42 protein-coding genes, 3 tRNA genes and 5 rRNA genes (2 of these 50 cut by a window edge) are annotated in these 57671 nt (G+C 39.7%); 13 read left to right on the top strand and 37 right to left on the bottom strand.

All coding sequences use genetic code 11. The features are described from left to right. The 7 genes from QF042_RS03505 to gcvH form a co-directional block, all read right to left on the bottom strand. Positions 1-4, bottom strand: the beginning of a protein-coding gene (locus QF042_RS03505) for a ferrous iron transporter B (RefSeq protein WP_307525395.1). Its footprint begins 1118 nt before the window's first position; 4 of the gene's 1122 nt are visible here — the first part of the coding sequence; its start codon is at positions 2-4; its stop codon lies beyond the left edge, outside the window. An 11-nt stretch (positions 5-15) separates the two neighbouring features. Continuing rightward, positions 16-231: a FeoA family protein gene (locus tag QF042_RS03500; RefSeq protein WP_167297329.1), complete on the bottom strand. Its 216-nt coding sequence runs from the start codon at positions 229-231 to the stop codon at positions 16-18. Between the two features lie 97 nt (positions 232-328). After that, positions 329-3100 (bottom strand): outer membrane beta-barrel family protein, encoded by a 2772-nt coding sequence (locus tag QF042_RS03495; RefSeq protein WP_307525392.1) that lies wholly within the window; start codon positions 3098-3100, stop codon positions 329-331. 288 nt (positions 3101-3388) lie between these two features. Then, on the bottom strand, positions 3389-4348 hold the full coding sequence (locus tag QF042_RS03490) for an outer membrane beta-barrel protein (protein ID WP_307525390.1): 960 nt from the start codon (positions 4346-4348) through the stop codon (positions 3389-3391). A gap of 19 nt (positions 4349-4367) precedes the next feature. Next, a complete protein-coding gene (locus QF042_RS03485; RefSeq protein WP_307525388.1) occupies positions 4368-6203 on the bottom strand; it encodes a carboxypeptidase-like regulatory domain-containing protein in 1836 nt (611 codons plus the stop codon). Positions 6204-6525: 322 nt separating this feature from the next. After that, positions 6526-6951 carry a VanZ family protein gene (locus tag QF042_RS03480; protein ID WP_307525386.1) on the bottom strand — a complete coding sequence of 142 codons (426 nt, stop codon included), beginning with the start codon at positions 6949-6951 and terminating at the stop codon, positions 6526-6528. A 10-nt stretch (positions 6952-6961) separates the two neighbouring features. Continuing rightward, complete coding sequence (gcvH, locus tag QF042_RS03475; protein WP_307525385.1) at positions 6962-7342, bottom strand: glycine cleavage system protein GcvH; 381 nt, start codon at positions 7340-7342, stop codon at positions 6962-6964. Positions 7343-7598: 256 nt separating this feature from the next. Here gcvH and QF042_RS03470 point away from each other — a divergent pair, with 256 nt between their 5' ends. Beyond that, complete coding sequence (locus tag QF042_RS03470) at positions 7599-8063, top strand: hypothetical protein (protein WP_307525383.1); 465 nt, start codon at positions 7599-7601, stop codon at positions 8061-8063. A gap of 76 nt (positions 8064-8139) precedes the next feature. Here QF042_RS03470 and sprA read toward each other — a convergent pair whose 3' ends face one another. The 17 genes from sprA to QF042_RS03385 all read right to left on the bottom strand — a co-directional run bounded on the left by sprA (position 8140) and on the right by QF042_RS03385 (position 31064). Beyond that, positions 8140-15339 (bottom strand): cell surface protein SprA, encoded by a 7200-nt coding sequence (sprA, locus tag QF042_RS03465; protein ID WP_307525381.1) that lies wholly within the window; start codon positions 15337-15339, stop codon positions 8140-8142. A 12-nt stretch (positions 15340-15351) separates the two neighbouring features. Further along, entirely contained in the window at positions 15352-15936 is a 585-nt protein-coding gene (ruvA, locus tag QF042_RS03460; RefSeq protein WP_307525379.1) for a Holliday junction branch migration protein RuvA, read from the bottom strand. 6 nt (positions 15937-15942) lie between these two features. Further along, positions 15943-18258: an NADP-dependent malic enzyme gene (locus QF042_RS03455; RefSeq protein WP_307525377.1), complete on the bottom strand. Its 2316-nt coding sequence runs from the start codon at positions 18256-18258 to the stop codon at positions 15943-15945. Between the two features lie 191 nt (positions 18259-18449). Next, positions 18450-19853 (bottom strand): lytic transglycosylase domain-containing protein, encoded by a 1404-nt coding sequence (locus QF042_RS03450; protein WP_307525376.1) that lies wholly within the window; start codon positions 19851-19853, stop codon positions 18450-18452. A 207-nt stretch (positions 19854-20060) separates the two neighbouring features. Beyond that, positions 20061-21479 (bottom strand): Asp-tRNA(Asn)/Glu-tRNA(Gln) amidotransferase subunit GatA, encoded by a 1419-nt coding sequence (gene gatA, locus QF042_RS03445; protein WP_307525374.1) that lies wholly within the window; start codon positions 21477-21479, stop codon positions 20061-20063. Between the two features lie 18 nt (positions 21480-21497). Beyond that, entirely contained in the window at positions 21498-21698 is a 201-nt protein-coding gene (locus QF042_RS03440) for a twin-arginine translocase TatA/TatE family subunit (protein ID WP_029287719.1), read from the bottom strand. 10 nt (positions 21699-21708) lie between these two features. Further along, the gene (locus tag QF042_RS03435) at positions 21709-22068 is read right to left on the bottom strand and encodes a twin-arginine translocase TatA/TatE family subunit (protein WP_131529707.1); all 360 of its coding nucleotides are present in this window, start codon (positions 22066-22068) and stop codon (positions 21709-21711) included. A 47-nt stretch (positions 22069-22115) separates the two neighbouring features. Continuing rightward, entirely contained in the window at positions 22116-23411 is a 1296-nt protein-coding gene (locus QF042_RS03430; protein ID WP_307525371.1) for a murein hydrolase activator EnvC, read from the bottom strand. A 185-nt stretch (positions 23412-23596) separates the two neighbouring features. Further along, positions 23597-24388: a DUF4292 domain-containing protein gene (locus QF042_RS03425; RefSeq protein ID WP_307525370.1), complete on the bottom strand. Its 792-nt coding sequence runs from the start codon at positions 24386-24388 to the stop codon at positions 23597-23599. Continuing rightward, positions 24366-26063 carry a tetratricopeptide repeat protein gene (locus tag QF042_RS03420; protein WP_307525368.1) on the bottom strand — a complete coding sequence of 566 codons (1698 nt, stop codon included), beginning with the start codon at positions 26061-26063 and terminating at the stop codon, positions 24366-24368. The genes QF042_RS03425 and QF042_RS03420 overlap by 23 nt, the downstream gene beginning before the upstream one ends. Positions 26064-26117: 54 nt before the next feature. After that, complete coding sequence (dut, locus tag QF042_RS03415; protein WP_307525366.1) at positions 26118-26549, bottom strand: dUTP diphosphatase; 432 nt, start codon at positions 26547-26549, stop codon at positions 26118-26120. Positions 26550-26654: 105 nt separating this feature from the next. Beyond that, positions 26655-28145: an oligosaccharide flippase family protein gene (locus tag QF042_RS03410; RefSeq protein WP_307525364.1), complete on the bottom strand. Its 1491-nt coding sequence runs from the start codon at positions 28143-28145 to the stop codon at positions 26655-26657. A 78-nt stretch (positions 28146-28223) separates the two neighbouring features. Further along, complete coding sequence (locus QF042_RS03405) at positions 28224-28538, bottom strand: acylphosphatase (protein WP_307525362.1); 315 nt, start codon at positions 28536-28538, stop codon at positions 28224-28226. 50 nt (positions 28539-28588) lie between these two features. Beyond that, entirely contained in the window at positions 28589-29371 is a 783-nt protein-coding gene (locus QF042_RS03400) for a nitronate monooxygenase family protein (RefSeq protein WP_307525360.1), read from the bottom strand. A gap of 31 nt (positions 29372-29402) precedes the next feature. After that, the gene (locus tag QF042_RS03395; protein ID WP_307525358.1) at positions 29403-29546 is read right to left on the bottom strand and encodes a nitronate monooxygenase; all 144 of its coding nucleotides are present in this window, start codon (positions 29544-29546) and stop codon (positions 29403-29405) included. Between the two features lie 153 nt (positions 29547-29699). Then, positions 29700-30866 (bottom strand): amidohydrolase family protein, encoded by a 1167-nt coding sequence (locus QF042_RS03390; RefSeq protein ID WP_307525356.1) that lies wholly within the window; start codon positions 30864-30866, stop codon positions 29700-29702. 125 nt (positions 30867-30991) lie between these two features. Beyond that, positions 30992-31064 (bottom strand) — tRNA-Thr (locus QF042_RS03385). A gap of 354 nt (positions 31065-31418) precedes the next feature. Between QF042_RS03385 and QF042_RS03380 the strand changes: the two genes are divergently transcribed. The 4 genes from QF042_RS03380 (at position 31419) to QF042_RS03365 (ending at position 33998) form a co-directional block, all read left to right on the top strand. After that, positions 31419-31733, top strand: coding sequence for a hypothetical protein (locus tag QF042_RS03380; protein WP_307525354.1), 315 nt, complete (start codon positions 31419-31421; stop codon positions 31731-31733). Positions 31734-31812: 79 nt separating this feature from the next. Further along, entirely contained in the window at positions 31813-32124 is a 312-nt protein-coding gene (locus tag QF042_RS03375) for a hypothetical protein (protein ID WP_057931900.1), read from the top strand. 157 nt (positions 32125-32281) lie between these two features. Beyond that, on the top strand, positions 32282-32596 hold the full coding sequence (locus QF042_RS03370; protein WP_307525351.1) for a hypothetical protein: 315 nt from the start codon (positions 32282-32284) through the stop codon (positions 32594-32596). Between the two features lie 70 nt (positions 32597-32666). Continuing rightward, positions 32667-33998 (top strand): sigma-54 dependent transcriptional regulator, encoded by a 1332-nt coding sequence (locus QF042_RS03365; protein ID WP_307525349.1) that lies wholly within the window; start codon positions 32667-32669, stop codon positions 33996-33998. On the opposite strand, the gene QF042_RS03360 is transcribed toward QF042_RS03365, so the two are convergent. Further along, positions 33999-35804, bottom strand: a complete 1806-nt coding sequence (locus QF042_RS03360; RefSeq protein WP_307525347.1) for a hybrid sensor histidine kinase/response regulator — start codon at positions 35802-35804, stop codon at positions 33999-34001. 100 nt (positions 35805-35904) lie between these two features. After that, positions 35905-36477, bottom strand: a complete 573-nt coding sequence (locus QF042_RS03355) for a hypothetical protein (protein WP_307525345.1) — start codon at positions 36475-36477, stop codon at positions 35905-35907. 141 nt (positions 36478-36618) lie between these two features. On the opposite strand from QF042_RS03355, the gene QF042_RS03350 reads away from it, so the two are divergent. The 5 genes from QF042_RS03350 (at position 36619) to rlmN (ending at position 40726) form a co-directional block, all read left to right on the top strand. After that, positions 36619-37308, top strand: a complete 690-nt coding sequence (locus tag QF042_RS03350) for a YafY family protein (protein WP_307525343.1) — start codon at positions 36619-36621, stop codon at positions 37306-37308. Between the two features lie 72 nt (positions 37309-37380). Beyond that, positions 37381-37941 carry a DinB family protein gene (locus QF042_RS03345; protein ID WP_307525340.1) on the top strand — a complete coding sequence of 187 codons (561 nt, stop codon included), beginning with the start codon at positions 37381-37383 and terminating at the stop codon, positions 37939-37941. A gap of 115 nt (positions 37942-38056) precedes the next feature. Continuing rightward, positions 38057-38578 carry an NADPH-dependent FMN reductase gene (locus QF042_RS03340; RefSeq protein ID WP_307525338.1) on the top strand — a complete coding sequence of 174 codons (522 nt, stop codon included), beginning with the start codon at positions 38057-38059 and terminating at the stop codon, positions 38576-38578. A 27-nt stretch (positions 38579-38605) separates the two neighbouring features. Then, entirely contained in the window at positions 38606-39424 is an 819-nt protein-coding gene (gene rluF, locus QF042_RS03335) for a 23S rRNA pseudouridine(2604) synthase RluF (RefSeq protein ID WP_307525336.1), read from the top strand. A gap of 243 nt (positions 39425-39667) precedes the next feature. Continuing rightward, entirely contained in the window at positions 39668-40726 is a 1059-nt protein-coding gene (rlmN, locus tag QF042_RS03330) for a 23S rRNA (adenine(2503)-C(2))-methyltransferase RlmN (protein ID WP_307525334.1), read from the top strand. A 566-nt stretch (positions 40727-41292) separates the two neighbouring features. Here the strand turns inward: rlmN and rrf (QF042_RS03325) are convergent. The 7 genes from rrf (QF042_RS03325) to QF042_RS03295 all read right to left on the bottom strand — a co-directional run bounded on the left by rrf (QF042_RS03325) (position 41293) and on the right by QF042_RS03295 (position 47474). Continuing rightward, a 5S ribosomal RNA gene (gene rrf, locus QF042_RS03325) occupies positions 41293-41404 on the bottom strand. Positions 41405-41590: 186 nt separating this feature from the next. Next, positions 41591-41702 (bottom strand): 5S ribosomal RNA (rrf, locus tag QF042_RS03320). A gap of 185 nt (positions 41703-41887) precedes the next feature. Then, positions 41888-41999, bottom strand: a 5S ribosomal RNA gene (rrf, locus tag QF042_RS03315). 129 nt (positions 42000-42128) lie between these two features. Beyond that, positions 42129-45005, bottom strand: a 23S ribosomal RNA gene (locus tag QF042_RS03310). A 425-nt stretch (positions 45006-45430) separates the two neighbouring features. After that, positions 45431-45507, bottom strand: a tRNA-Ala gene (locus QF042_RS03305). Between the two features lie 82 nt (positions 45508-45589). Then, positions 45590-45664: transfer RNA gene (locus QF042_RS03300), tRNA-Ile, on the bottom strand. A gap of 288 nt (positions 45665-45952) precedes the next feature. Then, a 16S ribosomal RNA gene (locus QF042_RS03295) occupies positions 45953-47474 on the bottom strand. Together the 16S, 23S and 5S rRNA genes with 2 tRNA genes alongside form the textbook arrangement of a ribosomal RNA operon. A 1033-nt stretch (positions 47475-48507) precedes the next feature. Between QF042_RS03295 and QF042_RS03290 the strand changes: the two genes are divergently transcribed. Together QF042_RS03290 and QF042_RS03285 are read left to right on the top strand one after the other, a co-directional pair. Further along, the gene (locus QF042_RS03290; protein WP_307525332.1) at positions 48508-49110 is read left to right on the top strand and encodes a ComF family protein; all 603 of its coding nucleotides are present in this window, start codon (positions 48508-48510) and stop codon (positions 49108-49110) included. 59 nt (positions 49111-49169) lie between these two features. Continuing rightward, a complete protein-coding gene (locus tag QF042_RS03285) occupies positions 49170-50540 on the top strand; it encodes a hypothetical protein (RefSeq protein WP_307525330.1) in 1371 nt (456 codons plus the stop codon). Between the two features lie 392 nt (positions 50541-50932). Here QF042_RS03285 and glmS read toward each other — a convergent pair whose 3' ends face one another. From glmS to QF042_RS03270, 3 genes are all read right to left on the bottom strand, one after another. Beyond that, positions 50933-52771, bottom strand: a complete 1839-nt coding sequence (gene glmS / locus QF042_RS03280) for a glutamine--fructose-6-phosphate transaminase (isomerizing) (RefSeq protein WP_307525328.1) — start codon at positions 52769-52771, stop codon at positions 50933-50935. A 146-nt stretch (positions 52772-52917) separates the two neighbouring features. After that, complete coding sequence (glyA, locus tag QF042_RS03275; RefSeq protein WP_307533246.1) at positions 52918-54189, bottom strand: serine hydroxymethyltransferase; 1272 nt, start codon at positions 54187-54189, stop codon at positions 52918-52920. 62 nt (positions 54190-54251) lie between these two features. Next, positions 54252-54995: a ScpA family protein gene (locus QF042_RS03270; RefSeq protein ID WP_307533244.1), complete on the bottom strand. Its 744-nt coding sequence runs from the start codon at positions 54993-54995 to the stop codon at positions 54252-54254. Positions 54996-55184: 189 nt separating this feature from the next. Between QF042_RS03270 and dxs the strand changes: the two genes are divergently transcribed. Next, a complete protein-coding gene (gene dxs, locus QF042_RS03265; protein WP_307525326.1) occupies positions 55185-57113 on the top strand; it encodes a 1-deoxy-D-xylulose-5-phosphate synthase in 1929 nt (642 codons plus the stop codon). Positions 57114-57349: 236 nt separating this feature from the next. On the opposite strand, the gene QF042_RS03260 is transcribed toward dxs, so the two are convergent. Next, positions 57350-57671, bottom strand: the final stretch of a protein-coding gene (locus QF042_RS03260) for a gliding motility protein RemB (RefSeq protein WP_307525324.1). 1274 nt of this gene lie beyond the right edge of the window; the window shows 322 of its 1596 coding nt (coding positions 1275-1596); its start codon lies off the right edge, out of view — the gene reads right to left on this strand; the stop codon is at positions 57350-57352.

Genomic DNA, 57671 nt, shown 5'->3' with positions numbered 1-57671 from the left:
CCAAACCCAGCTCTTTTATTGAATAATGATAACATCGGCTTCGCTTTTACGCAAACAAAGCTGATAACCAGCAACACGGATCGCCATAGGATCGCCCAAAGGAGCAAAACGCTCTACCTCTACCTCCTCGCCCGGCAAGCAGCCCATCTCCATTAACTTTACAGACATATCTAAATCTGTAAAAGCTACAATTGTTCCCTTTTCTCCAACTTTTAGGTGCGACAGCTTCATGTGCTAAATTTGGCGCAAGTTAACCTTTCTTTAGATTTATTCCAAATAAGATAATGACGTGCGGGATATAAATTACACAGCTTTACCCTAAGATGATCTAGTTCCGCTGTCTGCCCCCGCCAAAGCCACCGCCACCGTTACCACCACGTTCTCTGCCGCTTTCCTCGCCTCCTCTGATACGGTTTTTACCGCCCATACGGTTTAACGAATAGGTAAATGAAAACATAAAATAACGTTGCAATACATTGTAACTTACATCCTGGATGGTGTTGTTATTGGCTGTACGGCTTACGCCTTGATTTTCGTTCAGTATATCGTTTACCGCAGCTTTAAAGGTTCCTCTGTTTTTAAAAAACTGTTTGCTGATATATGAATTAACCAAAGTGAAGTGCGTATCGAAACCCTCTCCTCTTCCGGTATTCTGATTATAATCGGCATCGATTGCCCAGCGGATATTTCCAGGAAACAGATAACTTACACTTACATTTGGACTGAAGGTATAATAGCGTGTATTGGAATTAGGTTGAACGGAGTAAGTTGCACGATTAATTGAACCATTTACGCCTGCTGTTAAATCGAGCTTATCTAAATTGGAAACCAAACGGTAACCGTTGGTAACAGACCAGCTGTTGGTAATATTTTTTAAGGAGTTGGTAAAGTTTACATCTCTATCATAACTACCACTAACATTGATATGGAAATTCAGCTTATTCTCTGCCATAATCGGCAAACTTAATGAAGAGGAAATAGATCCTGAGTAAACGCCGTTTACGTTAACCGGGGTAATGGCCAGTTTTCCCTGATCCTCACCACTCTGAATTAAGCTACTGCTGTTTGCAATCCGGTTAGAGGTTTGGGTAAGGTTTAAATTCACAAATAACGATCTGTTTTTCCCAACCGTAAATGTATTGTAGGCTACACGAAGGGTATTATTGAATTCGGGTTTCAGATCGGGGTTACCAACAGGAATACTTTGTGTGTTGGTATTGTTTCTGATTGGCTGTAACTGCTGAATGGTTGGCTGGTTGGTACTACCCCTATAGTTAAATACCAGGCGTTTGCTATTGCTAAAATTATACCTGAACATGGCGGAAGGTGTATAATTAAAAACATTTTGCTTCAGTACATATCCTTTACTGATGTTATTATTTGTCCGATCTGTATTTTGAACGGCCATCCCCACATTCCAGTTGTATTTTTTATCCATTTTATTAAAGCTAAAACCTGCGGAGTTGGTTAAAATGGTATTTTCGTAGGCATTGCTAAAGGTTTCATCTAACAGATCGTACTGTAAGGTAGCCGGATTGAAATTATAGGTAAAACGATCGGATGTATTGTGGTTATAGCCATTCTGATAATTAAACTCTAAGCTCAGGGTTTTATCTAAAGGTTCGGTATATACCAATCTTGTATTCTGATTGATGGATTCACTCTCCTGATCATTAAACTGATCGGTTGTTTTTTCAGTAGTTATCCCGTTTTCTTTTCTGGTTTCGGGATTGGTATTGTAATTATCAGCGTCGTTATTGTTAATGTTCGTGTTTAAATTCAGCGATAATGTTCTGCCCCTGCGCATAAATTTTTTACGCAATAAAATGTTATTGCTAATGGATGGTGAGCTGCTATGATTTCGTAGGGATTGCGTTCCACTAATCATATACTTGTTATAATCGCGTGTATAAGTGCTACTGTTTAAGCTCTCGTTATCGGTATAACTTAAATTGGGCTGTATGCGTAATGAGGTTAATGAATCGAGTTTGGTATCGACCATAAAGTTTAAGCGGTGATTTAACCGATCGGAACTATTGGTTTGATTGTTATTAAAAATAGTGGTTTCATCGCCCAATAAATTTTGGGTTACACTATTTCTGAGGATCAGGTTATCAGATTTATTAACAAAATAACTCAGGCTCACTTCGGTCTGATCGGCATATTCATCCGAAAAATTAAAGCCGCCGGCTTTGGTATCGGTAATTCCACCACGACCGCCGTTACCCCCGCCATTTCCTCCACCCAGGCCACCGCCAAAATTTTGTTTGTTTACATTATTGAATTGAGCAATTACGCTCAGTCGTTTATCCTGATTAAAATGGTTGATGTTCGCATTTACGTCGTAACGGTCGTTAGAACCATAGCCTCCTGAGCTGTTACCGAAGTAGCCATTTTTCTTATCCTTCCTGGTGGTGATATTAATGATCTTGGTTCTCGAACCATCATCAATTCCGGTAAACTGTGCCTGGTCGGAAAGTTCATCAATAATCTGAATTTTATCGATCATATCAGCCGGAAGATTTTTAGTGGCCAATAAAGGATCATTCCCAAAAAACTCCTTGCCATCTACCTTAACTTTTGTAATGGTTTCGCCCTGGGCTTTTACCGTTCCGGCTTTATCTACCTCTACTCCTGGTAATTTCTTTAACAGGTCTTCTACTACAGCATTCTCTACCACTTTAAATGAGCTTGCATTAAACTCGAGGGTATCTTTTTTTACTACAATCGGCGGAATTTCTGCTTTAACATCAACCGTTTGAAGATCTATTGCACCACCTTCTAAAACAATATCGCCTAAGGTTACATCTGTTTTGTCTGCCGTGATCGTAAAATCTTTGGTAATATTCTTTAAACCTAAAAATGCCGCATAAAGCCTGTAAGTACCTGGGTTTAAATTTTTGAAAATGAATTTCCCATCCTCAGTGGTACTTACGGCACCAACCATGCTCGAATCAGTCAGGTTTCTAACGGCTAAAGAGGCATAATCAATTGGTTTTTTATCTTTTGATTGAATAACCCTTCCGCTAACTGAACCCGTTTTCTGAGCATAAACATAAAAAGATGATAAAATAAGTAGGAGCGTAAAAATTCGTTTCATTCGGTTAGTTTGGTTTATAGCATAAAGACTACCGACTTTAATAAAGGTTTATTTTGCTTAGGTAACATTTGAAATACATAATTGTCAACCATACATTTAATCATCAAACTGGGTGGCTATAAACAGAAAAGTCCCGGTTAAAACCGAGACTTTTCTAAAATAAAATCGTCATTTCGACTGGAGTGTAATCCCGAACTTTCGGGAGATAAATCTTTAAACATCCTTTTAGATTTCTCCGCTACGGTCGAAATGACGATATATTGAAGAATGACAGATTACATCAAAGTATTACATTCTCATACGACGGCCGCCATCACCACCCTGGGCAGGCATCTGCATATCTCCACTCATATTTCTTCCGCCAATGCGGGTTAAAGAATAAGTGAATGAGAACATGTAATAACGTTTTAATACGTTATAGTTTAAATCTGTAATCGTGTTATTTGTTGCTGTTCTGCTAATACCCTGATTTTGGTTAAAAGCATCGTTAACAGCAATTTTAAATGTACCTCTGTTTTTAAAAAACTGACGGCTGATATAAGAATTTACCAACGTATACTCCGTATTGTAGCCTTCACCTCTTCCCGTATTTTTGATATAATCTAAATCTACCGCTAAGCGGATATTGCCGGGAAACAAATAGCTAATATCAAAACTGGGATTTAAAGTATAATAGTTTGTAGTCGAGTTTGGCTGAGCAGAATAAGTTGCCCTGTTGTATGTTCCGGAAATACCACCAGTAAGATCAAACTTATCAAAATTGGTTACGAAATTATACCTGTTGGTAACCGACCAGGAATTAGTGATGTTTTTCAGCAGTTCCGTACTGTTATTACCCGTTGTAAAATTCACATTCCTGTTGTAATTTCCATTTAACGATGCATTAAGGGTTAATTTACGTTCTGGCAAAATTGGCAGGCCCATATTGATACTTGCATTACCAGAATAAACCCCGTCAACATTAACATAGGTAGTTCTGATTTTTCCATAGTCTACATCATTTTGATCAGTTACCAACTGGCTGCTGTTCCCGATGGCATTAAAAGTTTGACTTAAGCTTAAGAAAGCAAAAAACATCCTGCTTTTGGCGAAATCGAAATTGTTATAGTTAATGCTTAAATTGTTGTTAAACTGCGGCTTTAATTCAGGATTACCAACAAAAACACTTTGTGTGTTGGTATTATCAAGTATTGGCTGTATCTGATTAATAGTAGGCTGTTGGGTTGTTCCTCTATACCGGATATTCAATCTTCTGGAATTGCTGAAATTATATCTGAAATTTGCCGAAGGCGTTAAATTGATGAAAATTCTGTGTTCTTACCAAACCAGTTGTAAGGTTAGTGTTTTCGCGATTGGTTTGTTGTGCGGCTAAACCAATATTCCAGTTATATTTTTTTTCATTAGTTGTAAAACTTACGCCCGCAGCATTTGTTAAAGTCTGGTTCTCATAAATATTCGTGTAATCCAAATTAACCAGATCATATTGCCCGCTTGCTGAATTAAAATCCAATACCTGGCGGCCCTGGTTATCATGGCTATATCCGTTTTGATAGTTAAACTCTAAACTTGTTGTTTTAGAAAGTGGCTCTGTATACACCAATCTGGAGGTATTATTAATAGAGTTGGTATTTACCTTGTTCAACTGATCGATCAAACTAGCCGTTGGTGTACTGTTAATGGTATTCGTTTCAGAAATGTAATTATAGTTATCGGCATCATTATTATTAATACTCGTATTTACATTAAGCGAGAGTGTCCTACCGCGTCTTTTGAACTTTTTACGAACCAACAAGTTATTGCTGATGTTTGGGGTTGTACTGTTGCTGATATAGCGCTGATTTCCGACAGTTGTAGACTGGATGAGGTTTCTGGTATAATCGCTCAGGTTTGTAGCATCACTTTCAGTGTACGATACGTTCGGCTGGATTTTAATAGTAGTTGAAGAATCCAGTTTAGTATCAATCATAAAATTAAACCGATGGTTAATCCTGTCCGTATTATTATCCGCATTGTTCGAAACAGTAGTAATTTTGTCGCCCAATAAATTCTGGGTAAAACTTGTCTGCTGGTTTGCGACAGCCGATTTATTAAAAAAGTAACTTCCCTGAATCTGGGTACCATCTTTATAAGTATCGGCAAAGTTTAAACCTGCAGCATTGGTGGTCGTAATACCACCGCTACCTGCACCACTACCTCCACCACCAAAATTGCCACGGCCACCGCCGCCAAAACCATTGCCCGCGCCATTACCCTGTCCGAAATTCTGTTTATTTACATTGTTAAACTGACCGATAAAACTAAACTGTTGATCGTTATTAAACTTGTTCACATTCAAACTTGCATCATAACGATCTTGTGTACCGTATCCAACTGTACTATTTCCAAAATAACCCTTTTTCATTCCGGCTTTAGTTGTGATATTTAAGATTTTATTTCTTGTACCATCATCAACACCAGAAAATTGAGATTGCTCGGACATCTCATCAATTACCTGAATCTTATCAACCATATCGGCAGGTAAGTTTTTTGTAGCCAATAAGGGATCTGTTCCAAAAAACTCTTTACCATCTACTTTAACTTTTGTAACGGTTTCGCCCTGTGCTTTAATGCTTCCGTCTTTTGCTACTTCAACTCCTGGAAGTTTTTTCAACATGTCTTCTACAACAGCGTTTTCTCTCACCTTGATTGATTTTCCATCAAATTCTATAGTATCTGTTTTTACAACTACCGGAATGCTTGCCGTAACGTTAACATCTTTTAAATCAACACCATCATCAACCATGGCAATTTCGCCGGCATTCACTGCTGCTTTGCCCACGTCAATGTCCTTGGTTACTGTTTTTAAACCTAAAAAGGCGGAGTAGATTCTATATTTACCCGCGGCAATATTCTTAAAACTAAAAGAGCCATCAGGATTGGTTTGTCCTGAGGCTACCGTACTCGAATCTTTCAAGCTTTTAATTGCTATGGTAGCAAAGTCAACAGGCTTTTTATCTTTCGCGTTAATTACTTTACCGCTTATTGAGCCAGTATTTTGAGCCTGGGCAATATATCCACAAAATAGGAGCGCAATGAATATTGCCCTCTGAACGTTTCTTTTCATCAAAAAAATTAGATAATATAATACAAAACTAAGCTATCAGACTAGGGAAAGGCGCAAAGGTTTGTTAAGGTGTGTTAAAAGGTTGGTAACATTTTAAATACAGCCTTTAGGAAGGTGATCAGATCGAAAGGGAAAGCGATCAGAAAGAGGATTATTTTTGCGGTGAAGGATAGTTTTTGTAATATACTTTTGGGCAGTTACAGTTCTTTTTAAAAATACTGCACCCACTTAAACATATGGCCGCCATTACACAGATGATGCTAACTTTCGTTTTCATTGATTTTATTTTATTTTCAATTGCAATGAAGCGATTTCGGATACATTAATTGTTTTTGGTAAGCGGTGTATCCGTCGTGGTTTCATTGAAATTTAATTTATGGAGCAATACATAACTAAAAACTGCCATTGATGCGCCTAACATATCGCAGCCAAAATCCCACCATTCTGCTGATCGGTAGGTGAAAACTTTCCATTGTAACAGTTCAATTCCGCCGCCAATGATTGCATTGATAAGCAATATTTTAAAAATGGTTAATGTTCTGAAAGCGAAGGTATGCTGATATCTAATTTTACCGTAGAAGAGTAATACCGATAAGACAAAGAAAAAACCCATATGGGTCATCTTGTCAAAACCTTTAAAGAAAAAACCGCTTCCACCTACAGAATCGGAAATTTCAATATTACAAAGCACTAAAACTACGATGGTCCATAGAACGGCCCATTTTTGTTGTTTCAGTGCTTTGTACAAAATATAATAATTAAGCGCCTACCAATTCCTGGTAAGCTTCTGCTGTTAATAAATCTTCTACCTCAGCTAAATTAGCTAAAGATACTTTTACCATCCAACCTTTTCCATAAGGATCAGAATTTACTAATTCCGGATTATCGTTTAGTTCAGCATTAACTTCTAATACGGTACCAGTAACTGGCATATATAAATCAGACACTGTTTTAACGGCTTCTACAGTACCAAAAACTTCTTCTTTTGCTACCTCGCTACCTACCGTATTGATATCAACATAAACAATATCACCCAATTCACGCTGAGCGAAATCAGTAACACCGATAATAGCTTCGTTACCTTCAACTTTAACCCACTCGTGGTCTTTAGTGTATTTTAATTCTGATGGAAAATTCATTAGTTATAAATTATTGAATATAAGTTATGTATTTTGTTGTTTTAAGCGGCCTACTCGTATTCCAAGTATTTAGTTTCTTATGCCGTTTATCCTTCAAAAATACAATTTAGTTTAACATATCGCAATGCCTGGCAAATTTACTTATCGTAAAAAGGTTTAATGCTGCTTTTCGTACACAAGTTCCTGAATCGGGAATTGTTCGCATAAACAGATTCAGGAAAAATATTTATATTCACCTAACAAATTAACGCTCGATATGAAACCTGCACAAATTTACACTTTAAAAGTATGCCTAGTGACCTTGATTGTTTCTGTTCCGGTAACAATGGCAATTGGATTCGGCTATATTGGATTGATCATGCTTATAAAACCGCTTAATTATAGTTTTAATTTTAACCTACCCTTTACCCATCTATTTATCTTTATAGCTATAATTGCAGCAGTTATTACGATAAATCATTACCTGATAGAAAAATCGGGTTATAAAAGATTTATAAATGACAGGCCGATGGCCCATTCGATTGTTATCTTTTTGTTCTATTTGCTTATCAGCGGGGCCATGTATTACATGAGTTTTGATTATTTGCTGTTCAGTTATGGCCCTATGTTTTTAACTGCATATGTATTTAGCAGAATATTCTTAGCACAAAAGAATAAGATTGCATGGGACACATCTAACAATACTAATGATAGTAATTTAAAGGTACCCAGCGACCAATAACTTTTCAATAGATCCTGAACATATCATAACCGACCTGGCCACTAACAAACTGTTAGATTAGGATTGCCTTATGTCGTTAATTCAATGTAAACCTTAAACTAAATCCGAAATTACTGAATGAAGTATTAAAAGTTTGCGAAGTATAAGGCTTAGTAATATTCGAATCGTAAAACAATTTGATATTAAATTTCTGATTCAATACATAATCTACACTTGGCCTTAAGGTAATGTTCTTTGCTCCTGAAGAAACTTCGGCTTCGGTCACATCTGCACGGTAAATCACGGTTTTATTGTCGCGGATGGCTACATCTAACTTAAAATCCATGTTGTTATCCATTTTCAGGCTTTTAAACCATCCGAATGGGAAACGGAATTTATTGGTACGGTAGCCCAATCCTAAAACCATATTGTTTTCTGATAGCTGTGCCAGCTGACTGTTAGATAAACTTAATCCTAATAAACGTGAACGGTTTAACTCAAAAGAAGCGGTCAGGTTATTTTTAAACCTGGTATCAACGCCAACCAACGGAGAAAAATATTCAGAAATGGTTACCTGAGCAAACTGGTATTCTGGTAAAAAGTTATTATTTACATCTCTACTGCTAACCGCACCATTGGTTTCCTGATAGCGTAATAATGAGTTAAAGCCATTAATATTGTAGGCAGAGCGGTAGCCATGTCTGATGTCGACAGATGAAAACTTATCGGCGATAAAAGGAATACGGGTTAAACCGCTATAGGTTAAACTCCAGTTTGGCAGTGGTATTTTAGGAAAGGCATTCATTTTTGTCTTGCCTGCATCTTTGCCCGAATAGGCAGCCATAAAAGCTGAAATAATCACATCCTGGCTTTCTTTACTGTAACCATCTGCATAACCGCCATTTACCCCCCCTGAATTTGGATTCTGAGCACCCAATCTTCTGGAGATAATGATCCTGTTGGCCATAAACTGATTAAACAAGCCCGAAATTACCGTAGCGTTATTTTCTTTGAAAGCTGTACCCAAAGCAATATAAGATACACTATAATCGCCGGTAGTAATGGCACTTAAATTTTCGAACGATGATACGCTGGCTACATACCTGAAATTGGTAGAAAAATTTCTGGTTTGTGCCTTATTTGCCTTTAGCGTAATCCGTAAATCTTTAAATGGCTCTACCTGTCCGGTAAGCTGAAAATCCTCTCTGAGGGTGTTTACATACAGTTGATTCTGCAAGGTATCGGTGGTTAGCCAGCCGTTGTTTAATGCCATATCACGAATATCGCGCTGACTTCCGAAAGCAAAACCTAAACCTGGTGCCCCGGTTACATTATCGATACCAAAATACCTGGTGGTTGGCAGATAACCTGGCAAGAAAATACCTTTGGTTTGTACAAAACTGGCATTAACGTTTTTTACGCTCGTTAACAGGTTAATAAAAAATTTCTTAGCACCACTTCCTTCCTGATCATTACCTGCATTTCTGATAAAGCCAAACTTGTTGTATAAAGTAGTTAAGTTTAGGGTTGGATTTACCTGTACTGTTCTGCTGTTCTGTACCGTATTACCCAAATTAATATTCGGATCGAGTAAGGTAGAAAGCGGCTCGGTTTGCCAGTTAAAGTTAGTTCCATAACGGGTTTTCACGGTAATCCAGTTTAGCCCGGGTATTTTATCAATTGGCAGGTTATAAGTAACGTTTAAATTATGGTTATAATCGGTTGTACGTCCTAAACGTTTTAAATTTTGCCAAACGGTATCGCGTTTTAAACCGTCGAGTCTGCCATCTGGTTCATCAATGATCGAATAATTTGTGGCATTAAAATCTAACTGTAGCGAACGGGTAAGGTTCCAGGCTATACCATAAATCCTGCTCATGGTAAAGTTTTTGTTAAAGGTGGTGCCATAACCACTCTGGTAAACCCCAATGGTATTATTTGGATCGTTATTTCGTAAGGTATTTTCTGAATATAAACGGTCTACATCAATCCTGAAATTAATCGCACTTGGGAAAATACTGAAGTTAAAATCCTTCAGTAAAGCGAGCATATTCGATTTTATAATCTTTTCAAATGGCGCTATCGTTTTGGCTTCTTTTGAATAACTGTACTGTAACGATGCCCTATAGGTATTCTGAATACTGCTCTGGTTAATAAAATCGCGATGATTGTATTGCGTATAAGCATAACTTGCTGCAAAATTCTCTATATCCCAAAGGTGAACAGGTTTACTGTTATTGGTCCGTTCTTTTCTGACGTTGGTAAAGTTTATACCTCTTCTAACGGTATAATCCTGTGCAAAATTTAAAATCGAATCTTTTTGTTCTTTTGTCGATTGTTCTAAAGCATTTTTGAGCTCAATATCTGGTGTTCTGGGATTGTACTGTGGAGTAGAAACCTGCTTAGAGTAACTTACAAACATTGGGATTTTCACACCCGATTTTTGCGGCAGAAACTTACCTAATTCCATGGCAGAAGAAACATCAAGTAATACATTATCGGCACGGTTCCGCTCACTCACTTTCGAATCGATCGAACCAAAACCGATGGTAGATTTACTTCCTGAAATATTTACATCTGCAAAATCGGCCAGTTTCAAGTTCAGTCTCCCTGTAGCTGCCCAACCGCCCTTTTCATCAAATTCTGTTAACCTTAATTCGTTAAACCAAACCAGCGCATTTTTATCAAGTCCGTCATCGTTCTGTTCATCACTGGCGGCACGGAGCGGATTTTTAATACCCACCATGTACACCCTAACTTTGCTCATATCAGGTTGCCCTTTAACTACAATGGTTCTGGTTCCATCGGTATAGGTAAATGGAACATTGGTAGGCCATGGTTGTCCGTTAGCCTGTTTAGCTACATTACGGGCCAGCTTAGCATTTTGGAAAAGCGTTAAATCAATATCCATTCTATTGGCTTCCGGCCAAATGGCATCAGGATCGCTTGTACCCGGATTGGTTACCTTTAATGGAATTACATATTCATAATAATTATCCTGGTTATCAGTTCCAATTCGTAAGAATGCGGCAACATCATTATCATTTAAAATTTGATTGTTAACGGCCTCGGCATGGATAAACATTTCTAAATGTTTATAAGATCTGAAATCGCTGTAAGCTGTTTTAAATGCAGCTCTACCATAGCCATCTCTTAGCGATTTTACAATAACAGACAGCGATTGCTCATTTAAACGCGTATCGCCACGATAGTTGCTATAATCACGCTCGCGAAGAATGCCTGGAGGGGTAACGTATGGAATCGGTGAACGTTTTCCATTTTCTTCGATGTTTACCGTCGAAACTTCAATAGTAGAATTATCAGGAGTAAGTGCAGGCAGTGATGGATCGACGATTACTTGTGCAGCTTGGTTCGCAGCATTGTATTCTCTCCATTCCCCGCGGATCAATTGTAATTTCGCGAAACGCATTACAGCGGTATCAGCGAAATTGGTCATAAACATCCTGAAAAAACGGATTGATTTAAAATCCTGGATACCACCTACTTTCTCCTGGTACTGACCAATTGGGATTCTGAATTGATACCATGAAACGGCCTGGGTATTTCCATTGGCCAATTTTACCTGCGAGGTTACTTTATCGGTAATAAAATTCTGACCGACATTTAAATCGCCCGGGCGTATCGAAACTTTATACTGAAAATACTCATCGCTTTGCGTCATGTTATTATCGCGGTTGATGTCTTCTCCATCGGGTAAAGAAGTAGACGCAGAGTTTTCAAGTCCTAATTCTTCCTGTGACTGCTGTGAAGTTTTAGAGTTTCCTTCAGTTCCGTTATATTTCTCGTAACGTTTAAGAATGCCTGCATTAATCTGATCTAAAGCCGGGCCTCTGAAATAGGCATAATTATCTGATGAAGGATCGGTATCCAGTGCGGCAGAAGCCGTGGCATTTAATTGCGATTTAATCTGCGTAATTGCCGCAGCAAATTTTACTTTTTCGTCTGCATCCGATAGTCCATCCAAACCTACATCCTGTGCACGGCGTGAATTGGCATTATTATCGAAAGCCTGTACCACAGGTTGCAATTTGGGTACACGGCCCCATACGGTTTCTTCGTATTTGCTTGGGTCGTTGGTTGCCGGCAAACCATTTTCTAAGGATTTCCGACCATCTTTAAGAATATCTTCCGAAATATTTCCCAGGTTGAAATACATGTCACCACCTGCCGAATTTGGTTTATAAATAAACGGGTCCATTACCCAAAACTCAATAAAGCCCACATTTAAAGCTTCAAAATCGTTGGTTTCAATTTTTCGCTGGAAACCTCCCCAGTTATTTCTGGGCTGCAATAACGTTCCATCTGGTCTAAAATCTGTAGGCCGAAAGTTATATGGCCCCCTAACAGTTGGATAGTAAGCCACATCGAAAGTGGTAATATTTAAGGCCTGCCCGGTCGCCGTTTCTTTAAACGGAAAAACTTCTTGTTCAATTATTTCCCTCACATAGTGATTAGAAAGTTCTGCCCGGTTGTTCCTGATATTGGCAGGAGTAGTAGATGCTGCTGAATTATAAAAAGTAGGATCAATGTTATAAAATGCAATTCTAGCCCGGTTGTAACCATAAGTTAAATCGTTAGACTTATCATGCTCGGCGAAAAGCTGAGGAGTGCCCGATAGCTGCCACGCAATAGCACTTTTTAAATCGATTACTGATCTCGACGCCTCAAAATCATCTAAATAACTTACCCCGTTTTTACTGCCTGCAAAATTTAAGGCCCTTGGGTGCCCGGGAATCAATTGTGCAAACTCTCCATAAAAGGTTACACTCGAAGGTGCCTTGGTAGAAAGGAAAGGAAGTTTATCAACCAATTTTGTTAAAAACCTGGATGGCGAACTGTAGTTAATGTCTGCTCCCCAAATGGTATTCGAAATGGGTTCTTCGCCAATGTTTACCTTTTGTGTTAAAGGTTTCTCGGTTAGGTTCATGATGGTACCACCAAGGTTTAGTTTATTATTTACGCGATAATCTAAACGGGTTCCAAAAAGTGATCGCTGTTGCAGACCAAAAAGTTCATTGTTTTCTGTCGTAATCCGAATCGGTTGACCAGATACCAAAAGTGCCTGGTTGATAATACTCACCCTGCCGCCCTGATAATCAACCGTAAAATCTACTCCCTCGGTTAACGGCATCGTTCCGGCAAAAACCTTTACCGATCCTTCAGGTACATTAATGGCATTTAAGCTGAATTCAGAGGAAATATCAGACTGGTAATTTACCTTAATGGTATACCTGTTCTGGTTTTGAAATAACTGCTTGGCGATGGTTTGTGTCGAATCATAAAGCGCTGTAAAAGTATATTTATTAATCAACGCCTGTTCGCTGGGTAAAAACTTCGCAGCTAAATCTTTACCAAAAGGTTCAATTACCGGAAAGATAATCCTGCCGTTTGCAGGGTCGATGGTAATGTAGCCCGAATTGGTATTGGTAACCAATGAGGTTTGTCCGTTGCTACCTACCCCAAACATACTCGCTTGATTAGCATTGCTCGCAGTAGAGTAAGAACCAAAAGCATTGTTTGCCGCTACAAAATCGAAAATCCCGTCGGGTTTCCGCTCATTCTGTTGGTTCAAACGGTCGAATTCGGTCAAGGCAATCCACTGTTTGTTTGCCGTATTCTGTCCTTCGGTCATTACCGGGTTATCCACACCGGTTTCGTTATCAATGCGGTAAATATCAAGTTTAAAATTTTGACTGCTGATCTGATACCCTCCAATAGAGTAAATATTTTTCATCATCAAATCCCATGTCGGAAGTTGGATCTTGGTCGTTTCGTTCTTTAATAATTTAGCATAAAGTACTTTTGGATTAGCCGCATCAAAAGAAACATCGGTAGAAAACTCACCCACCTGATATTCAACGCCGTTATAAGTGTAGCGGTAGGCAACAGCTAAAACCTCATCAGCATTTAAGGGGTTGTTTAGTGATAAATAACCCAGTTGAGGCTGAAAGGTAAACTCGCGTTCGGTTAATTTTCTGGCGTAGATGAGTTTGGCAAAGTTATCAGTATTGCTGCTATTGGCAGGAGTTGTCTGGAAGAAAGAGAGTACGGCGTTAGAATTTGTTTGCCTTATAGCGCCTCCCTGATAAGCATTTAATTGCGCTATCAAATTATTCGATTGTTGCGAAAAACCCGTTGCGGTAGTTCCGGCAGGCAAGCCTGAAGTCCCGCCAGTAAGCAAAGAAGTGTTAAAAGGAACATTTTCGCCTAAATCCATCAAACCCAATACATCTCTCGAATCGGTGGTATTACCTGCCTTATTGGTAATCCAAACCTCAATTTTAGTAATCTGTATGGGTGAGGTAATAATTGGTGCGTTAGCAAGATTTTTGTTATAGTTGTTCCTAAAATATTGCGATAAAAAATAGTGTTTGTTGGCTTCGTAGCTGTCGATATTTACCGTAGTCGTATTTTGTTGTGCCCCGTTGGTAATCCTAATTTCTCTCGATTCGGACTTTTGCTGGGTGTAAACACTGGTTACATTTAAGCGGCCAAATTTCAATTGTGTTTTAATACCGAAGAGTGCCTGTGTTCCGGTAATTAATGAAGTATTTAAAGGCAGGCTTACGTTACCCGCTTCAATTTTTTGGATAATATCATCAGGTCCGCCGGTATAATCGAGTTTAATCTGGTTTTCGAAATCAAACTGGGCTTCGGTATTGTAATTGCTTTTGATTTTTAGTTTGGTTCCAATATTACCAACCAGATCCATTTGTATCCTTTGGTTAAAATCGAAATTGGTCTGTACCCTTTGTCTTTCGTTAAAAAGCGGGTTTTCATTCTTGTTTACACGTCCTAAAAAGGTAAGTTCAGCCTCTCCGCGGGGCTGGATATCGATAGTTGTTCCGCCGAATAATTTTTCGAAAGCCTTACTGTTTACCTGAATCTGAGGGATTATACCAGTGCTTCTATAATCACTTACCTCTGCATTTGAAATGCTGCGCCAGTTGCCGCGTTTTATCTCACTGTTCACCAATCGCTGGTATTCATCGATGGTTAAATATTGGGTATTTAAAACAAATTTTTCACCAATCAATTCCTTCACCACATAACGTTTGTTCTTAGCATCGTATTCTACAACGCGCTTTAAATTGCTAGGTGCCGGATAAAACGGATTAACGGCCGGACTAAGTCCTAAGCGTTCTTTCTCGCGTAAACCAAAGTTATTTTTTGGGGCAATCGTATCCGTTTTGCTTGGAACAACTTGAGAGAAGGCGTTTTGAGAAGCAATTAAGAAAAGAGGGATGAGAAACAGAAATGTAGATATTCTCTTCAAAGGCGGTAGGGTCTATAAAGTTTTTAAAGCTTGTTTAATTAGTTGCTCTACCGAAAGTGTCCCCTCTGTCACTTTTAAAATCTGGTCTATAGTTTTTTCGGCGGTTTGTTTGGCGAATCCGAGCATTACTAATGCTGATAACGCTTCATCTTTAACAGTATTGTGTTGAGGCATAGAAATTAACGAGTCTGCCCCTTCTTTTTTTAGCTTATCCTGTAGTTCTAAAACCAGGCGTTGTGCTGTTTTAGCTCCTAAGCCCTTAATTCTTTGAATTAGTGGCAAATCTGCTTTAACAATTGCGGTCTGTATTTCAACGGGTGTGATAGATGATAAAATCATTCTACCCGTATTTGGTCCAATTCCCGATACCGATATCAGGTGTAAAAATAAACGGCGTTCGCCTTCTTCGGCGAAGCCGTATAATGTATGTGCATCTTCTTTTACATGCAGCCAGGTGTATAGTTTACACCTTTCTGCATCGCCTAAAGCGCTGTATGTGTTTAAAGAAATGTTTATATGATAGCCTATACCTCCGGCTTCAACCACAACATATGCCGGGTTTTTGAATGTCAATTTACCATCAATATAGGCGTACATGTAATTCTACTTTTTAGTTGTTTTTCCAAATATACCTTTTCGTTTCGATGTTGCAATTTCTTCTTTTGCTTGCACATCTACAACAGCAATGGTAACCATATTGACAATTTCGCGTACTGAACTGCCTAATTGAACAATATGAACAGGTTTATTCAGTCCAAGCAGGATCGGACCCACCGCTTCGGCGCCGCCTAACTCTTGTAACAATTTGTATGCAATGTTTCCTGACTCCAGATTTGGAAACACTAAAGTGTTAGCCGGAGCATCTGCCAGAGTACTAAATGGAAAATTATCTTTTAATAATTCGTTGTTAATGGCAAAGTTTCCTTGCATCTCTCCATCTACAATTACCTCTGGATGATTTTTATGCAGGAGTTTAACTGTTTCCCTTACTTTATTTGGTGTTACCCCATCGTTTGAACCAAAGTTTGAATACGATAATAAAGCGATACGGGGCTTGATGTTAAACTGTTTAACAGATTTATCAAGCAATAAAGTAATATCTACCAGCTCTTCTGCCGTTGGATCTACATTTACAGTGGTATCACCGAAGAAAACAGGACCTTTTTTGGTCATCATCATGTACATACCAGCAACACGTTTTACGCTTGGGTCAACTCCAATTACGTGCAAAGCAGGCTTAATGGTAGATCCGTAATTTTTGGTCAGACCCGAAATCATGGCATCTGCTTCGCCAAACTCAACCATCGATGCACCATAATAGTTACGGTCTCTCAATAATTTAGTGGCATCATTTAAAGAAACCCCTTTACGCTGACGTTTTTGATAAAGCGCCTCGGCGTATTGTTTGGTTTTATCAGGGTTTTGCATCTGATCAATAATCTCAACACCCTCTAACTCTAAACCGTGCTCATCAATAATCGCCTGTATTTTTTCTTTATTTCCTAAAAGGATTGGAATGGCGATATTCTCGTCTTTAACAATCTGTGCTGCCTTTAAAATTTTGTAATTATCGGCTTCGGCAAATACAACTCTTTTTGGATCCGTTTTAGCTTTGGTAGTAATGGCACGCATAATGGCATCATCCAAACCTAAACGTTTTCTCAGTTCTTCGCTGTAGGCATCCCAATCGGTAATAATTTTACGGGCGACACCACTTTCAATTGCTGCTTTCGCAACCGCGATAGAAACTTCTGTAATTAACCTAAAATCTACAGGTTTTGGAATAATATATTCTTTACCGAATTTAAGGTTACGGGCATTGTAAGCTAAATTTACAGCCTCCGGAACTGATTTTTTAGCTAATTCTGCGATGGCTTTAACGGCAGCGATTTTCATCGGCTCATTAATACTTGTTGCACGAACGTCAAGCGCACCACGGAAAATATAAGGGAAACCTAAAACGTTGTTCACCTGGTTCGGATAATCAGAACGGCCTGTGGCCATAATAATATCTTTACGGGTTTTAATCGCCAGTTCGTAGGCAATCTCCGGATTCGGGTTGGCCATTGCAAAAACGATAGGGTTTTTCGCCATCGAAATCAGCATTTCTGCTGTAACGCAATCTGCAGATGAAAGACCGATAAACACATCAGAATCTTTCATGGCTTCGGCTAAAGTGTTGATTTTTCTATCGGTAGCAAATTCAGCTTTAATCTCATCAAGTACCTCACGGTCTTTACGGATCACACCAGAGCGGTCGCACATGACGATGTTCTCTTTTTTAGCGCCTAAAGAAACATAAAGTTTGGTACAAGAAATTGCAGCGGCGCCAGCACCATTAACTACAATCTTAATCTTATCCATTTTTTTCTTGAAGATCTCGCAAGCGTTCAACAATGCTGCAGCCGAAATGATCGCTGTACCATGTTGATCATCATGCATTACCGGAATGTTCATTTCTTCCTTTAAGCGACGCTCAATTTCGAAACATTCTGGCGCTTTAATATCTTCTAAGTTAACCCCACCAAATGTTGGCTCTAAAGCCTTCACGATTTTTACAAAATCATCAACATTTTTGGTATCTAACTCTAAATCGAATACATCAATATCAGCAAAGATCTTGAAAAGTAAACCTTTTCCTTCCATTACTGGCTTTCCGGCTTCAGGGCCGATATCGCCTAAACCTAAAACGGCTGTACCGTTACTGATTACCGCTACAAGGTTGCCCTTTGCGGTATATTTATAAACATCTTCTTTATTTTCTGCGATCTTCAAACACGGCTCTGCAACGCCAGGGGAATACGCTAAAGTTAAATCTCTTTGCGATGTTGTAGGTTTTGTGGGTACTACTTGTATCTTTCCTGGACGGCCTTGCGAGTGGTAATCAAGCGCATCTTGCTTTCTAGTGGTCTTACTCATTACGTAACTTATTAGTGACGGGGGCAAAGGTACAATTCTTTTTATGAGGCATAAAATAAAAAGCCCTTCAAAAAAAGTTAAATAAGACGTGACATTAAGCTGCTTGTTTCACTTAGTGTATTAAACCAGGCGTTACGATACTATCTCAAATACCTGATCAATAAATAAACACTATTGTGTTGGTTAAAGTATTAGCTTTTGCTTATTTTCAGGATCATCCCTACTTGCAAACCTGCTTTTGATAAACGGTTGTCCCTTCTGATACTTTGAACGGTTGCACCGTCAAACTTCTCTGCAATTTCAGACAAGGTATCGCCCGTTTTAACTTTGTAACTTAAAAACGATGATGGTGCTTTTAGTGGTGTTCGGTTTTTGGCATAGATCTTTAATCTTTGTCCTGGCACCAGGGTTTTGCTTTTTAAACCGTTCCAAACCCTTAAATCTTGTACTTCTACCCCATATTTATCGGCCACAGTTGTTAAGCTTTGTCCTGAGGTAACTTTATGATAAACTACAGCAGATGTAGCTATACTTTTAGTTTTTTTCTTTCTTAAATCTCTTATATCATCAGTATTGGCGGCTACCACTTTCATGCTCACATCAACTTCCTGATTATTTAACACGTCGTAAATACCTGCGTAATCAATATCCCTCAACTTAGGCATCACTATGCGCTTGGGTTCATCATCAGTACCGTTCACGATCTTTTTCTTGTACGATGGGTTTAAAGCCATAATGGCTGCTTCATCAACATTTAACACTTTTGCAAGTGTAGATAGCGAAACATAACGGGTGGTTTGAACGATATCGGTTTTTAAGAACATGCTCGAGGCTTGTGCCGTAATCTGATGTTTACCAGAATAATTCATGACATAAACTGCAGCAATATATGCGGGCACATAATTTCTGGTTTCCTTTGGTAAAAATTGTCTGATTACCCAAAAATCCCTGGATCCAGCTTTGTCAATAGCCCGGTTAACATTTCCTTTTCCACAGTTATAGGCAGCAATAGCCAACAACCAATCGCCAAGCTCTTCAAAAGCATCCCTAAAATAGGCTGCCGCAGCGTAACTGGCCTGGATTGGATCTTTACGTTCATCCACAAAGTTATCCATCTTTAGGCCATAGGCCTTGCCAGTGCCGAACATAAACTGCCAGATACCGGTTGCGCCTACTCTTGAAATGGCATGCGGATTCATCTGTGATTCGACGATAGTTAAATATTTTATTTCCTGCGGGATGTTATAATCTTTTAAGGCTTTATCAAAAATCGGGAAGTAATAGCTCGATAAACCGATCATTTTCCCGAACATATCTTTACGCTTGGTATAAATATCGATATACTGCTGCACGTACTCGTTGTAAGGAAGGGGCACCGTTTTCGCGATTGAATCCAGCCTGAGTTTATAGATAAAGTTCTGACCCATGGTTAATGGGTTTTCTGAAACAACCGGTACAGCTACGGTATCGGTATTGATAAAGATGTTGTTGTGAATCTTCGGGAGACTATCCAGTTTGAGTGTTTGTTGCGCGGAAGAGGAAGAAACGTATCCTAAGCATGCACAAATTGAAGCAAAAAGTATTTTTTTAATCATGGGCTATTGGTTTAAATTTTCATCAACCGAGGTTTGTGTCCTCACAAACCTTATACAGATTCCTTTTTCTTTCCATAATAAGGAAAAGAGAAGAACCTGCGAACCTCCTAGACGATGCCTAGAAAACAGCTAATGAAATGCCATTGCCATACTTAAATATAATGCTTTTGCATTAAGATTGCTTCGTACCTCGCAATGACAATAAAACTATGATAAAAATGCCTGAGAAAAAGCCAGAAGCTTATCTTCCTCAAAATGTTTGGCTGTAAATTGTATACTTAACGGTAAACCTGCTGCATTATTGCCTATTGGCAAAGCAATAGCCGGATTTCCACTTAAAGAAGGTAACACGGTAAAAATATCGGCCATATACATCACAATAGCATCCTGAACATTATCGCCAATTTTAAAAGCGGCTGTTGGCGCCACGGGAGAAAGAATTAAATCATAATCCTGAAACAAAACATCCATTTTTTCCCTGATCAACCGACGAACTTGCTGTGCTTTTTGATAATAAGCATCGTAATATCCTGCACTTAAAACAAAAGTACCTAAAAGAATGCGCCGCTTTACTTCTTCGCCAAAACCTTCGGCGCGTGATAATTTATAAAGTTCATTTAGCGATTTCGCTTCCGTATTACGATGTCCGTAATGAACGCCATCATAACGCGAAAGATTTGAAGAGGCTTCGGCGGTTGTTAAGATATAATACGCCGGAACCAGGTAATCCAACAGATCAAAAGAAACATATTCAACAGTATGTCCATCAGCCTTGAGCTGCTCGATTGATTTTAAAATAGCCGACTTGATTTCGGGATCGAGGGCTTCGCTCTCAATCGTTTCTTTTAATACCGCTATTTTTTGTTTTTTATGTTCATTCAAATGAGCAGGGTAATCGGGCACTGCAACAGGAGAAACGGTAGAATCGTAATCATCGGTACCAGCTAAAACCTGTAAAAGCAAGGCAGCATCTTCTATTGAAGATGTAATGGGGCCAACCTGATCGAAAGAGGAAGCATAGGCAATAACCCCATACCTTGAAATACGTCCATAAGTAGGTTTAAGCCCAATCTGGCCGCAAAATGCAGCTGGCTGTCTTACCGAGCCACCGGTATCGGTACCCAGGGCAGATAAACACATATCGGCCTGAACGGCAACAGCTGAACCTCCAGAAGATCCGCCAGGAACAAGGTCGGGATTTGCCGCATTTTTAGCAGCCCCATAGTATGAAGTTTCATTAGAGCCGCCCATAGCAAACTCATCACAGTTTAAACGGCCGATAATAACGGCATCTTCCTGTAACAAACGTTGCACAACTGTAGAAGAATAGGGAGATACAAAGCCTTCGAGCATTTTTGATGATGCAGTAACGACATGGCCTTCATAACAGATATTATCTTTAATACCAATTACCATCCCTGCAAGCTTACCTTGCTTACCTTCTTCTATTTTTTGCTGTATCGCTTTTGCCTGAACTTCGGCCGATAAAAAAAACACCTCATTAAATGCATTGAGGTGTTCATTATTTTCAATTTGCTTAAAATAATAAGCTAATAAATCGGGTAAAGTTAATTGCTTTTGCGAAATGAGTGTTTGAATCTCTTTAAGAGAGCTGTATTTCTTCAAAACTAAAAATTATTGCAATTAAACGGTTTTATCACGGTTAGACGGATCTACCTGTTCTCCATCAACGCCATCTTTACCATCTTTAAATTCTTTAACACCTTTACCTAAACCTCTCATTAGTTCAGGAATTTTTTTACCACCAAATAATAACAATACCACTACCGCAATAATGATAATTTCTGGTGTCCCAAGCATCGCTGCTATTGTTGTATTTAACATAACTTTTTGTTTAAACTTTTTCTTTGTCAGTTATAATTTTTTCGTCAGTAGGCTTGGCCAGATCAATATTTGGTGCACTTGCCTCTATTTTTTCATCAACCGGTGATTCTTCCGTTGGATGATGGCGCTGACTATGGTTTACCGCTGTTTCTTCTGCTTCTTCTTTATCTAAATCCATGGCATTGATATTCCGATGGATTTCACGCTTAACACCATCAGAGGCATCTTTAAATTCTCTGATCCCCTTCCCTAGTCCTCTGGCAAGCTCAGGTAATTTTTTACCTCCGAACAACAATAGAACTACTACTAAAATGAGCACGATCTCTGATCCACCCATATTTAAAAACTCTAATAACGTGCCTTGATACATCACTAATATAATTTATACAAATATAGACATTTTAACTTGTCTTAAGTTTATTTACTAATCCAGGCTTCAGGGTTTAAAGCGGCCTGTCCCCTTCTGATCTGAAACTTCAGCACAGCATCATCGCCGGTGTTGGCCACAACCCCAATGGTTTGTTTGGTATCAACAGAGTTACCTACGCTTACACTAACCGATTTTAGGTTCTGATAAACGGTAAAGTATTCACCATGATTGATCAAAACCACCGTTCTACCCATCATTACCTGAACAGCAGCAACCTTACCTGCAAATACTGCTCTAACCGCCGCCCCGTCTGTTGTAGTAATATCTACACCATCGTTGGTGTAACTTGCCTGATCTATCTTATGTAAACCAAACCTTTCGGTTATTGTTCCTGTTGCTACCGGCCAAGGTAACCTGCCTCTGTTATTTTCAAAACCGGCCGATAATCTGGCGGCCTCTGGTGTTGCAGTAAGCAATTCTCCAGTCGATTTTGCTCTGGCAGTTGGTGTAGCAGGTGCCGTTGGTACAGGTTTGTTTTCGGCCTTGGCTTTGGCTGCAGCAATCCTTGCTTCTTCAGCTGCTTTCCTTCTTGCCTCTTCGGCTGCCCTTCTTCTTGCTTCTTCAATTGCCCGCTGTATTGCAGCACTAATGGCCCTGTCTATCTGTGCCTGTTGTTTTTTACGGCTGGTAATATCTTGTTTAAACTGTTTTTCGTCCCTGCTCAGTTTTTTTAATACTACAGATTGCTCACTCTTATCCTTACCTAAACGTTCACGCTCTCTTTCCTGTTCTTTCAATAAATCACTTTTTTCTCTAAGTGTTTTATCCAGCACTTTAATTTTGCCATTCAGGTCTTGCTGTGTATTCTCAATGTATCCGGCCTGTTTTTTACGGTATTGACTAAACTGCTGTAAATACTTTATTCTTTTATATGCCTGGTTAAAATCTTTCGCCGCAAAAATGAACATCATTTTATCGTACGAATTTCTGTTGCGCTGGGCAAAGCGGATCATCCCAGCGTACTCTTTTTTAAGATCGCCTAACTGACCTTGTAATGTATGTACGGTATTTGTGTTCTGAGAGATTTGGTTATCCAGATTTTTTATTTCAGAGTTGATTGTACCAATTTTATCCTGGCGCAACCTAATCTGGGCATTTATGGTATTAATCTGCTGTATAGTAAGCTTTTTACCACTGGCAGTTTTATTCAAATTCTTTTGAAGCTGTTCGATTTCGCGTTGTATAGCTTCTTTTTTCCTTCTGAGCTGGCTTTCAGTTTGTGCAACCGCCGAAAGGGTTAACACGCTTAAAAAAAGGATAAACAGGAGTTTTTGTAGCTTCATTAAGCCAAAAGTATAAAAATTTTGTAGTAAAAAATATTAAAATCGAGATACTAAAGTCATAATTGCTTATTACAGAACTGTCTTCACTCAATCTTCATATACAACAAAGATTGCCAAGCCGCTGTACCAACTGGTACATACTCCTGGCAAATCATTTATAGAATATAATAAGGAAGTCTCTAAACTTACTTTACAACTGTAAATCTCTTTGGTACATTAAACGGAAAATCAACAGGAACATTGCCATCAATTTTCACAAACTGAAGATCAATATTTATTTTCTTTGCTTTAGACAGCGTTTTGATCTGCAATGCGCTAGGAAACAAAGATTCGTTTAATTTTTGATAGTCAGTATACGTAACTTTTAAAGCCTGACCGTTTTTAGCATCATTTAAATTGGTTTCGGATACTTTGAAAAGTGTGTTAAAAAGTAGTTTGTAATCTAACTCCGATTTATTTCCCGAAACTACCCACACACCGTTTTCCTGTTTAACATCAGATGCTGCTGTTAAAAACTCGCCCATGGCATTGCCTGTTAAAACGGCTTGCAGTGTATTAAAATTAACCTGTTTATTGGTGAAATTGTAAATATAACTAAATGGTTTTTTCAGGTATTCGTTTTTCATTCGGTTCATGATCTTGATGCTATCAGGCGTAATCAAAGCCCTTGCCACCTCTGCCATTCCACCTAAGGCTGTAATGCTTACCCAAATGGTCTCCTTGTCTTTCATTTTGAAATTCATGGTTACATCATTTGCATCGCCGGCAATATCCAAAGTTGCTTTTGCTTTTAAAGAAAGGGTATTAAATTTAAGTTGTTTGCTATTTAATAAGGTTAAGGCTTCTGCTTTCGAATTATCTGTTTTCGTTTCTGTTTTCGTAGGAGGAGCCACTACAATTTCTTTTTTAGGTTTACATGCTGAAACAAAAATTACAGCTCCTACCAGGAATACGCTATTTAAAATACTTCTTTTCATTTATCTTTTTAATTAATACTTCTGATCCGTTTCCGGCCTCTTTTGCTTTTTGCCATTGGACTAATGCAGCATCCTTTTCACCTTTCATAAAAAGTATATCGCCATATCGCTCCAGGTAAACACCATTTTTACTGCTATTGTTTTGCAAAGCCTTTTCGATCCACGTTATGGCCAGATCGTATTTTTGCTGTTTAAACAGAATAAAGGCATAGGTATCTACAATTGAGGAATTATTAGGCATTGCATTGGCCGCTGTTTCTGCATATTTCGCCGCCTTTGTTAAATCATCATTTCTTAACGCCAAATAGTAAGCATAATTATTCATGATGAGATAATTATCGGGCTCTATTGCAATGGCTTTTTCGAAAGCTGTTTTAGCCAGGGCAAAATTATTCTGATTAATGTAAATATCACCCTGTAGTGCATAAATCTGTGCCTGCAGGCTTTTATTCTCCACATCTAACTGCAGTGAAGTTTTCAAATGGTTTTGGGCTGGTTCATATTTGCCTGTTTTAAACAGGGCATATGCCATATAATAGTATAAACTGGCCTGATTGGGATAAATACTTAAAGCCTCATCGCCTACTTTTATGGCTTCCTCATAGTGCCCAAGTAGTGTTTGGATATTAATGACCTGTTCCCAAACCACATAAACCTGTTCGTTCAGTTTTAAAGCAGCTTGATATTGAACCAATGCCTCTTTTAAGTTGTTTTGCTGATAAAGTACATCGCCATAAAGGGCTAATGCTTTTGCTTCAGCCGGATTTTTTTCTGCAACCAGTTTACTGAGTTCAGTTACATTTTTGGCAACAATAGGCTGGTTAAGTTTGGGAAAAAGTGCGGCAATAATCTTCACCTTTTCAGTAAGAGGCATTTCATTGCTTTCGAAAGCCAATTTTAAGGAAGAAAATGCTGCTTCGTCATTTTTCTGCTTGCGGTAAATATCGGCCAAAGCCAGGTTTATCTCAAAATTATTCGGTTCCAGTTGCTGTGCTTTGGTTAACACCTTTAATGCTTCTGGATCATTTCCTTTTTGTAAAAGTAAACCTGCAGCATATAAATAGTTCTTTACATCGGCCTGATTACCTTCCAACAATTTAACTATATCGCTTTCCGTAGCACTTCCATTTACCTGAAAGCGTTTTCTCGCATTCACCAGGTCTCTCGATTCGCCAAATTTAACCTGAATTTCATCATAGGTCTTTTTTGCAGCATCCAGCTCATTAGCCAAAAACTGTGCATTGGCCTTATCAAAATAATAGGCATCGTTTTCGGGATCAAGACCGATCAACTGGTTGAATACTTCGATCAGCTCGGGCATTTTATTGGTACGTTTATATACCTCGCCAAGTAAGCGCCAGTACCATAAATTACCGGCGTTTAATTTAATGGCCTGCTTTATATTCTGTTCAGCTTCCGGAAGTTTATCTAAACGCAGGTTTGCATTGGCTAGCTCGAAATAGGCCGCATGGTTATTGGGGTCCAAGCCAACAATTTTATTGAAATTGGTAGAAGCAACAACATAATTTTCAGACATTTTCTCCCTTAGGCCTGCAAAAAACAGTTGCTTTACCATATTGCTGTCGCGATTGGTACTTGGCATAACCGTTCCCTGCCCAAAAGCCTGGAAGCTCACTAAAATAGCCCCGACAAGAAAATGTACTTTGTATTTCATATCATTTTATCCATCCAAAAATTAACTCCAAACTGAAAACTGCTAACTCCAAACTTATTTCCCAGTATGCCCGTAACCACCTTCTCCGCGTGCAGTTTCCCCTAATTGTTCGACGGTTTGCCAGCTTACGGTTTCGTGTTTGGCAACAACCATTTGTGCAATTCTATCGCCATTAACGATCTTAAAATTTGTATCTGATAAATTTACCAATAATACTTTTATTTCACCACGGTAATCCGCATCAATTGTACCAGGCGCATTTACAATGCTAATACCATGCTTATAGGCTAATCCGCTTCTGGGTCTGATCTGTGCTTCGTAACCAACCGGCAATTCGATAAACAAGCCTGTTGGTACCAATGAGCGTTGCAAGGGTTTCAATACCATTTCTTCTGTTATTGATGCCCTCAGATCCATACCAGCCGCATGTGCAGTTTCATATTGTGGAAGCGGATGCCCGGATGTATTGATAATTTTTATTTCCATTTTTTATAGTTGGGTGCTTTACGTTAATGGCTTATAGTTCATGGTTTGATGGCCATTGCCAATAGCTATTGACCATTAGCTATCAACTTAATACAAAATCTCTAACTAACCTCTTTTCAATATTTTCATTAAATCATTCTTTTCGAAATAAGCAATGCCTGCAACAAAAGCAATTAACATGGCATTACCAATATAAATGTTTCTATTGAATACAAAAAACGAAGAGAATACCAGTATGATGGAAATGATTAAGTAAGCTAAAATCTTTTTTAGATTGTAGGGAATCGGGTAATATTTCTGCCCTAGAATGTAAGAAATAATCATCATTGTTCCATAAGTTGCCATCGAAACCCAGGCCGAGCCCATATAACTAAACTTCGGAATTAATATAACATTGAACACAATGGTAATAAAGGCCCCAGCTAAAGAAATGTATAATCCAAATCTGGTTTGATCAGACAACCTGTACCAGATAGATAGATTCATATAAATACCTAAGCACACATATCCCACCAGTAAATAAGGAACTGCAGGCAAACCTACCCAATACTCGGCCAGGTGTTTTGCATCCCGGCTGATAAAGTATTTCAGGATTTCGATATTTGCAGTGAGGGCAACAAAAAGAATGGAAAGTGCAATTACAAAATACTCCAGAATTTTCGCATAAGTAACCTTTGCGTTTTCATTTTTGGCATAACTGAAGAAAAACGGCTCAGCACCTAACCTGAAAGCCATATTAAAAATACTCAGAAATATAGCCAGTTTACATACAGCCCCATAAATACCAACTTCTGCTTCGGTTGTATATCGATCCAAAAGTATTTTGTCCAGGTTCTCATTAACGATAAATGATAAATTTGCGATCAGAACAGGCCAGCTGTAGGAAAGCATTTTTTTAAAAAGATCGCGGTCAAATTTAAACTGGACCTTTAAAAATTCAGGTACCAAAAGCAAAAATGTTAGGGCGCTTGCTACCAGATTGGCAATAAATACATATCCTACCCATTTATCACGGAACCAATTTTGAAAGAAAGCTGCACCCGGTAAGTCGTGTTTAATGATCAATGGAATACCATAAATAAAAAACAGACTTAAAAGCACATAACTTAAGATATTTATAAATTTAATAATACTATATCTAAAAGGTTTTCCATCAGCCCTAATCCTTGCAAAGGGGATTACACAAATGGCATCTGAAAACAAGAGCCAGAGAAAATACTGAACGTATCTTCTTTGATCCTGGTAGTGCGACATGTTATTATTTAACAACCATTTGGTTATCGGTTCAGTAAAAACAAGACCTGTAATTAAAAAGAGTGTAGATATAAAAGCAACGATCAGGAAAGAATTGTTATAAACCTGTTGTTTTTTGTCTTCGTGTTTATTAAGATATCTAAAAAAAGTTGTCTCCATCCCAAAAGCCAGTATAGCGTTTGTCATAGATGCATAAGCATACATTTTGGTAAAAACGCCTAATGCACTTGCACCGTAACTTCGGGTAAATATTGGTGTTAATATGAAATTGAGTAACCGAGAGGCAATGGTACTGATACCATAAACCATGGTTTGCCCAAGAAACTTTTTATATACAGACATTTATGATTGAGATTTGAGTACTGCGTATTGAGATAAGCCCCTTAGCGGAACAATATAGCAATCCAACAATTCAGCAATTTATTTTCTTAAGATTTCAAAATTACGATAGTTTTTTACTTCACCATTGCTTACCGTCACATTTTCTACCCGTGAGCGGTCGGGCCCTTCATGGCACCAGTTTACAAATTCTTCCAGAAAAACGTCTTCGCCTTCTGCTTCGATGTAAACTGATCCGTCTTTTTCGTTCCTCACAAAACCGTTCACCATCATTTGGTTGGCGATAATTTTTGTAGTTTCTCTAAAGCCAACGCCTTGCACTTTACCTGTTATCATTATATTGAGGTGTTTCACCCCTAAATCCCCTTGAGGGGACTTTACATTTTTTTCGATCATGCCAAAATTTATTATTGCAAAGTTAGTAAACCAATTGTGTATCGCTATGTTTATAAGTCCAATTCGCTTTGCAAACTATTTAATCTTTGCAGTTCGTACCTAAAACCCTGCCATATATCTTCCAGAATTTCTTTTGCAGGTTTAATTTCATTCAACATTGCCGAAACCTGACCGATTTCGAGTTCTCCATTTTCCATATCGCCCTCAAACATACCTGCTTTTGCCCTTGCTCTACCCAAAAGCTCCATTAAGCGGTTTTGGTCTGCACCTTCAGCTTCTGCTATGGATATCGCATCAGCAAATTCATTTTTCAGCAACCGCACCGGAACCAGTTTTTTCATGGCCAGTTTAGTATCACCTTCGGTAGCCGAAATAATTTTATTTTTAAACGCCGGATGGGCAGACGATTCTTCAGCAACAGCAAAAGCCGAACCGATCTGAACGGCATCAGCACCTAAGGCAAATGCCGCCAGCATGGCTTTTCCACTCCAGATGCCGCCAGCAGCGATAACCGGAATTCTAACAACCTCTTTTATCATCGGGATTAAACACATGGTGGTGGTTTCTTCTCTCCCGTTATGTCCACCTGCTTCGAAACCTTCGGCAACAATAGCATCAACGCCAGCTTCCTGAGCTTTCATGGCAAATTTTGTATTCGCAATTACATGAACAACAGTAATACCCCTTTCTTTTAAAAAACTCGTCCATGTTGCAGGATTACCAGCAGAAGAAAATACAATTTTTACTTTCTCTTCAACTACCACATCTATAATCTCCTGAATATTAGGATAGAGTAATGGAATATTAACGCCAAACGGCCGGTGCGTTGCCAATTTGCATTTTTGAATGTGTACTCTTAAAACATCAGGGATACATCGATCCCGCTCCAATAATACCCAGGCCTCCTGCATTAGAAACCGCCGATGCTAACCTCCAGCCACTGCACCAAACCATTCCGGCCTGAATAATAGGGTATTTAATATTTAAAAGTTTACAGATTGGGTTCATAAGGATAATTAACGTTACAAAATGGTTGGCAAATTATTGAAATATCCATTAAAATATTCATTTTTTAAGGTCAAACAATAAAATCACCTCAAAGAATTCTGGATAAACATACTACACATTAAAGCAGGAGATTTTTAAGGCGATTATGTTCGTTTAAATTAACCGCTTTACCTGATCGCTTTCAATAATAAAATCAGCTGAAAGCTGAATCAAGTTCAATCCTGGCTTTTTGCCAACTTCTATTGTTCCAATTTGTTGATTAAGCTCCAAAAATTCTGCTCCATTTATAGTTGCCCACCTCAAAAGCTCTTCAAAAGCAACCTGCTTGTATTTCTGCAAGGTGATCATTTCTGAAAGGATATTTAGTTGATGGTTACTGGCTAAACTATCCGTTCCCAAAGTAATTTTTACACCCTCCTCTATTAGCAGATCTACATCAGGTAAAGCATTTTCGATATATAAATTGGCCTGTGGGCAAAGGCACCAATACAGTTTGTTATTAATATGTTTAGCAAATTCAACATCAGCCCTGCTTGCAACAGTATTATGCACCAACAAAGTTTTTTGCTCCTTAATATAGGGCAACCAGGTTTGTAACGATGTTTTTTTAGTAGGGGCAAAGAAAGAAATATCGAGCCCTAAAAATTTGTAGAGCGCTAAAAAGCCGCCCGATTTATTTTCGAAGAAAGCATTTTCATCTTCAGTTTCCTGATTGTGAATACTAATAAAGGTATTATCTTTTTCGGCCTCTACTTTTATTAATTCGAACAATTCCGGAGATACTGAATAAGGTGCATGTGGCACAATTGAGGTGGACAAAGATCCAAAAGCTTGCTTAATTCCCTTTACATCATCCATTATTGCATCTGCCCGTTCCGGATTAAAGCCCATGGCTTCTATAAATGTATGGTAGTATATTTTGCTTTGCGCTTTTACCTCTTTTGACGAAATTTGATTGGAAATATCGCCTACGGCTACAATCCCGTTTTCGAACATTTTCTGGTCGGCAGCGTACATAGCCGCTTTAATCTCTTCTATATCGCCCTGTCTGCTTTTAATAATGCGTTGTACAAATTCTACTAAACCCGTTTGCTCCGGCATTTGCCTCAATAGGTGCGATAGTTCTAAATGGCAATGGGCATTGATAAAGCCGGGAACGATTGAGCCTTTATATTTTATGATATCCAAATCAAGGCTCCCGGCCTCTTCTTCGGTTAATACTTCTTCAATTTCGCCATCTGGATTTACAGCTACTACTCCATTTTTAATCGGCGGGGATGAAACAGGAAAGATCCAATCGGCTGAAAAGTATTTTAACATATCGCAAATTAGCGGAATAACCGGAGCAAATAAAAATATTTTTCCAAGCCTGGCTTATTTTGATGATGAAATGATTTTTGAAATTACTTCCCTAAAAAGAAATTAGAGAAACGGGGTAGAAAAAGAGCCTCCTATCGGAATCGAACCAATGACCTACTGATTACAAGTCAGTTGCTCTACCAGCTGAGCTAAGGAGGCTTTTAATCGGGCTGCAATGATAGAAAAAAATCTTCTTTTTTAAAAATTGAAAATTATTTTTTCGAAAATATTTAGTGTACTGTCAGATGTTACCACCTGACAGCTAAAGAACTCCAAAAGAATTTTTAAAATCCGTCAGGTGGTAACATCGGCACAAGAAAGTTTATACACGCCAACAAATACTGCAAATTTTGTAGTCATTCACCCCAAAGTGTGGAGAAATTCTACACTTCTAAAGTTTTGGCACACACATAAACAACTGTAAAACAATAAATTAAGTGTAAAAATAGATTTGGCATCATTGTGAAACATTAGCAAGTATCGTTACACAAATTAAATTTTTAAATATATACTATGAAAAAGTTCGTTTTAGCAGCAACAGTATTAGCATTAGCAGGATTCTCAGCAGTACAGGCAAGTGAAGTTAAAGATTTTAAAACTACTTCAATCGTTGCAGTTCAGGATAGCGCAGTGAAAACTCCGGTTAAATTGGAAGAACTTCCTGAGCCAGTAACAACAGCATTAAAATCTGATGCTTACAAAGGTTGGACTGCTACTGAAGCTTTCTCTGTTAAAGAAGGTACTAAAGAATATTATTTAATCAATCTTAAAAAAGAAGCTGAAACCAGTTCAGTTAAAATTGACAAAGACGGTAAACCAGTTCAATAATTAAAAATCAGTTATCGCTCCATAATTAACGAGTATTTAACGTAACGTGAGTTACAAACCATATTTAAAACAGAATATCATGAAAAAGATCATTTTAGCCGCTACTTTAGCATTCGCAGGATTCACAGCAGTTCAAGCAAGTGAAGTAAATACAATTAAAAATGCTGCAATTGTTGCAGTTCAAGATAGTGCTGTAAAAACTCCGGTTAAATTGGAAGAACTTCCTGCCCCAGTTACAACAGCGTTAAAATCTGATGCTTATAAAGGTTGGACCGCTACAGAAGCTTTCTCTGTTAAAGAAGGGACCAAAGAGTATTATTTAATCAATGTTAAAAAAGAAGCAGAAACTGGTTCAGTTAAAATTGACAAGGACGGTAAACCAGTTCAATAATCTCAAATAAATACACCGCATAGGCATAATCAATATAAGCGTGGCCTTCGGGCTGCGCATAACTAAAAATATATACCATGAAACCGTCATGATTTTCAAAATCATACAGTAATGATTAAATCATGGCAGCTTCATCACAAAAACAAAATTTAAACAGATGAAAAAATTAATTTTATCAGCTGCGTTCTTAGCTTTTGCAGGATTCTCAGCAGTACAGGCAAGTGAAGTAAATACAATCAAAAATGCTGCAATTGTTGCAGTTCAAGATAGCGCAGTAAAAACTCCTGTTAAATTGGAAGAGCTTCCTGCCCCAGTTACAACAGCGTTAAAATCTGACGCTTATAAAGGATGGACCGCTACTGAAGCTTTCTCTGTTAAAGAAGGAACCAAGGAGTACTACTTAATCAATGTTAAAAAAGAAGCAGAAACTGGTTCGGTTAAAATTGATAAAGACGGTAAGCCAGTACAATAAAAACCCAAATAATTACATCTACCTATTACAAGAAAGCCGGATTATGTCCGGCTTTTCTTATTTTTGTTACATGGCGAGAATCCTGATCTTAGAAGACGATACCACATTTGCTCAATTACTTGAAAGTTTTTTAACAAAAAACGGTCATGAAATTACCCTTGTAACCCAGGTAAAGCAATCTTTCAAGCAAGTTGAAAACAATGAATTCGACTTACTTTTAATCGATTACCGTCTTCCGGATGGGACAGGTCTTGAAGTGCTTACCCATATCCGCGATCTCGGCCTTTCCATATCTGCAATTATAATGACCAGTTTTAATGATGTTCGAACAGCGGTCAGGTCTATCCAATTGGGTGCTTTTGATTACATTACCAAGCCAGTTAATCCGGATGAGTTACTAATGGTGATTAAAAATTCTTTAGCTAAAAAGGATTTAAAAAGTGTTGAGCCAAGAGAAACAAATAGTGATTTTATAAAGGGAAAAAGTGCAATTGCAGATAAACTGTATGAACACATTAATTTGGTGGCGCCAACAGACATGTCAGTAATTATACAGGGCGAAAGCGGTACGGGAAAAGAATTTGCGGCCAGAACATTGCACCAACAGAGCAAACGTGCCGATAAACCTTTCGTTGCCATAGATTGCGGTGCATTATCGAAAGATCTGGCTGCCAGCGAATTATTCGGACATGTAAAAGGGGCATTTACAGGGGCGTTAAATGATAAAAAAGGTCAGTTTGAGGCTGCCAATGGAGGAACTTTGTTTTTAGATGAGGTGGGTAACCTGAGTTACGAAGTACAGGTTAAATTACTCAGGGCATTACAAGAAAGAGTGGTTCAACCTTTAGGCAGCACCAAACAGATTCCTGTTGATGTTCGCATCATCACCGCTACAAATGATGATCTGACCAATAGCATGCAACAAGGAGAATTTAGGGAGGATTTATATCATCGGTTAAACGAGTTTAAAATTCAGCTTCCACCGTTGCGAGATAGAGGCGCCGACTTAGAACTGTTTATCAACCACTTTATACAGCTCTCAAACCGCGATTTAAACCGGAACGTTAAAAGCGTTTCTAATGAGGCCAAATCACTTTTATTGAGTTACGATTGGCCGGGTAATTTACGCGAGCTTAGCAATGTGATTAAACGTATGGTTTTATTGAGTCCTGGCGATGTTGCCCAGATTAGCGCATTGCCTGAAGAAATGATGATTTCAGTCCGGCATCAATCGGCTCCGGGCAATTCATCCGATCTGAAGGCAGTTAACGAGCAGAACGAAAAAGCACTGATTACTGAAACCTTGATCAAGGTGAGGCATAACAAATCAAAAGCGGCCAAGATTTTAAACATCGACCGTAAAACCCTTTATGCTAAAATGGAACGATACGGTATAGAATAATTACCCGGCATTAGCGTAATCCATCTCTTCCATAAATGCAATTAAACTATCCAGTTTCCTAATCTGCAACAAAACTTCAGATTGAATAGGGGAGCTTAAACCTTTTTCAGCAATTTCTATTTCCAGCGTACGAAATGCATTTGCCAAAGTTTTTGAACCCATCTGCGCCGTGCGTCCGGCAATGCGGTGAACCAGTAACCTGGCCTGACCAGCGTCATTATCGGTTAAATATTTTTTCAGTGCTGCAGCATCATCTATAGAATCCTGTTTAAAACGGTTCAATATTTTCTCCAACATCTGCTGGTCGCCAAAGGTCATTTTCTCAATGGAAGAAAAATCGAACTCAGGCTGTTCGGCTAAAATTTCGGTTCTATCAAATATCGAAAGGATATCTACGGCTCTAAACGGTTTCATAATCAGTCCGTCAAAACCCTCACTCAAAACCATTTCCCGTTCTTCAGGTAAAACTTGTGCGGTAATGGCATAAAATTTAATGTGCCCTGGAAGTTTCTTTTTTAATAAATGGCAAAGTTCGAAACCTGTCATTTCGGGCATGCGCATATCAACCAATACGTACTTTAAATCGGGTTCGGGTTCTGCCTGTAAGATATCGGCCACCTGGGTAAAACTCCTAAACGGGATTTTATTTTTGTGAAAAATCATTCCACATAAGTCAAGAATGAGTTTATCATCATCAATTACCCAAACGGTGCCTGGGTTTACAATGACATAATGTTCTAAATCTAAGGTGTCGTTTACTCGCTCGGTGGTATTTTCATATTTCATGTAAATATTAAATGTGGTTCCCATGCCAGGTTTACTTTTCACATAAATCCTTCCGCCTTGTATTTCGATCAAAGATTTAACAATAGGCAGTCCAAGGCCCGTACCTGCCTGGTTAATAATATACTTTTCAGGAGACTCGATCTGTTCAAATTCATTAAAGATTTTTGGAATATCTTTTTCTTCAAAGCCTATTCCGGTATCTTTTATGGTAAAATGGAAATGCAGATCATCGCCTTGCTTTTTATACGAAACGGATAAGCTAATTTCACCTTTTAGGGTAAACTTTATAGCATTGCCCAACAAATTGAATAAAATCTGCTTTAATCTAAATGCATCGCCTTTTACAAATTCAAGCTGTGCAAGATCTAGTTTTACGTTTAATTGCAGCGATTTCTGTTCTGCCAACGGCTGCATTACCGAAACAACTTCATCCAATGCCTGACCGATATTAAATACCTGGTTATTAAAACTAAATTCCCCTGAAATAATCCGGTTATAATCCAATACTTCGTTCACGATCTGAAGTAAATGAATGGAAGATTGATAAATGGCATCCACATCTTTCTTATTCGGCACCTCCTGTTGGGTAATCAGTTCGGCATAACCTAAAATAGATTGCAGTGGCGTCCTGATCTCATGACTCATGTTAGATAAGAACCGTTGCTTCGCTTTACCATGGTATTCTGCTTCATCTTTAGCAAGTTCCAATGCTCTTCTATACCTGTTGCTTTTTGTAATATCGGCCAAAATTAAATACAGCAGAATAACCGTTAACAGAAAAAAGATAATGATAATGGTTGTAATCTGTGTAATCCCATCGTTAACCACTTCTTTGGCCTGTATACCATTTAAATCTACCTGAGCCACCGCTTCGCCCTCAACCTCTCTTAAAATCTGCAACATTTGGGCTGTTAAAGCATTACTGGCATTGGACAGATCTGCTTCGCGTTTTAAAAATTTCTGACTTTTCTGACGCTGCTCCAGTTCGATGTTTTTTAACGAACCCGTCATGCTTTTCATGATGCTATCCTCAGCTTTCGCATTTAAGGTATCGCGCTTTACTTTAAACTCTTCATTGATAATTTTATAGACTTCCGATTTTTTCTTTCCAAAAAGCTTGTTAAAAAAAATTCCGCGATTTCTTCTCTTCTTCAGGAGCTACCGTAGTAGTCGATGTGGTTGTTTCTGTAGTCAGGACCGCACTATCGGTTTGTCTTGCCCTTATCGCAACCAATTCATTTAATTTCTGGACCTCGTTGGAGAAAGATTTGGTATTCACCAATGTTTCTCTCACCTTTAAGTAGTTGATAAATTGCTTATCCCGATCGGTTAACAGATTCTTTATTGATTTTATTCTGGCCAACTGGGCAGAATCACCCCGGTACAATTTACGTAGTGTATCTAAACTGGATCTTAACTTACGTGATTCTTTAAGAAAGCTATAGGTACCTTGTTTATTGAAAGCCTCGTCTCTTTGCAGCTGATCTAACCGGGCAATTTTGTGCGAGAGATCATTTACAATCCTTAAACGATCGTTCGGGGCCGAAATTTCTTCAACGGTATCGAGCATCCTCGTAAAAGCAAACTTGCTGATACCCCATGCCAATAACAAAGCAAAACAGGCAAACAGGAAACCTATAATTACTTTACTTTTTATTGCCCGGAAGAAACGCTTTTGGATAACAGCAGCCATTTAATTCAGATTATATACATTAAACCAATATGATAACGGTTTAACCTGTAGAAATGATATGTGTTTATCTTTTACAAATAACGTACCACAAGAAAAATTGATTAAAAAACTTTAATTTTAATCGCCTAAATAAACCAAACTATGAACCGCATCGACCGACTTTTCGGAATCCTAACCCTGCTTCAATCCAAAAAATACATTACTGCAGAAAAAATTGCGGAAAGGTTTGATATGAGTGTGCGTACGGTTTATCGCGATATTAAAGCATTAGGCGAACAGGGTATACCAGTAAGTTTTGAGCAGCATAAAGGTTATTATCTAGTTCAAGGTTATTTTCTGCCACCTGTTTCTTTTAATATGGATGAGGCCAACGCACTGCTGTTGGTTGAAAGTTTAGTGAATGGATTTGCCGATAATTCTATCCGCACCCATTATTCTACGGCATTGACAAAGGTAAAAGCAGTATTAAAAACGGGTCAAAAGGAAAAGCTCGAAACTTTAAATCAACATATTAAATTGCAGATTCCGGAAAGGTTAAATTTTAACTTCGAATACCTGTCGCTTATTCAGCACGCCATTTCCGAAAAACACCTGATCGAACTGGATTATAAAAACAATAAGGAAGAAGTAAGCAAACGAGAAGTAGAGCCAATTGGCCTAATTTTCTATGCCTTCAGCTGGCATTTAATTGCCTGGTGCCACTACCGGAACGAATACCGTGATTTTAACTTGACCCGGATTATCTGCCTTAAAAACCTGGGCATTCCTTTCAAAAAAACGCAGCACATGCCACTGAGCGAGTACATGCATCTACTTCCTGTAAATTATTAAAATAATATTTTTCACACTGCCATAGGGTTGTCAGTGGGCTGTATTTTCTTTGTGTAAACAAACACCAAAATCATGAGTATAGCCGATTTATTACTAATGGATTTACACACCGCAGAAAAAACAAAACAGAAAAATATGGACATTATTAAATTATTATTGAAAGAGTTGGAAGCCGAATTTAATACCACAAAAAAATTCCTGGCTATTGTACCAGCAGATAAATTTGACTGGGCACCACACGAAAAAAGTATGAAAATGAAATCACTTACGGTTCATATTGCCGATCTGCCGAGCTGGGTTTCTTTAGCTTTAACTACTGATGGGCTGGATTTCGAAACAGCACCTTATGTAGAAAAACCTGTAGAGAATGCTGGTGACCTCGTTAAAATTTTGGAGGAAAATTATGCAAAAGGGAAAGCAGAATTGGAAAAAGCAACAGAAGAAAGTTTAAATGGCCGTTGGGTATTGAGTATGGGCAAACAAGTTTTAGCCGATTATTCTAAATACGAAACCATCCGCCACTCGCTTAGCCAAACCACTCACCACAGGGCACAATTGGGTGTTTATTTAAGATTACTTGATATCCCGATCCCAGGCAGTTATGGACCAAGTGCAGACGATCAAAACTTTTAGTTTTTAATATTCAGAATAGGCTGTCAAAACCTGGTGCGTTTTGATGGCCGTTTTGAATAACGGTTGGATTACCGGACGAACTTGATATTCCATTTTTGCTTTGCTACTTTTAGCAATGAAAAAAATATTGGCAATCTCAGGAAGCACTAAAGCGACATCAACCAATGCACTTTACATCATCGCTATATCCAGGCTCTTAGGCGGAGGCTTCGAGGTAACAAACTTTCCATCCATTGCAGACATCCCACATTTCAATCCTGATTTAGACAAGGAAAATCCACCAAAGGTTATCGAAGAATTTCGAATAACCATGCAAAAGGCAGATGGTATCATCATCTCTACGCCTGAATATGCAATGGGTTTACCTGGCTCGTTAAAAAACCTGCTCGATTGGACCGTAAGTTCAGCATCATTTTCAGGGAAACCCGTTTTAGCACTGGTTGCCTCAACCCAAGGCGAAAAAGCTTATCAATCCATCATCGATATTTTAACCGTAATTGAAGCGAAGGTATCGCCACAGCTTATTTCATTTGCAAAAGCGAAAATTAATAATGAGGCAGGGATTACGGATAAGGAAACTTTAACTGCGCTTAAAAGCACTATCCATTCATTTGTTGCCAGTATGGAAAATGGATAACACGATTTATTTCCGTAAAATTGCAGTATGAACAATAACTCTGCAACCCGTTTAAATAAATTCATTAGTGAAAGTGGATTATGTTCACGTCGTGAAGCAGACCGTTATATCGAAAAGGGTACGGTTTTCATCAACGGAAAAAGAGCTAAAGTAGGCGATCAGGTTTCTGCAGGAGATAAAGTGATGGTTAACGGCCATAATATAGAACCTAAAGAAGAAAGTAATTTTATCCTCCTGGCCTTTAACAAGCCTGTAGGCATTACGAGTACTACTGAAGGCAGCGTACGCGATAATATTGTTGATTACGTAAATCATAGTGAAAGAATATTTCCCATTGGTCGATTGGACAAAGATTCCTCAGGTCTGATCTTCCTGACCAACAACGGCGATATTGTTAACAAAATTTTAAGAGCAGGGAATAAACACGAAAAGGAATACGTAGTAACAGTTAATAAACCCATCACCGAAGATTTTATTTTCGAAATGAGTAATGGTGTTCCTATCCTGGGGGTAAATACACGCAAATGTAAGGTAAGGCAGATCAGCACTTTTGTATTCAATATTATCTTAATTCAGGGTTTAAACAGGCAGATCCGTAGAATGTGCGAACATTTTGGTTATGAAGTAACCAAACTAGAGCGTACACGTATCATGAATATCAACTTAAAAGGCATTCCAACCGGAGAGTTTAGAGAACTTACAGAAGATGAGATGAAAAGCATCACCAAAAGTATTGAAAATTCATCATCAGAGGCTAAAGCAAAAACCAAAAGCACTAAGAAAAAAGCAAATGCCTGGGAAGAAATTCCTGAACTAAGAGAAGAACAACCAAAAAAAATCATTTAAAGCGAAATCATTAGGTCAAAAATCTTCTGGCAAAAAACCGGCTGGTCACTCAGGCTCAAAACCTGCTGGTAAAAGTAATACCACGAACAGAAACTCGAGGCCTGCAAAAGGTAAGTCAGCAAGTAAGCCAAACTCAAGAGGCAGAGGAAGATAAGCCAAGAAATTGTAAAATTCGGTCTTATCTAACTGCCTTGTACGCTCCACTTTTTTACCTTCTACCTTTTTTAAGTACCTTTGCAGCAAATGGTAACAGCAAAAAAAACCGATATCCGTGCATTAGATCTGCCTCAGTTGCAACAACGCCTTGTAGCAATGCAGCAGCCTGCATTCAGGGCTAAGCAGATTTACCAGTGGCTTTGGGAAAAATCGGCTACAGATTTCGAGCAGATGAGTAATCTTTCTAAAGATCTTCGCAAGGTATTGGATGAAACTTTTGCCATTAATGCGGTTCAGGTTAACAATTCCCAGTTCAGTAACGACCACACCATTAAAAACACTTTCAGGTTAGCAGACGGGAATATTGTAGAGGGTGTTTTAATCCCTTTAGAAGACCGTATGACGGCATGTGTAAGCTCTCAGGTAGGCTGTAGTTTAACCTGTAAATTCTGTGCAACTGGCTACATGGACCGTAAGCGTAATTTAAACGCTGATGAGATTTATGACCAAGTGGTACTGATTGATAAACAAGCGAAGCAAAATTACAATAACCCACTTACCAATATTGTGTATATGGGCATGGGAGAACCGCTGTTAAATTATGCAAACGTAATGAAGTCGATTGAGCGCATCACTGCTCCCGATGGCTTAAATATGAGCTATAAGCGTATTACGGTTTCTACTGCTGGTATTGCTAAAATGATCAAGAAATTAGGTGATGATGGAGCAAAATTTAATTTAGCACTTTCGCTTCATGCTGCTGATGATAAAAAACGTAATGAAATCATGCCGATTAATGAGGCCAACTCATTAAAAGCATTGGCAGATGCACTTAAATACTATTTTGCTAAAACCAAAAACCCGGTAACTTACGAATACATTGTTTTCAATCACTTTAACGATGAAATTTCTGATGCAATGGATTTAGCTAAATTCTGCAAACACATTCCTTGTAAAGTAAACCTGATTGAATATAATCCCATTTCTTTCGCTGATTTCACCAATGCAGAAGGAGATAAAATTGATGCTTTTTCTAATTATTTAAAAAGTCAGGGAATCAATACCAACATCCGTCGTAGTCGTGGTAAAGATATTGATGCCGCTTGTGGCCAGTTAGCAGTTAAAGAAGAAGCGGCTAACGCTTAATCTCAAATCAAATATTCTTTTCAATAGAGCGCAGCCTTTCAAGTAATACATTTATTTGGAGCGCGCTAGCAGTAACATGTATGTCTGGTTCCGTCCTGCTGTCCGTTTTACTCCGCCAATGAAGAATTGGCTTCGTGTCCACTTCCATCAGGGCTATGGGGCAAACTCCGGCATCCAACTACCTTAACTTTTCTTAACTCCTTAATGGTAGAAAATAACCGCTGATAGAAATGCTTTTAAACTTAAAGCAATTAAAACCATTAAGAAACATGCTGTCAACGCCTCAACTTTTTATTTCAATAAATAAACGGCCAATAGATAAGGGCTCTGCGGAGATCAGCGCTATCTGCGGGAACAAACCTTAACGCTCTTTACTTCTTAATGATCCGAAACTAATCCAGGTTTATTTACCATTAAGAAGTTAAGCGCATTAAGAAGATTATTATGAAACAGTCCCTTAACTTTCTTCATTCCTTAATGGTAGAAAAAGATAGCGAACGGCTGGAAGGAAATGCCTATAAACCAAGAAAACCCTTGAGCATTGCTGCTGAAGGGTTTCTTTTAAGATTTGGCACCGACCTACTCTCCCACGTGTTACCGCAGTACCATCGGCTCTGGTGGGCTTAACTTCTCTGTTCGGAATGGGAAGAGGTGGACACCACCGATATAGGCACCTGAATATTTTATTGAGGTAGAAGGTAGAGGGTATAAAGGTGGAGGGTAAACCCTACGCCTTTATACCCTCTACCTTCTACCTTTGTTCTATTTCAATTGTACTGGACGTAAACCCGCTCCGGGATTTATATAGCCTTGTATATAACCAAGAAAACCCTTGAGCATTACTGCTAAAGGGTTTCTTTTAAGATTTGGCACCGACCTACTCTCCCACGTGTTACCGCAGTACCATCGGCTCTGGTGGGCTTAACTTCTCTGTTCGGAATGGGAAGAGGTGGACACCACCGATATAGGCACCTGAATATTTTATTGAGGTAGAAGGTGGAGGGTATAAAGGTAGAGGGTAAACCCTACGCCTTAAGCCTTTCGCCTTAAACCTTTGTTCTATTTCAATTTTATTGGACCTAAACCCGCTCCGGGATTTATATAGCCTTGTATATAACCAAGAAAACCCTTGAGCATTACTGCTAAAGGGTTTCTTTTAAGATTTGGCACCGACCTACTCTCCCACGTGTTACCGCAGTACCATCGGCTCTGGTGGGCTTAACTTCTCTGTTCGGAATGGGAAGAGGTGGACACCACCGATATAGGCACCTAAATATTTTATTGAGGTAGAAGGTAGAGGGTATAAAGGTGGAGGGTAAACCCTACGCCTTAAGCCTTTTCGCCTTAAACCTTAAACAGTATTGAAAGAAGTTATTATGAAGAACAAACAACAGTCTGTTTGCTTTGAAAGCTTCGGATGATTAGTACTACTCGACTGTGCTGTCGCCAGCTTTACATCTGTAGCCTATCAACGTAGTAGTCTTCTACGGTCCTATATGGAATTCTCATCTCGTGGCTAGTTTCGCACTTAGATGCTTTCAGCGCTTATCTATTCCCAGCGTAGCTACTCTGCAATGCCCCTGGCGGAACAACAGATTCACTAGAGGCTAGTCCAACCCGGTCCTCTCGTACTAAGGTCAGCCCCACTCAAAATTCCTACGCCCACAACAGATAGGGACCGAACTGTCTCGCGACGTTCTGAACCCAGCTCGCGTGCCACTTTAATCGGCGAACAGCCGAACCCTTGGGACCTTCTCCAGCCCCAGGATGTGACGAGCCGACATCGAGGTGCCAAACCTCCCCGTCGATATGAGCTCTTGGGGGAGATCAGCCTGTTATCCCCAGCGTACCTTTTATCCTTTGAGCGATGGCCCTTCCATGCAGAACCACCGGATCACTATATCCGTCTTTCGACCCTGATCGACTTGTCTGTCTCACAGTCAAGCAAGCTTATGCTATTGCACTCCGCGTACGGTTACCAAGCGTACTGAGCTTACCTTTGAAAGCCTCCGTTACCTTTTTGGAGGCGACCACCCCAGTCAAACTACCCATCAAACAATGTCTCCGATAAGATCGGATTAGACACCGAATACAGAAAGGGTGGTATTTCAACGTTGGCTCCACGACGCCTAGCGACGCCGCTTCAAAGCCTCCCACCTATCCTACACATCCTGTATCCAATGTCAATGTTAAATTGTAGTGAAGGTGCATGGGGTCTTTCCGTCCCGTTGCGGGTACCCGGCGTCTTCACCGGGACCACAATTTCACCGAGCTCATGGCTGAGACAGCGCCCAGATCGTTACACCATTCGTGCAGGTCGGAACTTACCCGACAAGGAATTTCGCTACCTTAGGACCGTTATAGTTACGGCCGCCGTTTACTGGGGCTTCGATTCAATGCTTCTCCTTGCGGATGACATCCCCTCTTAACCTTCCAGCACCGGGCAGGTGTCAGGCCTTATACCTCATCTTTCGATTTTGCAAAGCCATGTGTTTTTGTTAAACAGTCGCCTGGGCCTTTTCACTGCGGCTGACATTGCTGCCAGCGCCCCTTCTCCCGAAGTTACAGGGCCATTTTGCCGAGTTCCTTAGCCATGATTCACTCGAGCACCTTAGAATCCTCTTCCCGGATACCTGTGTCGGTTTGCGGTACGGGTTTTTATAACCTGAAGCTTAGCGGTTTTTCTTGGAAGTCTGATTACCTGCGCTATCCACTCAGCCGAAGCCTCGTGGTACTATCAGCGTTCAGCTAGATCGGCGGATTTGCCTACCGTTCTAATACCTACAGCCTTTAACGATCTATTCCGTCAGATCGCGGCAGTGTCACTACTCCGTCCCCACATCGCAGTTATAAAAAGTACTGGAATATTAACCAGTTGTCCATCGAATTTCCCCTTCGGGTTCTCCTTAGGTCCCGACTAACCCTGATCCGATTAGCGTTGATCAGGAAACCTTATCCTTTCGGTGGGCGGGTTTCTCTCCCGCCTTATCGTTACTTATGCCTACATTTGCTTTTCTAGAAGCTCCAGCACCCATTACCAGATACCTTCGCTGCCGCTAGAATGCTCCCCTACCGATATATTTCAATCCCATAGCTTCGGTGTACAATTTAATGCCCGTTTATTATCCATGCCCGATCGCTCGACTAGTGAGCTGTTACGCACTCTTTAAATGAATGGCTGCTTCCAAGCCAACATCCTAGCTGTCTGTGCAATCGGACCTCGTTAGTTCAACTTAACTGTAACTTGGGGACCTTAGCTGATGGTCTGGGTTCTTTCCCTCTCGGCGCGTGACCTTAGCACCCCGCGCCTCACTGCAGATCATATTTAATAGCATTCGGAGTTTGTCTGGATTTGGTAGGATTTGACTCCCCCGCACCCAATCAGTAGCTCTACCTCTATTAAACTTAATATCCACGCTGTTCCTAAAAACATTTCGGGGAGTACGAGCTATTTCCCAGTTTGATTAGCCTTTCACCCCTACCCACAGATCATCCGGAAACTTTTCAACGTTTATCGGTTCGGTCCTCCAGTACGTGTTACCGCACCTTCAACCTGTCCATGGGTAGATCACAAGGTTTCGCGTCTACCCCCTCTGACTATACGCCCTATTCAGACTCGCTTTCGCTTCGGATCCGTGCCTTAGACACTTAACCTTGCCAGAGAGGAGTAACTCGTAGGCTCATTATGCAAAAGGCACGCCGTCACGCAACTTGTACGCTCCGACCGCTTGTAAGTACACGGTTTCAGGTTCTATTTCACTCCCCTGTTCGGGGTTCTTTTCACCTTTCCCTCACGGTACTGGTTCACTATCGGTCTCTCAGGAGTATTTAGCCTTACCGGATGGTGCCGGCAGATTCCCACAAGGCGTCTCCGACCTCGCGGTACTCAGGATACTACTAGGCTAGCATTCTATACGTGTACCGGGCTATCACCGTGTATCGCTGGGCTTCCCATCCCATTCCACTTCTGTTTGCTAATGCCACATTGTAGTCCTACAACCCCCACTTTGCCGTAACAAAGTAGGTTTGGGCTCTTTCCCGTTCGCTCGCCACTACTTAGGAAATCATTATTATTTTCTCTTCCTCTGCTTACTTAGATGTTTCAGTTCGGCAGGTTTGCTCATTATATGTGACTAGTCTTCAACTAGCCGGGTTGCCCCATTCGGAAATCTTCGGATTAATTCCTATTTGCAAATACCCGAAGCTTATCGCAGCTTATCACGTCCTTCATCGCCTCTGAGAGCCAAGGCATCCCCCGTGTACTCTTTATTACTTTCTTCTACTTGTACGCCTTTTGCGCCGTACAGTATGCTTTTTTTGCTCTTGTTATGATGTCTCATACTTGTTGGTTGATTGCTCTCCCTTCAAGCGAGCACAAACACAACAGTCGCCTATTGTTGTTTGCTCTTCTTTTTTAACTTCTTCCAATATGTCAAAGAACTTTATTAAGGTTGAAGGTGGAGGGTATAAAGGTAGAGGGTTTCATTGTCCCCTAACTAAGCCTCGGTTCAGCCTTATTAGTAAAAATCATGGAGTCGAACCATTCAACAGTTTCCTGTCTTGCCCCTTCGGCTATTTCTTCTTTCTTAATCTTTATGTCAATGTATATTATCTATCCCGATAATAAGGTGTTATTTCTGTTGTGGTGTGGTTCAGCTATAGGTCTTACCCTACACCTTCTACCTTTTAACCCTCAACCTTTAATGGTGGAGAATAACGGAGTCGAACCGTTGACCTCCTGCGTGCAAGGCAGGCGCTCTAGCCAGCTGAGCTAATCCCCCAGATTTTAGTTACCAGTTAACAGTTGTTAGTTTTCAGTTTAAACTGTCCACTGTAAACTGCCAATCGTAAACTTAAAACGTGTAGTCCCGTCCAGATTTGAACTGGAGACCCCTACATTATCAGTGTAGTGCTCTAACCAGGCTGAGCTACGGGACTGTTGATTTAAGGTCGGCTTATAGTATGCAGTATATAGTATCTTACCGCTACTGCTTTTCCTTTGGCTTTCCCCATCTTCATATCCGTTATGCTTTCGCTCTATTGCTATTGCACACCGTTTCTTCTGGGTGTTTCTTTTTTTCTCTTTTTTTTATAAAGTATTTAGTATCAAGTATCAGGTTAATTAATGTAAGGCCTTAAACCCTATACCTTTTACCTTCAGCCTTATTACCCTCTACCTTAATTAGAAATATCATGTTGCGTGGCGAGTAGGCGGTGCTACTCCAGAAAGGAGGTATTCCAGCCGCACCTTCCGGTACGGCTACCTTGTTACGACTTAGCCCCAGTTATCGGTTTTACCCTAGGACGCTCCTTGCGGTTACATACTTTAGGTACCCCCAACTTCCATGGCTTGACGGGCGGTGTGTACAAGGCCCGGGAACGTATTCACCGCGTCATTGCTGATACGCGATTACTAGCGAATCCAACTTCATGGGGTCGAGTTGCAGACCCCAATCCGAACTGTGAATGGCTTTGTGAGATTCGCATCATATTGCTATGTAGCTGCCCTCTGTACCATCCATTGTAGCACGTGTGTAGCCCCGGACGTAAGGGCCATGATGACTTGACGTCGTCCCCTCCTTCCTCTCTGTTTGCACAGGCAGTCTGTTTAGAGTCCCCACCTTAACGTGCTGGCAACTAAACATAGGGGTTGCGCTCGTTGCGGGACTTAACCCAACACCTCACGGCACGAGCTGACGACAGCCATGCAGCACCTAGTTTCGTGTGATTGCTCACTTATCCATCTCTGGATAATTCACTAACTTTCAAGCCCGGGTAAGGTTCCTCGCGTATCATCGAATTAAACCACATGCTCCTCCGCTTGTGCGGGCCCCCGTCAATTCCTTTGAGTTTCAATCTTGCGACCGTACTCCCCAGGTGGAACACTTAACGCTTTCGCTTAGCCGCTGACTGTGTATCGCCAACAGCGAGTGTTCATCGTTTAGGGCGTGGACTACCAGGGTATCTAATCCTGTTTGATCCCCACGCTTTCGTGCCTCAGCGTCAATTAAACCATAGTAAGCTGCCTTCGCAATCGGTGTTCTGAGACATATCTATGCATTTCACCGCTACTTGTCTCATTCCGCCTACCTCTAGTCCATTCAAGCCCATCAGTATCAAGGGCACTGCGATAGTTGAGCTACCGTCTTTCACCCCTGACTTAACAGGCCGCCTACGCACCCTTTAAACCCAATAAATCCGGATAACGCTTGGATCCTCCGTATTACCGCGGCTGCTGGCACGGAGTTAGCCGATCCTTATTCTTCCGGTACATTCAGCTCTCTACACGTAGAAAGGTTTATTCCCGGATAAAAGCAGTTTACAACCCATAGGGCAGTCTTCCTGCACGCGGCATGGCTGGTTCAGAGTTGCCTCCATTGACCAATATTCCTTACTGCTGCCTCCCGTAGGAGTCTGGTCCGTGTCTCAGTACCAGTGTGGGGGGTCATCCTCTCAGATCCCCTAGTCATCGTCGCCTTGGTGGGCCGTTACCCCGCCAACTAGCTAATGACACGCATGCCCATCTCAATCCCATAAATGTTTGATCATTACACAATGCTGTGCTGTGATTTTATGCGGTATTAATCCGGATTTCTCCGGGCTATCCCCCTGATTAAGGTAGGTTGCATACGCGTTACGCACCCGTGCGCCACTTTCATATCCAGCAAGCTGGATAATCTCGTTCGACTTGCATGTATTAGGCCTGCCGCTAGCGTTCATCCTGAGCCAGGATCAAACTCTCCATTGTAAAATGTGTTGTAAGATGCTGACCAGTTTTAACTATTGTTAAAAATAGTCTTCTTTTTGTTATGTTGTCTGTTAGACACCACCTTTAAAATAAAGCTACGTAATCATGTACTTTGATCAGTACTCCATTACCTCGCTACGCTACATTGACATCTCTTTTAAGAACTTATTGACCGTTAACCTCGCGGTTGGTCTTTATATATCGTCGGTTTCAGTTTCAGCCGGTCTTCTTCGTCCAGCCTGTGTTTCACCCCGTTTCAATCTTTTTTTTCTATCTTCCCGACATCCGCCGTTCCGATTATTTTCCCTTTACTTATCGTTGGGAGTGCAAAGGTAAGGATCTTTTTTGAAACCACAAATAAAATAAATTTTATTTTCTGATCTTCTTTTCTTCCTCTCCTTTATTTCAATTGCCAGGTTTAGCTGGCTTTCCGTTCTTCCGAACCGGGCTGCAAAGGTAACAATCTTTTCCTCTTTCGCAAGATCTATTTTAAAATAAATCCGCTCTCCTTATCACCCTACCACCTTTTCATTAAAACCCTTCCTCCGAAGCGGGATGCAAAAGTAGGAAATTTAATCGCCCCTGCAAAGCTTTTTTATAGAATGATGCGGGGTTCAACGTAACCACATGGTTCTCAACAAGAAAAAATGTTACCGTAGATAAAACTTTTTGAGCGAAAGGGTGTTTCAGGCTGCCTATTCCCTCAGACTTCCCGGGTTTTCCCTGCGCCATGCCGTTTAAAACCCCGGAAGTCCCTGCCAATTAAACCCGATTGGAATGAAAAGCCCACAGCGTATGCGAGGACTTGTAATGAAAAGCGGGAACAAACCTATATAGTAGCACAGAACCTGCTTTTCCTAAAAAAGACTATATAACTTTACCGCAGCTTTTATAAAAACCATAATATATACTCACAAATATTTTATAAATTAGTTAGATGCTTCTGGTTAAACAATGGACTTCTGACTTATTTGGACTACTATTTCCAAATTTATGCAATGCGTGCGGAACTCATCTGTTTCGTCATGAACAGTTGATTTGTTTAAAATGCTTATACGATCTTCCTTTTACAGACTATCACCAATATGCAGATAATAGGGTAGCAAAGCAATTATGGGGTCGCTTACCACTTCATGCTGCAATGGCCATGTTGTATTTTAGAAAAGGAGCGAAGGTTCAAAACTTAATCCACAACTTAAAATATAACGGCAAAACCGATGTTGGGGTACTGTTAGGCAATATGTTGGGAGAACGGCTAAAAACCGGAATTCTTTACCAAGATATCAATATCGTTATCCCGGTTCCTTTACATCGCAAAAAATATAAGATCAGGGGATATAACCAAAGTACCTTTATTGCAGAAGGAATTGCAGTGCAAATGGGAATTGATGTTAGCGAAGATCACCTCATCCGGAAAACTTCTACAGAGAGCCAAACTAAAAAAAGCAGGTATAACCGTTACGAAAATATGAAAGATGTTTTTCACGTAAATGCTCCTGAAGATATAATCGGCAAACATATTTTACTGGTTGACGATGTAATTACCACCGGCGCAACGCTTGAAGCCTGTGCCAATACACTCTTAGCTATTGGGGCGGCAAAAGTGAGCATTGCAGCGCTCGCCTTTGCAGAATAATTACGATTATAAGGTTTATTGCTATTGTAAGTAGCCAAACATTTTTCTAAGTTTGATTTATGCGTTTAAATATTGGTTTGGTACTTTTAATCTTATTCGTGGCTTCAGCTTGCCGGAAGGGGGAACGCATTACCACAGACCCAAATGCTAAACTGAACATTCCCAATAAAGAGATATTATTTGATACCATTTTTACTTCGGTAGGCTCAACAACCAAAAGAATAAAGATTGCCAACAAAAATAATGATGCGGTTAAAGTTTCCGAAATCAGATTATCAGGCGGCAACACTTCGGCTTTTAGCATTAACATTAACGGGGAGCAAACGCAGCACAAAAATGATCTCATCATAAACGGCCAGGATTCTATAAACCTCTTTGTCAAAGTTTCGATCAACCCAAATTCAACCAACCTGCCCTTTCTGGTTCAAGATTCTATTATATTAAATACAAATGGAAATAAACAGGTGATTCAGCTTTTAGCTTACGGGCAGAATGCAGTGTTTGTTAATACATCAACAATTAACGCCAATACCCTTTGGACAAAAACTTTACCTTATATTATTAATGGATCATTAACCGTAAGGAGTGGAGCTTCATTAACCATCCAGCCCGGGACTAAAATTTATTTTCACAAGGATGCCAGTTTAAACATAGAAGGAAACCTCATGGTTAATGGCAGCTTTATGGAACCTGTACTATTTTGTAGTGATCGGCTCGAAAAAATATATAGTGACGAGCCTGGACAATGGAAAGGAATTTTCTTAAAACGCACCGGATATGGACTGATTAAAAATGCGATCATCAAAAATGCATCGGTTGGCATTACCTCCGATTCTTTATCCATTAACAGTCCCAAATTAATTTTAAGTAATAGCCTGATTAAAAACATGCAGGTAGCGGCTTATATTGGCTACCACTCAGAACTGTTTGCATTTAACAATGTGATGTATAACTGTGGAAATTACTTAATATATGCAGTAGGGGGAGGGAATTATAACCTGAAACAGAATACCTTTGCAGGTTATAACTTAAATTTTCCACGTAAAACGGCTTCACTCAGCTTTTCAGATTATTTATCTGCAAATGCTTACAATAAACTTCAGATAGATTTAACCAATAATATCATCTGGGGCAGTTTAACAAATGAATTGGATATCCAAAAGAAAACCTCAGCCATCGTACAATTGAATTTATGGAGCAATTTAATCCGATCTAACAACAGCACCTACAACAACAATGGCAATATTTTAAATACCGATCCTCTTTTTATTAATCGGGAACTGGAAAATTTTGAAGTATCGCCCAATAGCCTAGCCAGGAAAAAAGGAGCTGACTTAAGCACTGACCCGTATTTCTTTAATTATCTCCATAAAGATGCTAAAGGAGATGCAAGAATTTACCCCTCAACCTTAGGCAGTTACGAGAAATAACATATTTTTTTTATTTTCTCAAAACAAAACGGCGAGAATTTCCGTTTATATATTCGAGAGCGTTAATTTAGATGGTAAGGGTCGATATTTCTTCAAAGAATATCGGCCCTTTACTTTTTACCAAGATTTTAAGATTGCCACTCCATTTTTAGGCTTTTTTTTGAAGATCAATAACACTTTCATTCTTTTTTGAAAGTGAACTGTTGGTGCCTATGGCAGCCTGCAGCCCCGCTTTTCCTCCTGCCGTTTTAATTTATCGATAATTAAAAATATGTGGATCAAAACGGCATCCGTACAATCGGGCTTATTTAACAAAGCCGGTATTTAAATAGCGCAAAAAAAAGCAGCTACAAATGAATGCAGCTGCTTTATCTATTTGTTTTGTTGTAAAATTATTCTACAGTTACCGATTTAGCCAGGTTTCTGGGCTGGTCTACATTACAGCCCCTCATCACCGCAATATGGTATGATAATAACTGGAGTGGAATAGTTGCTAATAAAGGTAGGAAAGCCTCGTTTGCATCAGGAATTTCGATACAGTAATCTGCCATTTTCCTCACTTCGGTATCGCCTTGGGTTACAATCGCAATTACTTTTCCTTTTCTGGCTTTTACCTCCTGTATATTACTGATCACTTTTTCGTACGATGAGTTTTGTGTAGCAATAAAAACTACCGGCATTTCTTCATCAATTAAAGCGATAGGCCCGTGTTTCATTTCTGCCGCAGGATAACCTTCTGCATGGATATAAGAAATTTCCTTCAGTTTTAAGGCGCCTTCTAAAGCCACTGGAAAACCACTACCTCTACCTAAAAACAAGCAGTTAGTAGAATCTTTAATCTTTTCTGCTACCTCTTTAATCAGGTCGTTCGACTCCAGCGCTATCTGGATCTTTTCAGGGATATGATCCAATTCCGTTAAAAGCTCAATCAATTTTGAAGTGGTAATGGTTCCTTTTTGCTGCGCCATGTAAAAGGCCATCAAGGTTAAAACCGTTACCTGTGCAGTAAATGCTTTTGTAGACGCGACACCAATTTCTGGTCCGGCGTGCGTATAAACGCCGGCATGGGTTAAACGTGGGATGGATGCCCCGGCAACATTGCAAATTCCAAAAATAGTTGCTCCACGTTCTTTAGCCATCTCAATGGCAGCCATGGTATCGGCCGTTTCTCCAGATTGTGAAATGGCAATGACCACATCTTTTTCAGTAATGATCGGGTTTCTGTACCTGAACTCTGAAGCATACTCCACCTCAACAGGAATACGGGCATACTCTTCGATAAGGTATTCGCCAACCAAACCTGCGTGCCACGAGGTTCCGCAGGCTACAATAATAATCCGGTCTATATTTTTTAATTTCTCAGCAAATTCTTTGATCCCGCCAAGCTGAACTTTTCCTTCTTCAGGATAAATACGTCCACGCATACAATCCTTAATTGAGCGTGGCTGCTCATAAATCTCCTTCAACATAAAGTGATCAAAGCCGCCCTTCTCCAGCATCTCAAGCTTTAACTGTAACTCTTGAATTAACGGTGTTTGCACTACGTTATCCAATTGCTTAACCAAAAGGTCATCTTTGGTAATCAGGGCGATTTCACCATCCTTTAGATAAATTACGTTTTTGGTATATTCTATAATGGGTGTCGCATCAGAGGCAATAAAATATTCACCTGCGCCAACACCAATTACCATGGGACTACCTTTCCTTGCAACAATTAAACGATCCGGGTGTTCCCTATCCATAATCACGATGGCATAGGCACCGTTCACTTCCTGTAAAGCCAAACGAACAGCTTCTAAAAGATCAATCTGTTCAATTTCCTGGATTTCTTCAATCAGGTGTATCAAGACCTCTGTATCCGTGTCACTTTTAAATTCGTGCCCACGGCTGGTTAGTTCTTCCTTTAAGGTGGCGTAGTTTTCTATAATCCCATTATGGATAATAGAAAGCTTTTCGTTATTAGAAGTATGTGGGTGAGAGTTGCGATCAGAAGGTACACCATGTGTTGCCCATCGCGTGTGGCCCATTCCAATTGTACCCGACTTATCTTTAGCTTCGGCATATTCTTCTAAAACCGCTACCTTGCCGGCTTTTTTATAAATATGCTGACCACTATTATTCATCAGTGCTATACCAGCACTATCATACCCCCGGTACTCTAATCTTTTAAGACCTTTTAGTACAATTGGCCAGGCTTCTCTGTAGCCAATATAGCCTACTATTCCACACATAAGTTACATCATTTTATTGATCAAATATATAAAACAAACGTTTGTTTTACGGCATTAAGGCGAAAAACTTACTTTACAAAAAAAGCAGCTACAAATTAATGTAACTGCTCGTGCTATAGCAACCTAAGCAAGGTTGGTGTATAATTTTATTTATAAAGTGGGAAAGCACTTACCAACTTAATCACTTCAGCTTTTACACTATTTAAGTTAGCTTCATCTTCAGGATTCGTTAAAACCCGATCAATTAACTCTACAATCTTTTCCATTTCAGTCTCTTTTAAACCACGTGTCGTAATTGCAGCAGTACCTACACGGATACCTGAAGTTACAAATGGCGATTTATCATCGAAGGGAACCATATTTTTGTTCACTGTAATTTCGGCTTTCTCTAAAGCATTTTCAGCTACTTTACCAGTGATATTTTTATTTCGAAGGTCAATCAGCATCAAGTGATTATCCGTACCGCCAGAAATAATACCATACCCTTTAGCCACAAATGCTTTAGCCATGGCCTGTGCGTTAGCCGCAACTTGTTTAATATAAGTTCCATACTCCTCACTTAAAGCTTCGCCAAAAGCAATTGCTTTAGCCGCAATAATATGCTCTAAGGGGCCACCTTGCGTACCTGGGAAAACTGCCATATCAAGTAAATTGCTCATCAATCGGGTTTCGCCTTTTGGTGTTTTTAATCCCCATGGGTTCTCAAAATCCTGTCCCATCATAATCATACCCCCACGTGGGCCACGTAAAGTTTTGTGGGTAGTCGTAGTTACAATATGGCAATGTGGAAGTGGGTTGGCCAACAATCCTTTTGCAATTAAACCTGCCGGGTGAGAAATATCAGCTAAAACCAAAGCACCAATTTTATCAGCTACCGCACGGATAAATGCATAATCCCACTCGCGCGAATAAGCAGATGCACCACAGATAATTAATTTAGGTTTTTCAGTTAAGGCAACTTCTTCTAATTTTTTATAATCGATCAGGCCAGTTTCTCTTTCAACACCATAAAATAAAGGCTGGTATAATTTACCTGAAAAATTTACAGGCGAACCATGAGTTAGGTGACCTCCATGAGAAAGATCGAATCCTAATATCTTATCGCCTGGTTGCAAAACAGCAAGCATTACCGCTGCGTTAGCTTGTGCACCAGAGTGTGGCTGAACGTTTACCCACGCTGCACCAAACAATTCTTTTGCCCTATCGATAGCAATTTGCTCTATTACATCCACTACCTGGCAACCGCCATAGTAACGTTTTCCCGGTAAGCCTTCAGCATATTTATTGGTCAGTACCGATCCGGCAGCTTCCATTACCTGCTTGCTTACAAAGTTTTCTGATGCAATAAGCTCTAAACCATGCTCTTGTCGGTTTAACTCCTTATCAATAAGTTCAAAAATTTGGTTGTCGCGTGTCATCATTATATGAGGTTTGTATTTTTTTGGCAAAAGTAAGAATTTCAAATTTAATTTAGGCTGTATTAAGATAATGCTTTCACATTAAAGTTGTTAAAGCCGCTCCCAATGCTTATCTCTACGATTTGTTGCTGCAACATTTCTAAAATAGCCAGGAAATTATAAACGAAATGCACTTTATTCTCCGAATTTTTAAGCACTAAAGCAAAATCAATCTGTTTATTAATATCGAGCAAATTAGCAATAAAGTGTTTTTGTTGTTCAATGGTATATGGATATTGAACCACAGTATGTTTAACCTCTTCACTGCGCAGCTCATACTTCTGCATCGTCCGGTGGTAAACGGTTAAAAGTTTATACAGATCAAGCGATAAAAGCTCATCTTGATGCGTAGAGGATGCTGCTGCCAAAGTGAGATCGTATGTTATGTTACCCCTATGGTCTTGCTTCAAACGTTCCTCTTCAAAAACTTTCATTTCTTCGGCAGCAGATTTGAATTGTTTGTAGGCAATCAATCTGGCAATCAGGTCTTGTTCCGAGTTGATTTCATTTCCGGTTTCATCAACCTCAATCCTTGGTAAAAGCATTTTCGATTTAATGCGCATCAAAGTTGCGGCCACTAAAATAAATTCGCTGGCCACTTCTACATTTAAAGCAAGGAGCTGATGAATATAGGCCAAAAAGTCGTTGGTGATTTTCGAGATCTCCACATCCTGGATATTAAGTTCATCGCGTTCGATAAAGAACAGCAACAAATCGAAGGGGCCTTCGAATACCGGAAGTTTTATTTCAAAATTCTCTGCCTGCATGTGAAGAGACAAACATAACGAAAATTTTTAGTCCTGGACAATCCTAACCACTAAACCCTACCCCCAACCTCCATCCGCTAAGCCCTCAACGCCAACCGCTTAACCATCAAGAATAAAGCACCATTTTTCTCTTCTATATTAAAACAAATTTGCCTTACTTTGTATCTTGTTTTTTACCATAAATTTCGAATGCAAGTAAAAGCTGGCCCCCTATTATCTAAAATCAACTATCCCGCTGATTTAAAGCAATATAGCGAATCTGACTTAGAACAAATAAGCCAGGAATTACGACAGTACATTATTGATGTTGTCAGTGTAAATGGCGGCCATTTTGGTGCCAGTTTAGGCGTTGTTGAATTAACAGTTGCCTTACATTACGCATTAAATACCCCTTACGATAAATTGGTTTGGGATGTAGGCCATCAGGCATACGGGCATAAAATATTAACCGGCCGTAGAGATTTATTCCATACCAACCGTGTATACGGTGGCATTAGCGGATTCCCGAAGATTTCTGAAAGCGAATATGATACTTTTGGTGTAGGTCACTCTTCTACTTCCATTTCGGCTGCTTTGGGGATGGCAGTAGCCTCGCAATTAAAAGGCGAAACCGGTCGGCAACACGTTGCCGTTATTGGTGATGGTGCCATGACTGCAGGATTAGCATTTGAAGGCTTAAATCACGCAGGGATCGAAAATAGCAATGTGCTCGTAATCTTAAATGATAATTGCATGTCTATCGATCCGAATGTGGGGGCATTGAAAGAATATCTAACCAGCATCACCATTTCAAAATCGTACAACCGTTTTCGTGATGATATTTCTCATGTGCTGGCAGGATTATCTAAACTTGGCCCTAATGCACACAAATACGTTAAGAAAATAGAGAAAAGTATTAAAGGAACCTTACTAAAACAAAGTAATTTATTCGAAGCCTTAAACTTTAGATATTTCGGTCCTGTTGACGGGCATGATGTAAAACGTTTGGCGCAGACCATAAAAGATTTATCTGCCATTCCTGGACCTAAACTTTTACATTGCATTACCGTAAAAGGCAAAGGCTTTGCGCTGGCAGAGAAAGACCAAACCAAATGGCATGCCCCGGGTTTGTTTGACAAGATTACCGGCGAAATCAAAAAAAGCGTTCCGGATAAACCACAACCACCAAAATACCAGGATGTTTTCGGGCATACTATTGTTGAGCTGGCAGAGGCCAATGATAAAATTGTAGGTATTACCCCAGCAATGCCATCAGGCTCATCATTAAATATTATGATGAAAGCCATGCCAAAACGTGCATTCGATGTGGGTATCGCAGAGCAACATGCCGTGACTTTCTCAGCTGGCCTGGCCACGCAAGGATTAGTTCCTTTTTGCAATATCTATTCGAGTTTTATGCAAAGGGCATACGATCAGGTGATTCATGATGTGGCCATTCAAAAATTGAACGTAGTTTTCTGTCTGGATAGAGCTGGTTTGGCCGGTGCCGATGGTGCAACACACCATGGCGCTTACGATATTGCTTACATGCGCTGCATTCCAAATTTGGTAGTTTCTTCTCCAATGAATGAAGAAGAATTGCGTAACCTGATGTTTACTGCTCAACAAGAAAATGTGGGTCCATTTGTAATCCGTTACCCACGTGGCAATGGCGTAATGCCTGATTGGAAACGACCATTTAAAGCATTAGAAATTGGCAAAGGGCGCAAAATTTGTGATGGTGAAGACGTAGCCTTATTAACCATTGGTCATGTAGGTAACTTTGCCGTTGAGGCACGAGCCGAATTAAACAGCGAAGGTTTTTATCCGGCACACTACGATTTACGTTTTGTGAAGCCATTGGATGAGCAGCTACTACATGAAGTATTTGCTAAATATAAACATGTAATCACGGTAGAAGATGGTTCATTACCTGGAGGAGTAGGTTCTGCAGTATTAGAGTTTATGGCCGATCATGGCTATAGCGCAAATGTAATCCGTTTAGGTATTCCAGATCAGTTTATCGAACACGGCGAACAGGCCGAGCTTTGGGCGGAATGTGGTTATGATAAAAATGCGATTATCGAGGCGGTTAGAAAAGTGGCCGTAAAAAGAACAACAGATAGTATGGCAGGGTAAAAGCTTTTCATATTTCTTGTCATTCTGAGGGGGGGTAAGTATTAGTGTCGTCACCCTGAATTCATTTCAGGGTCTTAATAGCAGGAAAGATGCTGAAATAAATTCAGCATGACGATCGCGTGAGGTGAAGCAGCTGTAAAACACTAACTATATTCAAATATTAATCGAACTCAGGTTAATTAACAAAAAAGCATCAGTTAACAAATAACTGAGGCTTGATTATATCATCACATCTCCTAAAAATCAGAATATAAATTTCTAAACGAACTGCGTAAACCAAAGGTAATTAACCCGGTAGTATTTTTACCTAAATTGTTACTTTCTCTCCTAACCACACCACCTAGTTCTAAGCGTAGGTTGTATTTCGGGTTAACTACATAGGCTACTTTTCCTTCCGCATAAAAAAGGTCTGTGCGAATCCCTTGAGTGGTGTAATTCCCAATAGGCTGTACCGCGTCAGTATATGGCTCGAAAATATTCTTACCATAGTTCTGCCCAGCGATATCCAAACCATACTTAGCATACATCAGTTCGCCGCTAAAATCAAAACGTTTGTAA

The sequence above is a fragment of the Pedobacter sp. W3I1 genome, assembly GCF_030816015.1.
In the GTDB taxonomy this organism is placed as follows: domain Bacteria; phylum Bacteroidota; class Bacteroidia; order Sphingobacteriales; family Sphingobacteriaceae; genus Pedobacter.
Note: the sequence above shows the minus strand (reverse complement) of the source record. Positions and strands in the feature narration are given on the sequence as shown.

Excerpts from the sequence above, each read along its gene's own strand:
- QF042_RS03500 (WP_167297329.1), bottom strand. The coding sequence starts at position 231 with ATGAAGCTGTCGCACCTAAAAGTTGGAGAAAAGGGAACAATTGTAGCT.
- QF042_RS03495 (WP_307525392.1), bottom strand. The coding sequence starts at position 3,100 with ATGAAACGAATTTTTACGCTCCTACTTATTTTATCATCTTTTTATGTT.
- QF042_RS03485 (WP_307525388.1), bottom strand. The coding sequence starts at position 6,203 with ATGAAAAGAAACGTTCAGAGGGCAATATTCATTGCGCTCCTATTTTGT.
- gcvH (WP_307525385.1), bottom strand. The coding sequence starts at position 7,342 with ATGAATTTTCCATCAGAATTAAAATACACTAAAGACCACGAGTGGGTT.
- QF042_RS03470 (WP_307525383.1), top strand. The coding sequence starts at position 7,599 with ATGAAACCTGCACAAATTTACACTTTAAAAGTATGCCTAGTGACCTTG.
- ruvA (WP_307525379.1), bottom strand. The coding sequence starts at position 15,936 with ATGTACGCCTATATTGATGGTAAATTGACATTCAAAAACCCGGCATAT.
- QF042_RS03455 (WP_307525377.1), bottom strand. The coding sequence starts at position 18,258 with ATGAGTAAGACCACTAGAAAGCAAGATGCGCTTGATTACCACTCGCAA.
- QF042_RS03450 (WP_307525376.1), bottom strand. The coding sequence starts at position 19,853 with ATGATTAAAAAAATACTTTTTGCTTCAATTTGTGCATGCTTAGGATAC.
- QF042_RS03440 (WP_029287719.1), bottom strand. The coding sequence starts at position 21,698 with ATGTTAAATACAACAATAGCAGCGATGCTTGGGACACCAGAAATTATC.
- QF042_RS03435 (WP_131529707.1), bottom strand. The coding sequence starts at position 22,068 with ATGTATCAAGGCACGTTATTAGAGTTTTTAAATATGGGTGGATCAGAG.
- QF042_RS03430 (WP_307525371.1), bottom strand. The coding sequence starts at position 23,411 with ATGAAGCTACAAAAACTCCTGTTTATCCTTTTTTTAAGCGTGTTAACC.
- QF042_RS03425 (WP_307525370.1), bottom strand. The coding sequence starts at position 24,388 with ATGAAAAGAAGTATTTTAAATAGCGTATTCCTGGTAGGAGCTGTAATT.
- QF042_RS03420 (WP_307525368.1), bottom strand. The coding sequence starts at position 26,063 with ATGAAATACAAAGTACATTTTCTTGTCGGGGCTATTTTAGTGAGCTTC.
- dut (WP_307525366.1), bottom strand. The coding sequence starts at position 26,549 with ATGGAAATAAAAATTATCAATACATCCGGGCATCCGCTTCCACAATAT.
- QF042_RS03410 (WP_307525364.1), bottom strand. The coding sequence starts at position 28,145 with ATGTCTGTATATAAAAAGTTTCTTGGGCAAACCATGGTTTATGGTATC.
- QF042_RS03405 (WP_307525362.1), bottom strand. The coding sequence starts at position 28,538 with ATGATCGAAAAAAATGTAAAGTCCCCTCAAGGGGATTTAGGGGTGAAA.
- QF042_RS03395 (WP_307525358.1), bottom strand. The coding sequence starts at position 29,546 with ATGAACCCAATCTGTAAACTTTTAAATATTAAATACCCTATTATTCAG.
- QF042_RS03390 (WP_307525356.1), bottom strand. The coding sequence starts at position 30,866 with ATGTTAAAATACTTTTCAGCCGATTGGATCTTTCCTGTTTCATCCCCG.
- QF042_RS03380 (WP_307525354.1), top strand. The coding sequence starts at position 31,419 with ATGAAAAAGTTCGTTTTAGCAGCAACAGTATTAGCATTAGCAGGATTC.
- QF042_RS03375 (WP_057931900.1), top strand. The coding sequence starts at position 31,813 with ATGAAAAAGATCATTTTAGCCGCTACTTTAGCATTCGCAGGATTCACA.
- QF042_RS03370 (WP_307525351.1), top strand. The coding sequence starts at position 32,282 with ATGAAAAAATTAATTTTATCAGCTGCGTTCTTAGCTTTTGCAGGATTC.
- QF042_RS03365 (WP_307525349.1), top strand. The coding sequence starts at position 32,667 with ATGGCGAGAATCCTGATCTTAGAAGACGATACCACATTTGCTCAATTA.
- QF042_RS03360 (WP_307525347.1), bottom strand. The coding sequence starts at position 35,804 with ATGAAAAGCATGACGGGTTCGTTAAAAAACATCGAACTGGAGCAGCGT.
- QF042_RS03355 (WP_307525345.1), bottom strand. The coding sequence starts at position 36,477 with ATGGCTGCTGTTATCCAAAAGCGTTTCTTCCGGGCAATAAAAAGTAAA.
- QF042_RS03350 (WP_307525343.1), top strand. The coding sequence starts at position 36,619 with ATGAACCGCATCGACCGACTTTTCGGAATCCTAACCCTGCTTCAATCC.
- QF042_RS03345 (WP_307525340.1), top strand. The coding sequence starts at position 37,381 with ATGAGTATAGCCGATTTATTACTAATGGATTTACACACCGCAGAAAAA.
- QF042_RS03340 (WP_307525338.1), top strand. The coding sequence starts at position 38,057 with ATGAAAAAAATATTGGCAATCTCAGGAAGCACTAAAGCGACATCAACC.
- rluF (WP_307525336.1), top strand. The coding sequence starts at position 38,606 with ATGAACAATAACTCTGCAACCCGTTTAAATAAATTCATTAGTGAAAGT.
- rlmN (WP_307525334.1), top strand. The coding sequence starts at position 39,668 with ATGGTAACAGCAAAAAAAACCGATATCCGTGCATTAGATCTGCCTCAG.
- QF042_RS03285 (WP_307525330.1), top strand. The coding sequence starts at position 49,170 with ATGCGTTTAAATATTGGTTTGGTACTTTTAATCTTATTCGTGGCTTCA.
- glmS (WP_307525328.1), bottom strand. The coding sequence starts at position 52,771 with ATGTGTGGAATAGTAGGCTATATTGGCTACAGAGAAGCCTGGCCAATT.
- glyA (WP_307533246.1), bottom strand. The coding sequence starts at position 54,189 with ATGACACGCGACAACCAAATTTTTGAACTTATTGATAAGGAGTTAAAC.
- QF042_RS03270 (WP_307533244.1), bottom strand. The coding sequence starts at position 54,995 with ATGCAGGCAGAGAATTTTGAAATAAAACTTCCGGTATTCGAAGGCCCC.
- dxs (WP_307525326.1), top strand. The coding sequence starts at position 55,185 with ATGCAAGTAAAAGCTGGCCCCCTATTATCTAAAATCAACTATCCCGCT.